We start from the raw sequence: 43,514 nt of genomic DNA, 5'->3' as shown, positions 1-43,514 counted from the left end.
CCCATTCCGAACCCGGAAGCTAAGCCCTCCAGCGCCGATGGTACTGCACTCGCCAGGGTGTGGGAGAGTAGGACACCGCCGGACTTAATTTCCAGGAGCCCCTGGGTGATCGAAAGATCGCCCAGGGGCTTTCTGGCGTCTTCAGGACAAATTCACTCGACGCGCACCGGCCGCGGGCCGCATCCTCAACTGCCATGAGAGCTGTGCCGCACACCGACCTAGCCGGCTATTGGGAACTCGCCGAGCCTGTCTACCGAGCCGACCCCGTCCGCAACACCGTCGCGCTCACCGTGCTCAGCGGGCTGCTGACCGAACCGGACCCGACGGCGAAGCCGCCGCTGCTCGTCACCTTCGAGGACAACGGCACCACCGTCGGCGCGGCGTTCTGCACCCCGCCGTGGCCGATCTCGGTGAGCGGCATGCCCGACGTCGCCGCCCCGGAACTCGTCGCGTTGGTGCGTGAACTCGGGTTCCCGGTCACCGGGGTCACCGGCCCGCTCGAAGCGACGGAGCAGGTCAGCAAGGAATGGCAGGTGGTCACCGGGGCAGAGGTGAGCCTGGGGTTCAAGCTCCGGCTGTACCGGCTCGACGAGCTGACCCCACCCGAGGTCGCCGGCACAGCCCGCGTCGCCACGGACGACGACATCCCGCTGCTCGCCCGGTGGCGCCTGGCGTTCGGCCAGGACACCGGTCACATGCCGGAGGAGGACCACGCCGACATCGTCCGCAGGTCCATGGCCTTGGGCAACGGAACCGTGCTCTGGGAGGTGGACGGCACGGCGGTCTCCTACGCGTCGGCGACCAAGCCGGTCGAGGGCATGTCCCGGATCGGCCCGGTCTACACGCCGGTCGAGCACCGCGGCCACGGTTACGGATCGGCGGTCACCGCCGCGGTGACCCAGTGGGCGCTCGACCGCGGCGCGGAACATGTGGTCCTGTTCACCGACCTCGCCAACCCGACGTCCAACTCGATCTACCAGCGGATCGGCTTCCGCCCGCACTCCGACGCCGCCGACTACCGGTTCAAGTCATGAAGATCACCCGGCACACCGACCTCGCCGCGTTCTGGGCGCAGGTCGAGCCGCTCTTCCGGGCCGATCCGCTGCGCAACACCATCGCGCTCACCGTGCTCCGCGGCCTGGTCGCGGCGCCGGACCCGGACGCCGAACCACCGCTGCTCCTCACCATCGACCCCACCGCCGGCACCGCCGGCAAGGCAGGCGAGGCAGGCGCCGCGTTCTGCACGCCACCCTGGCCGATGGGTGTCAGCTGTGTGCCGGACGCGGCCATGCCCGATTTGGTGCGATACCTGCGGGACATCGCGTTCCCCGTCACCGGCGTCAGCGCACCACTGGAGAAGGCCGACCTGTTCGCCGACACCTGGCTCGCCGCCGCCGGCGGGACCAAGGAACTCGCGATCGCCCTACGGCTCTACCTGCTCGACGAGCTGACCCCGCCCGACGTCCCCGGCGAGGCGCGCCGGGCCACCGAGGACGACGTCGAGCTGCTCGCCCGCTGGCGCGAGGCCTTCGCCGGCGAAGCGGCTCCGCACAACGAGGCTCGGCGCGACCAGACCGTCCCGGTCCGCCGGTCCATGGCCACCGGCAACGGCAACCTGCTCTGGTACGTCGACGACGAGCCCGTCTCGCACGCGGCGGCGAGCAGGCCCATCGGCGGCATGTCCCGGATCGGCCCGGTCTACACCCCGCCCGAGCACCGCAACCACGGCTACGCCTCCGCGATCACCGCCGCGGCCGCCCGGTGGGCCCTCGACGCGGGGGCCGACAAGGTCGCCCTGTTCACCGACCTCGCCAACCCGACGTCGAACGCGATCTACCAGCGGATCGGCTTCCGCCCCCACCACGACGCCGTCGAATACCGGTTCATCTCGCCGCCAACGACCACGTGAAGCAACGTCCGCGCGCCGCCGAGGGGACGGTGACCGTGTAACCGGCCCTCCGCGCGCGGCCGAGAAGAACACCCGGCGGCCTGGTCGACCCGCCGTGCACCTGAGGCGCTTCCGCGAACGCCTTCAGCTCGGCGATCGACCGCCACGCCGCTACCTACCGGCTCGGGACGCCGCACATGCGCGAACCCCAGCGGGTCCCCACGCCGGTCAGGTTCCCTGGCCACCGGAGCGGCCACCACACGGCCCGGTCGATCCCCAGTGGTCCTGCGCCCGGTCAGGTCCCTGCGCCGGAGCGGCCACCATGCGGCGCGGTCGATCCCATCCTCGGGTCGCGGCTCGTTGTTCTGCCCGCTTCGCGGCCTTGGCTGGCCCACGTTGCTCTGCCAACAGACGGGCGACACGCCGAAATCCGGGCATGATCCCGGGCGTGTCCACCCGATCGGGTGGCAAATTCGCCGACATCCGCCGCGCGGCCGCAAAGGCCACAAAGGCCACAAGGTAGATGCACCCCTGGCCGCCAGGCGACCATACCGGCAAGCTTCCCGGCATGAGCACCTCGAGCGTCCTGCGTTTCCCGATCGCCGACCCCGCCGACGCGGCCAGGTTCTTCGCCGCCGAACTCGCCTTCGACGTCGACCCGGACGACGTCGCCGCCGACATGCGCGACGGCGTGGCCGCGGGCTACCAGCTGATCGAATGCCGCAACGCCACCAAGTTCGCCGAGCTGCACATCCCGGGCGCGATCAACTTCCCGTACTGGACCATGGACGAGCACACGACCGCGTCGCTGGACCGCGACCTCCTGCACATCTGCTACTGCGAGAGCTTCCAGTGCAACGCCGCGACCCAAGGTGCGCTGCGCCTGGCCGAACTGGGCTTTCGCGTGAAGCGGCTCGCGGGCGGCATCACCACCTGGCGGGCGGCCGGATTCCCAGTGGCGGGAACGCATACGCTCGACGCGTGACCACCACACGCCTGCTCGTCCTGCAGCCCGGCGAGGGCGACCCGCCCGGCCGGCTCGGGGATTGGCTCGCCGACGCCGGCGCCGACCTGCACCTGGTCCGCCCGGGCATCGACGGGCTGCCGGACGACCTCAAGCAGTACCAAGGGGTCGTGTGCCTCGGCGGCGGCATGAGCGCGTGGGACGACGACAAGCACCCGTGGCTCGCCGACGTCCGCGCGTTGCTGGCCGGCTGCGTGCGAGATCACACCCCGTTGCTGGCCATCTGCCTCGGCGCCCAACTCCTGGCGGCGGCGACCGGCGGCCGGGTCGAGAAGGGTGCCGAGGGACCCGAGGCCGGTGTGCTGCTCGTCGCCAAACGCGACCTCGGGTGGAGCGATCCGCTCTTCGCCGAGGTGCCGATGACGCCGGACGTCGTCCAGTTCCACTCCGACGCCATCACGCTGCTGCCGCCGGGCGCCGAGCTGCTCGCCGCCTCGCCCAAGTACCCGAACCAGGCCTTTCGCCTCGGCGGACACGCGTACGCGGTGCAGTTCCACATCGAGACCACGCCCGAGATGGTGCTCGACTGGGCCCGGTCCCACCCGGACACCGCGGCGCTGGCCCGGCCGGGCACCTTCACCGAGGAGGCCCTCGCCGAAGCGCACGAACGGCTCGAGGAGACCTGGCGCCCGTTCGCCGAGCGCTTCCTCGCGCTGGTCCGCGGCGAGCTCGAACCGGCGGTCACTTCGGCCCGGCGGCTCCCCGTGGTTTGAACCACGCATGTTTCCTACCAATGAATGGCGGGTTGCCCGGTAGCGTCGGCGCCGTGGACCCCACGTTGCTTGTGATCGTCGTGATCGTCACGGCGCTGGCCTTCGATTTCACCAACGGCTTCCACGACACCGCGAACGCGATGGCCACCTCCATCGCCACCGGTGCGTTGCGGCCCAAGGTCGCGGTCGTGCTGTCCGCGGGGCTGAACCTGGTCGGAGCGTTCTTATCGGTCGAGGTCGCCAAGACGATCTCGGGTGGCATCGTCGACGAGACGCGGATCAGCCCGGCGGTGATCTTCGGCGGGCTGATCGGGGCGATCGTGTGGAACCTGGTCACCTGGTACGCCGGGCTGCCGTCGAGTTCGTCGCACGCCCTGTTCGGCGGCCTGATCGGGGCGACGTGGGTCGCGTCCGGCACCAGCGCGGTGCACTTCGGCAAGATCGTCGAGAAGGTGCTCGTGCCCGCGGTCGCCTCACCGGTCATCGCCGGGGTGATCGCCGCCACCGCGACCTGGCTGACCTACCGGCTCACCCGCCGCGCCCAGCCCAAGGCCGCCACCCGCGGTTTCCGGCTCGGCCAGGTCGCGTCCGCTTCCCTGGTCTCGCTCGCGCACGGCACCAACGACGCGCAGAAGACCATGGGCGTGATCACCCTGGCGTTGATCTCGTCCGGTTCGCTCGGCGCGGGCGCCGACCCGCCGGTCTGGGTGATCCTCAGCGCGGGCCTCGCGATCGCGCTCGGCACCTACTTCGGCGGCTGGCGCATCACGCACACGCTGGGCCGCGGCCTGACCAAGCTCGAGGCACCGCAGGGCTTCGCGGCCCAGACCAGCGCGGCGACGGTGATCCTGGCGTCCTCGCACCTGGGTTTCGCGCTCTCCACCACGCACGTCTGCTCCGGCGGCATCCTCGGCGCGGGCCTCGGTGGCCCCGTGCGTGAGGTGCGCTGGAGCGTCGCCGGGCGGATGGCCGTCGCGTGGCTGCTCACGCTGCCGCTCGCCGGCGGGGTCGGTGCGCTGGCCGGCGTCACCGCGGACTCCGGGACGCTGGGTGTGATCGCCGTGGCCCTGGCCGGGCTCGTCATCGGCGGTGGGATCTACCTCGCGTCGCGGCGGCGGCCGGTCGGCCCGCGCGCCGTGGTCGACGAACTCGAAGTGCCGGCCGAGCCGACACCGGTGCGGGCGGTGGCGTGATGCACGTGAACTGGTCCGGGCTCGCCATCGTGTTCGGCGTGTCCATGGGCGCGGTGCTCGCCATGGTCGCGTTGTTCTCGCTCGGCATCGGCGGGATGTCGATGCGGATGACGGCGCGCGAGCGGGAGGCGAGCACGAGGCCGGGCACCGTCACCGCGACGATCGGGTTCGCGGCGTGTGCGGCGGTCGTCGCGTTCGGCGTCTGGGTGATCATCCGCGGCTGACCGCGTCGGCAACAGATTGATACTCTACGATTTCCGATACTACGATTTCGTAGTATCCGTGATCGGACCGTTCGGGGTTGAGCAGGCGCTACGGTTGTCGCGATGGCCGATCGCGCGCGTTCCACCCAGTCCCCAGCCAGGTACGGGCTCACCGACGACCGGGCCGAGCAGGACCTGGTCGCGGCCGGCTGGTGGCAGGACGGCGGGCCGACGCCGGGCAGCGACGTCGTGCTCGCGGCGCTGGCCCGCACCCCCGACGCGGACCTGGCGTTGCTCGCGCTGGACCGCCTGCGCGTCGCCACCGACGACTGGGACGACCTCAGCGCCGAACTGCGCGACAACCCGGTCTTCCGCGCGCGGCTGCTCGCCATCCTCGGCTCGTCCAGCGCGCTCGGCGACTTCCTCGCCGCCAACCCGCGCGAGTGGCACCGGATCGTCGGTGAGCTGACCGAACCCGCCGACTACGCCGGGCTGCTGCTCGAGGCCGTCACGGTCGACGGCGAACGCATGAGCAGCGGCGACGCCACCCCGTCGCTGCGTGCCGCCTACCGGGGTCTGCTGCTGGAGATCGCGGCCGAGGACCTCGCGCAGGCGGTCGACCGGGACCTGCCCGTGGTCGGTTACGAGCACATCTCCAGCCACCTCACCGAGCTCGCCGAGGCCGCGCTGGGCGCGGCGCTCGCGGTCGCGCAGGCCGAACACCCTGGTGAGGCCAGGCTCGCCGTGATCGCGATGGGCAAGTGCGGTGGCCGCGAACTGAACTACGTCAGCGACGTCGACGTCCTGTTCGTCGCCGACGGCGACACGGCCGTCGCCACCCGCGTGGCCAGCACGATGATGCGCGTTGCCACCGACGCGTGCTTCGAGGTCGACGCGGCGCTGCGACCGGAGGGCAAGTCGGGTGCGCTGGTGCGCAGCCTCGACGGCTACGCCGCCTACTACAAGCGCTGGGCGCACACGTGGGAGTTCCAGGCGCTGCTCAAGGCCCGCCCGGTGGTCGGCGACAAGGAACTCGGCGAGCAGTACGCGACGATGGTGCGCCCGCTGGTGTGGACCGCGGCGGATCGCGACCGATTCGTGGCCGACGTGCAGGAAATGCGCCGCCGCGTGGAGAAGCACGTGCCCGCCGAACTGGTCGAGCGCGAGCTCAAGCTGGGCCGGGGCGGGCTGCGCGACGTGGAGTTCGCGGTGCAGTTGCTGCAACTCGTGCACGGCCGAAGCGACGAGCAGCTGCGGCTCGGTCCGACCATGGCCGCGCTCGCCGCGTTGGGCGACGGCGGGTACGTCGGGCGCGCGGACGCCGCCGAGCTCGGCGAGTCCTACCGGTTCCTGCGCGCGCTCGAGCACCGGCTGCAGCTGCAACGGCTGCGGCGCACGCACCTCTTCCCTGCCGACGACCAGACCGCCGAGCTGCGCTGGCTGGCCCGGGCCGCGGGCATCCGGCCGGAGAAGGGCAAGTCGGAGGCGCAGAAGCTGCTCGCGGAGTTCCGCAGGCACGCCAACCGCACCCGCAGGCTGCACCAGAAGCTGTTCTACCGGCCGCTGCTGCAGGCCGTCGCGCGCGTGCCGTCCGAGGCGTTGCGGCTGACCACCAAGGAAGCGGGGGCCCGGCTGGCCGCGCTCGGCTTCGCCGCCCCGGACGGCGCGTTGCAGCACATCGGCGCGCTGACCTCCGGGGTGTCGCGGCGCGCCTCGATTCAGACCGCCCTGCTGCCGGTGCTGCTCGACCTGCTCGCTGGCACACCGGACCCGGACGGCGGGTTGCTGGCGTACCGGCAGATGTCCGAGGCGCTGTCGTCGACGCCCTGGTACCTGCGGGTGCTGCGGGACGAGGGTGCCGTCGTCGAACGGCTGGCCACCCTGCTCGGCACGTCCAAGCTGGTGCCGGACCTGATGGTGCGCGCGCCCGAGGTGCTGCGGCTGCTCGGGCACCCCGCCGAGCTGGCCGGGCGCGACCCGGAGGAGGTCGCGGGATCGTTGCGCAGCACGGTGAAGCGGCACGGTTACCTCGGCAACGCGATCGCCGCGGCCCGCTCGCTGCGCAGGCACGAACTGCTGCGCGTGGCCTGCGCCGACATCCTCGGGCTGATGGACGTCCGAGAGGTCTGCCGGGCACTGTCCAGCGTGTGGGGCGCGGTGCTGCAGTCCTCGCTCGAGGCGGTGGACCGGGCCGAAGCCGTCGCCGCGGACGGCTGGAAGGCACGCATCTCGGTGATCGCGATGGGCCGGCTCGGCGGCGCCGAGCTCGGCTACGGCTCCGACGCCGACGTGATGTTCGTGTGCGAGCCGGTCGAAGGTGTCTCGGATGCCGACGCCATGCGTTATGCCTCGCGGGTGGCGCAAAGCGTGCGCAAGCAGCTCGGTGCGCCGAGCCAGGACCCGCCGTTGCAGGTCGACGTCGACCTGCGCCCGGAGGGCCGGCAAGGGCCGCTCGTGCGGTCTCTCGGGTCCTATGTGGACTACTACGCCCGGTGGGGCGAGGTGTGGGAGGCGCAGGCGTTGTTGCGTGCCTGCCCGATCGCCGGGGACCAGGACCTCGGTGCGCGGTTCATCGAGGCGATCGACCCGGTGCGCTACCCGGTGGGTGGCTTGGACCTGGCGGCGACCAGGGAGGTGCGCCGGATCAAGGCGCGGGTCGAGGGGGAGCGGCTGCCGCGCGGCGCCGACCCGAACACCCACACCAAGCTCGGCCGTGGCGGGCTGGCCGACGTCGAGTGGACGTTGCAGCTGCTGCAGTTGCAGCACGCGCACGAAGTCCCGGCGCTGCGCACACGGTCCACTATGGACGGACTGGCGGCGGCGGCCGAGGCGGGCCTGCTCGACGAGTCGGACCGGGCCGAGCTGATCTCGGCCTGGACGCTGGCCACGCGCGTGCGCAACGCCGTGACCCTGGTGCGGGGCAAGCAGACCGACCAGGTGCCGACGTCGGGGCGGGAGCTGGCCGCGGTCGCGAGCGTGCTCGGCTACCCGGCCGACGGCGACGTCGGGGAGTTCCTCGACGCCTACCGGCGCACCACGCGGCGGGCCCGCGCGGTCGTCGAGCGGGTGTTCTACGGCGGTTGATGTCGTGCTCATCACGCGGTCGCCCGATTGTCGGCGGTCGCTCGTACAGTCGGGCGCATGGCTGAGACTGCGTGGCGGATGCGGTTGAAGGTGCGCAGCTACGAGGTGGACCGGCTCGGGCACGTGAACCACGCCGTGTACCACCAGTACGGTGAGCTGGCGCGGGTCGGCGGCTTCGAGGCGGCCGGGTTGTTGTGGGACAAGATGACCGACTCGAACATGGGCCCGGTCATGCTGCACACGAGCGTCGACTTCCGCCGCGAGCTGCGGGTGGGCGACGAGTTCGACGTGACGTGCGAGCTGCGGTTCGGTGGTGGCAAGACGTTCCGGCTGGACACGCTGATCACCAAGCTCGACGGCACGGTGTCCGCCGAGCTGCGGTGCGTGCTCGGCGTGATGGACCTCCAGGCCCGCAAGCTCTTCACCGACCCGCGCCAGGCCCTGGAGGCCGCGGGGCTCGACCCGGCGGTGCTGCCGAGCGTCAACTTCCCGCAGTGACGCCCCTGCAGCATCATGGTTCGACCATGAGCTGAAAGGGGTCCCATGGACTTCGCGAAGTACGGGCAGCTGCGGTTCGAGCGGCGCGACAACGGCGTCCTGCTGATCACGATGGACCGGCCGGACAAGTACAACGCCGCCGACGAGCAGATGCACGGCGAGCTCGCGCGTGTGTGGACGGACGTGTCGGCTGATCCACAGACCCGGGTCGCGGTGATCACCGGTGCGGGCAAGGCGTTCTCCGCGGGTGGTGACCTCGCCATGGTCGAGCGGATGGCGGGTGACCATGACCGCGTCGCGCACATGCTGTCGGAGATGAGCGACCTCGTCTACAACATCATCAACTGCGAGAAGCCCGTCATCTCCGCGATCAACGGTGTCGCGGTCGGTGCGGGCACCGTGGTGGCGCTGCTCGCCGACATCTCCATCTGCGCGAACGACGCACGCATCGGCGACGGGCACGTCAAGCTCGGCGTCGCGGCCGGCGACCACGCGGCGATCATCTGGCCCCTGCTGGTCGGCATGGCCAAGGCCCGCTACTACCTGCTCACCGGCGAGATGGTCGACGGCGTCGAAGCGGAGCGGCTCGGCCTGGTCAGCAAGGCGTTGCCGCGCGAGGAGGTGCTGCCCGAGGCGCTGCGGGTGGCGGACGTCCTCGGCTCCGGGTCGCAACCCGCGATCCGCTGGACCAAGCGCGCGCTCAACGGCTGGCTGCGCATGGCCGGCCCGATCTTCGACCAGTCGGCGGCCTACGAAATGTTGACCTTCATGGGACCCGATGTCGTCGAGGGCGCCGCGGCGTTGCGGGACAAGCGCGCGCCCCGGTTCCCCTCGGCTCACCCGACCGGCGGCTGAGCCCTCACGCTGAGTGTTCGCTCGCTTTCGTTCCGGCTGAACTGGCGCGAAGGATTTTGCAAGCAGATAGGCCATTCGGCATAGCAATTACCGCCTACTAGTCGTATGGCATGACATCGTTCGGTCCAATTCCTTGTATGGGTATCGTGCGGCGCATTGTCCGCACATAACCTTGCGTCACCCCCTTCTTGTGTGACGTTTTCCAGGAGCTCCGAATGACGCCCGCGTCAGCAGCATGGCTGCTGCATGCCCGAAACCGGCCACACACCCCCGTGCGCCGATGACGCGGGTCAATCCAGTCCGACGCTTCGCCGAGATCGCCGACAGCGTGCCGACGCGGCTCGCGGTCGCCGATGACACCGGCGGCGTCGCGTACCGAGACCTCGCCGGACTGGCCGGCGGCCGCGCGCGGTCGCTTGCCGAGGCCGGGATCGGCGTCGGCGCCAGGGTCGGTCTGCTCACCACGCACGGCACCCCGGCCATCGCGGCGATCCTCGGCACGCTCGCCACCGGCGCGGCGTACGTCCCGCTCGATCCGGGCTTCCCGCCGGCCCGGTTGCGCCACCAGCTGGCCGTGGCCGGGGTGACGACGGTGCTCGCCGATCCCGAACACGCCGCGGCGGCCGAAAACCTCGGCGTGCCAACGGTCCTGCGCACCGACGAGCGCACCGCGCCGCTGCCGGTCCCCGCCGACGCCCCCGACGAGCTCGCGTACGTGCTGTTCACGTCCGGTTCCACGGGCACACCGAAGGCGATCGCGCAGACCCACCGCAACCTCGCGCACTGCGTGGACAACCAGATCGCCGCGCTGGGCATCGGCGCCGCGGACCGGGTGAGCCTGCTGGCGTCGTTCGCCTTCGACGCCGCGATCCCCGACCTCTACCCGGCGCTGCTGACCGGCGCCACGGTGGTGCCGGTGGACGTGCGTGCCGTGGGCGTCGCCGCGACCGCCCAGGCGCTCGACCGGCACGGCGTGACCGTCTACCACTCCACGCCGACGCTGTACCGGTACCTGCTGGACGCCCTCGGCGGCACCCGCCTCGCCGCGGTGCGCACGGTGCTGCTCGGCGGCGAGCAGGCGACCCACCTCGACCTGCACCGCGGCCGCGACTCGTTTGCGCCGGACTGCGTGTTCGTCAACGGCTACGGCATGACCGAGGCGACGTTCGTCGCACACCACCGCCTGCCCGCCGCCGCGGTCGATCCGTCGGTGTCCGGGCCGCTGCCGATCGGCAGCGCGTTGCCCGGCTTCGAGCTGGCGCTGACCGGCGGGGAGATCGAGGTTCGCGGTCACCACCTGGTCGCGGGCTACCTCGGGCAGGACAGCGACGCGTTCGGCGTGCTCCCCGACGGCAGGCGCAGCTACCGCACCGGCGACCTCGGCGAGATCACCGAGGACGGCACGCTCGTCTGCCTCGGCCGCCGGGACCGGCAGGTGAAGGTGCGCGGCTTCCGGGTCGAGCCGGCCGAGGTCGAAGCGGCGCTGGCCGCGTTGCCCGGCGTCCGCGCGGCGCGCGTGATCGTCCGGGACGGCGACCTGATCGGGTACGTCGAGGCCGACGTCGACCCCGGTCCCTTGCGAGCGGCCGTGGCCGAGCGGCTGCCGCAGTACGCGGTGCCCACCGCCGTGGTCCGAGTCGATCGGTTCCCGTTGACGGTGACCGGCAAGCTCGACGAACGCGCCCTGCCCGCACCTGGCACACCCGCTCCGGCCCAGATCCTGGTGAGCGCGACCGAACGGCGAGTGCACGCCGTGTGGTGCGCGGTGCTCGGCCGTGACGGCGTGGGACGCACCGACGCGTTCTTCGACGCCGGCGGGAACTCGTTGCTGCTCAACGACCTCCAGCGGCGGCTGAGCGACGAGTTCGGCGCGGAGATCGCGCTGCTCGACCTCTTCGAGCACGCGACCGTGGCGGCGCAGGCCGCCCACCTCGACCGGGCGTCGTCCACTGTGGACGCCGGGGTAGGGCCCGTGGCCGATCCCGCCGACCTGCCGAGCGACCTGCCGAGCGACCTGATCGCCGTGGTCGGCATGGCGGGCCGGTTCCCCGGCGCGCCGGACGTGGCGTCGTTCTGGTGGAACCTGTGCGCGGGCGTGGACGCGATCCACGACTACACCGCCGACGAACTCGCCGCGCTCGGCATCGGGCCCGGCTTCGTGCGCGCGGGCGGGCGGCTGGACGGCGTCGAGGACTTCGACGCCGAGTTCTTCGGCTTCACCGCCGAGGAAGCGGCGTCGACCGATCCGCAGCACCGGTTGTTCCTCGAAGCCGCGTGGCAGGCGCTGGAGGACGCGGGCCGCGATCCGGCCACCGAACCCGGCCCGGTCGGCGTGTTCGCGTCCAGCTCGGTCAACCGGTACTTCCTGTTCCACCTGTTCGGCAATCCCGCGGTGCGCGACGTGGACCCCGGCGACTGGGAGGCGCGGCTGCTCGGCCGCCAGCTCACCGACCACCTGCCTGGGCAGGTGGCCTACCGGCTGGGCCTGACCGGGCCCGCGCTCGCGGTGCAGAGCGCGTGCTCCAGTTCCCTTGCCGCCGTGGGCCTGGCCGCGCAGAGCCTCGCCGACTACCGCTGCGACCTCGCGCTGGCCGGCGGGGTGAGCGTCACGTGGCCGCGCTACCGGGCCGGTGGCCTGGTCTCGGCGGACGGGCGCTGCCGGGCCTTCGACGAACGCGCCGACGGGTCGGGGTTCAGCTCCGGTGTCGGTGTGGTCGCGTTGCGCAGGCTCGCCGACGCGATCGCCGACCGCGACCACGTCTACGCGGTGCTTCCGGGCTGGGCGATGACCAACGACGGCCCGGACCGCGCCGGGTTCGCCGTGCCGGGCACCGCGGGTCAGGCGGCCGCGATCGCCGAGGCGTTGACCATCGCGCAGGTGCGCCCCGACGAGGTCCGGCTGGTCGAGGCGCACGGCAGCGGAACGCCGATGGGCGACGCCATCGAGGTGGCCGCGCTCAACCGGGTGTACCGGGGCGCGGCGCCCGCCGGGTGGACGGCGCTCGGTTCAGTCAAGACGAACATCGGCCACCTGGACGCCGCCGCGGGCGTGGCCGGGTTGGTGAAGGCCGCGCTCGCCGTGCGGCACGGCGTCATCCCGCCGAACCTGCACTTCACCGCGCCGCACCCGCAGGTGGCGCTGGGCGACGGGCCGTTCTTCGTGCCGTCGAAGCTCGCCGACTGGCCCGACGGCGGGCGCCGGGTCGCGGGGGTCAGCTCGTTCGGCATGGGCGGCACCAACGTGCACGTGCTGGTTGAGCAGCCACCCTTGGTCGAGCCGACCGGCGACCAGGCGGGCCCGTACCTGCTGCCGGTGTCCGCGCGCGACCCGAAAGCCTTGCGGGAAGCCGTTTCGCGGCTCCGGGAGCACCTCGCGGGCGGCGGCGACGCGCTCGCGGACGTGGCCTTCACGCTCGCGGTCGGCCGGCGCGCATTCGACCGCCGCGCCGCCGTGGTCGCGCACACCAAGGCCGATGCGCTCGCGGCGCTCGCCGTCCTGACCGAGGACGCCCCGGTGGCCGGCGTGCCGGGGGAGCTGTTCGAGCTGGCCCGGCGCTGGGTCGGCGGCGCGGCGGTCGAGCTGCCGGCGGGAGCCGGGCGGCGCGTGCCGTTGCCCACCTACCCGTTCCAGCGCGACCGGTACTGGATCGACCCGCCCGTGCGGAACTGAACGGACCTGGGGAGAGAGCACGTGACGAACACCGTACCGGCTGTTGCGGTCGAGGGCGCCCGTCTGTCCATTCCGGACACGACGGTCGCGGACCTGGTGCTGGCGCAGGCGAGCCGGACCCCGGACGCCGTCGCCGTGCGCCAGTGGGACGAGCGGCTGACCTACCGCGAGCTGGTGGCGCGGGCGGCCGGGGTCGCCGAGGTGCTGCGCGCGCACGGCGTCGGCCCGCAGACCCGGGTCGGGGTGTGCGCGCACCGGCGCCCGGAGTCGGTGGCCGTCGTGCTCGGCGTGCTGCTGGCGGGCGGCTGCTACGTGCCGATGGAGCCCGGTGGGCCGCGGGCGCGGCTGCTGGAGATCGCCGTCGACGCCGGGGTCTCGATCGTGATCGGGGATGCCGCGGTCGCCGAATTCGGCGCGGTGGAAGGAATTCGTGCCCTCGACGTGCCCGGCCCGGCCGCGCCACGCCCGTGCCCGGCGACCCCGGCGGACACCGCGCACGTGCTCTACACGTCCGGCTCGACCGGCAAGCCGAAGGGCGTCCTGACCACCCACCGCAACGTGGTCGCGTTCGTCACCGGCTGGGCGGCGCTCTACGGGGCGGGCCCGGACACCCGCGCGCTCGGCATCGCCTCGCTGGGCTTCGACGCGACGACCGTCGACCTCTTCGTGCCGCTGACCCACGGTGGCTCGGTGCAGCTGCTGGGCGCGGCCGACCGGGCCGACCCGGACCGGTTGCGCCGGTTCCTCGTGGCGCACGAGGTGAACTGGGGTTTCATCACGCCGACCATGCTGTCCGTGCTCGACCCGGCGGACGTGCCCGGCTGGGAGCTGATCGCGTGCGGCGGCGAGGCGATGCCGCCGGAGCTGGCCCGGCGGTGGGCGCCGGGCCGGCGGCTGGTCAACGGCTACGGGCCGACCGAGACGACGGTCATCGTGGTCACCGGCGAGGTGACCGAGCCGATCACGGACCCGGTGCCGCTGGGCCGGCCGACCCCGAACCACCGTGCCTACGTGGTCGCGCCGGATTCCCTGGTGCCGGTGCTGCCCGGCGAGGTGGGTGAGCTGCTCATCGGCGGGCCCGGTGTCGCCGACGGCTATCTGGGCCGTCCCGAGTTGACCGCGGCCGCGTTCGTCGACGACCCGCTGCGCCCCGGTGAGCGGCTGTACCGCACGGGGGACCTCGCGCGGGTGCGCGCCGACGGCCGCATCGAGTACCTGGGTCGCGCCGACCGGCAGGTGAAGGTGCGCGGCCAGCGCATCGAGCTGGGCGAGGTGGAGGCCGGGCTGGCCGCGCACCCCGCCGTCGAGGCGGTGGCAGTCGAGGCGGTGACCGGCGCCGGCGGCACCAAGCTGGTCGCGTTCGTCACGCCGGAGACGGCGCCCTCGGACGACGACCTGAGGGCGCACGCCGCGACCCGGCTCACGGCCGCCATGCGGCCGGCGGTGATCCGCCGGGTGCCCGCGTTGCCGGTGAACCCGGTGTCCGGCAAGGTCGATCGCCCGGCGCTGCGCGAACTGGCGGCCCGGGCCGCCGCCGAGCATGCCCAACTGTCCGAAGTGGACACTCCGGTGGGCAGGGCGGTCGCGGCGATCTGGCGCCGGGTGCTCGGCGCGGGTGCGGGCGACGACTTCTTCCGCGCCGGTGGTGACTCGATCGCGGCGATGCGGCTGGTCGCCGCGCTGCGGGCGGAGCTGGGCGCCGACGTGGGCGTGCGGGACGTGTTCGAGGGCGCCACCCTCGCCGGTGTCACGAGCCGGGTCGCCGCTGCGCCCGCGCTCGACGGTCCCGAGCTCTCCCGGGGCAACCCGCCGACCCTCGCGCCGCCGCAGCGGCGCCTGTGGTTCCTCGACCAGCTCGCCCCCGACGCCGCGCCCTACAACATCGCGATGGCCTATCGGCTCGACGGCGAGGTCGACCACGCGGCACTGCGGGCGGCGTTGCGGGCGGTAGCGCACCGCCACGAGGTGCTGCGCTGGCGGATCCGCGCGGTCGACGGCGTGCCGACCGCCGAGCTGACGCCGGTCGCCGACGTGGACCTGCCGGTCGTGGACACGACCGAGGCCGAGCTCGACGACCGGCTGGCCGCCGACGCCGCGACCCCGTTGCACCTCGACCGCGAATCGCCTTGGCGGGCAAGGCTCTACCGCCTCGGCGCGACCGACCACGTGCTCGGTCTGACCCTGCACCACGCGGTGTTCGACGGCTGGTCGCAGTCCGTGCTGTGCACCGACCTCGCCGCCGCCTACCGCGGCGAGACCCTCGTTCCGGTCGAGGCGTCCTACGCCGACTACGCGGTCTGGCGGGCCGAGCGCGACGTCCGGCGCGAGGCGGTCGACCTGGCCTGGTGGACCGGGCACCTGCGGGGCGCGCCGACCACCCTCGACCTGCCCCGTGATCACCCGCGGCCGGCAGTGCAGACCTACCGCGGGGCGAGCCTCGCCGTGCCGATGCCGCCCGGTGCCGCCGACGCGGTCCGCGCGCTCGCCGCGAGCACCGGCACCACGGTCGCCTCGGTGCTGCTCGCCGCGTTCGGCCAGGTGCTGCACCGGTTGACCGGCACCGACGACCAGCTCGTCGCCACGGTCGTCGCGGACCGGCAGCTGGCGCCGTGCGCGGACGTCGCGGGGTTCTTCGTCGACATCGTGCCCGTGCGGTTGCGTTGCGGGGACGCCGAAGCGGCGGACTTCGCCACGCACGTGCGCCGGTGCGCCGACGAGCTGGTGGCCGCCACCGCGCACCCGGCCGCGCCGATCGACCGCCTGGTCGGCGCGCTCGACGTGCCCCGCGACCCGGCGCGCGCACCGCTGGTGCAGGTGATGTTCAACGTGCTGAACTTCGCCGAGCCGCGGCTGGACCTGCCGGGGGTGCGGGCGAGCTGGGTACCGGTGCGCAAGCCGGGGTCGCCGTTCGACGTCACCGTCTACGTGCAGGACGACGGCATCGAGCTGCTCTACAACCCGGACCTGTTCGAGCGGCCGAGGATCGCCGCGCTCGCCGAGGACTACCTCGCGCTCGTGGCGGCGCTCGCCGCCGCACCGGGCACGCCGGTGCACGCGGTCGAGCCGGCGCTGCCGCGCCCCGAGGTGCGGACCCCGGCCGCCGAAGCCACGGCGACGCGGTCCGCGCCCGCGCGCACCACGGTTGTGGCCGACCCGGCCGCGCTCGCCACCACCGAGGCCATGCTGTTGGCCGTGTGGCGCGAGGTCCTCGGCCTCGCCGCGGTCAAGGTCACCGACAACTTCTTCGACGTGGGCGGGCACTCGCTCGCCCTGGCCGAGGTGCACGCGAAGGTGTGCGCCCGGCTCGGCCGGCAGGTTCCGCTGGTGGACCTGTTCACCCACCCCAACATCCGCGCGTTCGCCACCCATTTGCACGCCGCGGAGCACCAGCACGACCAGCCGAACCCGGATCTGGCGCGCGCTGCCCAGCGCGTGGCCGCCCGGCTCGGGCGAACCCAGCAGCGCAGACCCCGCCGGCCCGCGGGTACCGCCGGACAGGAGCGATGACCATGACCGACCCGACCGACCTCTCGGCGCACCCCGTCGAGCCGATCGCCATCGTCGGCATGGCCGCGCGCGTGCCCGGTGCCGGTGACCTCACCCAGTTCTGGCGCAACCTGGTCGACGGCGTCGAGTCGATCAAGCCGGCCACCCGGGACGAACTGCTCGCCCGTGGCGCGGACCCGGCCGCGATCGACGACCCCAGCTGGGTGAACGCGACGTCCGTGGTGGACGGGTTCGACGAGTTCGACGCCGAGCTCTTCGGCATGACCAACCGGGAAGCGGAGATCACCGACCCGCAGCACCGGCTGTTCCTCGAGTCCTGCCACACCGCGCTCACCGACGCCGGCTACGACCCGGCCCGCTACCCGGGCTCGGTCGGCGTCTACGGCGGGGTCGGCCGCACCGGCTACCTCATCGAGAACCTCATGCGCAACCAGCGGCTGATGGCCTCGCAGGCCGGCGGCATCGGCGTCTCCACCGGCAACCAGCCGAGCTACCTGACCACGTCGGTGTCCTACAAGCTGAACCTGCGCGGCCCGAGCCTCGCGCTGCACACCGCGTGCTCCACCTCGCTGGTGGCGCTGCACCTGGCGTGTGAGGCGCTGCGGGGCGGCGAGTGCGACATGGCGCTCGCGGGCGGGGTGAACCTCGAGATGCCGCACGGCACCGGGTACATGGGGGTGGAGGGCTTCACCTCACCGGACGGCCACGTGCGGTCGTTCGACGCCGACGCCAACGGCACCGTGTGGAGCAGCGGCGTCGGCGTGCTGCTGGTCAAGCGCCTGTCCGACGCGCTGGCCGACGGCGACCACATCCGCGCGCTGGTGCTCGGCAACGCCATCAACAACGACGGCGCGACCAAGGTCGGCTTCTCCGCGCCCAGCGTGTCCGGCCAGTCCGACGCCATCGCGCAGGCGGTCGGCATGGCCGGGATCGAGCCGCGCAGCATCGGCTACGTCGAGGCGCACGGCACCGGCACCGCCCTCGGCGACCCGATCGAGGTCACCGCTCTGTCCACTGTGTACGGCGAGGGCACCGCCGACACCAGTTGGTGCGCGCTGGGCTCGGTGAAGTCGAACATCGGGCACCTGTCCCAGGCGGCGGGCGTGATCTCGGTGATCAAGGCGGTGCTCGCGATGGAGCACGGCCTGATCCCGCCGACGATCAACTTCACCGAGGCCAACCCGGCGATCGACTTCGCGACGACGCCGTTCTACCCGGCCCGCACCGTCGCCAAGTGGGAGCCCGGCGACGGCCCGCGCCGCGCCGGGGTCAGCTCGTTCGGCGTCGGCGGCACCAACGCGCACGTGGTGCTGCAGGAGGCGCCGGCCCACCGGCCGGCCCGTGAGCTGCGCCCCGCGCACCTGCTGCAGGTGTCGGCGAACAGCGCGACGGCGCTCGCCACCGCGGTCGAGCAGCTGGCGCAGCGGCTCGCCACCGACATCGACGTCGACCTCACCGACGTGGCCCACACCCTGCGCGTCGGTCGCACCGAGTACCCGCACCGCGCGGTCGTGGTGGCCCGCGACACCGAGGACGCCGTGGACGGGCTGCGTGACCCACGCCGCCTGGTGTCCGCGGGCGTCACGGCGGAGGTCCCCCAGGTGGCGCTGCTGTTCTCCGGGCAGGGCGCGCAGTACTCCGGGATGGGCGCCGAGCTCTACCGGTGCGAGCCGGTGTTCGCCGCCGCCGTCGACGAGTGCGTGGCGATCCTCGAGCCGCTCGTCCCGGGCATCCGGTCGCTGATCCTCGAACCCGGCCACGACCGCGAGCTGCGGGAGACCCGCCACACCCAGCCCGCGCTGTTCGTCGTCGAGTACGCGCTCGCCCGGCTCTGGCGCAGCTGGGGCGTGCGGCCCGCGGCGATGCTCGGCCACTCGATCGGCGAGTACGTCGCGGCCACCCTCGCCGGGGTGTTCACCCTCGCCGACGCGCTGCGCCTGGTGGCCAAGCGCGGCGAGCTGATGCAGTCGGTGCCCGCGGGCGCGATGCTCGCGGTGCAGCTCGACGAGACCGAGGTGGCGGCGCGGCTGCCCGAAGGCGTGTCGATCGCCGCGGTGAACGGGCCGGGCACGTGCGTGGTGGCGGGTCCGCCGGACGCGATCACGAGCTTCGCCGCGGCGCTCAAGGCGGCCGGCGTCACCAACCGCGAACTGGTCACCTCGCACGCGTTCCACTCGGCGATGATGGAGCCGGTCCTCGCCGAGTTCACCGCGGCGGTCGCCGCCGTGGCGCGCCAGGCGCCGGCCGAACCGTTCCTGTCGAACCTCACCGGCGACTGGATCACCGGTGCGCAGGCCACCGACCCCGGCTACTGGGCGGCGCACCTGCGTAACGCGGTGCGCTTCGGCGACTGCGTGCGCACCCTGATCGCCGACGGCCGCCGGTGGGCGCTCGTCGAGTGCGGACCGGGGCACCAGCTCGTCGGCCTCGCCCGCGGCCAGGTGCCCAAGGGTTCGCCCGCGCCGCAGCCGAGCCTGCCCGGCCGCAACGACCGCGACGGCGACGCCGAGACCGTCTATGCCACCGCCGGTCTCTTGTGGACGGTCGGCGTGGCGCTCCCGTCGTTCGGCGTGGCGGGCAACCGTGTGTCGCTGCCGCCCTACCCCTACGAGCGCAAGCGCTACTGGATCGCCCCGGACCCGATCGACGCGGCCGCGGCGGTGCCCGAGCAGGCGCGCGGCCCGCTGCCGCTGCCCGAGTGGTTCGCGGTGCCGACCTGGCGGCAGGCCGGCCCGGAGCTGCGCCGCGAGCGGTTCGACGCGTGCGTCGCGTTCGCCGACGACTCGTCCGCGCTGACCGACGCGTTGCGTGCCGCGGGCGTGCGGGTGATCGAGGTCCGGCCGGGCGCGGAGTTCGCCGAGACCGAGTCCGGCTTCACCGTCCGCCCGGGCGCCCGCGAGGACTACGACCGCCTGGTCGCCGCCCTCGGCGACGCGCGGGCGGACCGCTTCGTGCACGCGTGGACGTTGGCGGGCGGGACGGACCTCGACACCGGGTTCTTCAGCCTGCTGAACCTGGTGCAGGCCTTGGGTTCGGCCACCCGGATCGACATCGTCAGCACCGGCACCGCGGACGTCACCGGCGCGGACCTGGTCCACCCGGTGCACGCGACGCTGGCCGGGATCAGCCGCGTGGTGCCGCTGGAGGTGCCCGGCACCGTGGTGCGCCGCATCGACACCGACCCCGCGGACCCGCTCGGCGGGTTGCTCGCGGAGCTCTTCCGCCCAGCCGACACCGACCCGGAAGTGGCGCTGCGCAACGGAAGGCGCTGGGTGACCGACCACACGCAGCTGTCCGTGCCCGCCGCCGAGGAGCCGGTGCTGCGCCCGGGTGGCCGGTACCTGATCACCGGCGGCACCGGTGGCATCGGCATCACGCTCGCCGAGGACTTCGCCCGCCGGGTGCGGGCCCGGCTGATCCTGGTGACCCGTGCGGGGCTGCCACCGCGGGAGCAGTGGGACGCGCACGTGGCCGCGGGCGGCGCGGACCGCGCTGGCCGCGCTGGCCGCGCGATCCTCGCGATCCGCCGCATGGAGGCGGCGGGCGCCGTGGTGCACGTGACCGCGGCCGACGTCACCGACCCGGCCCAGCTTCGTGCGGTGCGCGAGCTGGCCGAGACCGAGTTCGGCGGGCTGGACGGGATCGTGCACGCCGCGGGGCTGCCCGGTGGCGGCGTCGCCGAGGTCAAGGAGCGAGCCGCCGCCGAGGCCGTGCTCGCCCCGAAGGTCGCGGGCACGCTCGCGCTGGCCGAGGCGTTCGCCGACGTGCCAATGGATTTCGTCGCCCTGTGTTCGTCGGTCACGGCCGTGTCCGGCGACTTCGGTCAGGTCGACTACTGCGCGGCCAACAACTTCCTCGACGCCTACGCGCGGTCCGCGCACGGCTGGCGGGCCCGGGTCGTCTCGCACAACTGGGGCGGCTGGGACGAGGTCGGCATGGCGGCCGAGGTCAGCGCGCCCAGCACGGTCCGCTCGGTGCGTGAGCAGGCCCTCGGCCCGGTCGAGCACCCGATCCTGACCACCCGCACGGCGTCGGGATGCCACGGCGTGGTGTCGGCGGCGAGCCACTGGGTGCTCGACGAGCACCGCATCGACGGTGTGCCGGTGGTGCCGGGCACCGCGCACCTGGAGACGGTGCGGGCCGCGGTCGCCGCCGTGCTGCCCGCACCGGGTGCGGACCACGTGGTGGAGTTGCGCGACGTGGTGTTCCTCGAGCCGTTCGCGGTGCCCGAGGGCGCGACGGCGGAGTACCGGGTCGAGTTCGACGGGCCGGAGTTCACCGTGACCAGCCGGTCCGCGGGCGTGTCGAAGACGCACGTGCGTGGCACCGCGGGCTGGGTACCGGACACCACGCCGTCCACAGTGGACATCGCGGCGATCGCCGCGCGGGGCGCGGTGCTCGACGACGGCAAGGCCTTCGGCATGGGCCGCACCAGCATGGTCACGTTCGGCCCGCGCTGGGCCGCGTTGCGCACCCACCACCTGGGCACCGGCGAGGAGCTGGCCTCGATCGTGGCGCCCGAGCCCGCCGAGGGCGACCTCGGCGCTTGGGGCCTGCACCCGGCACTGCTCGACGTGGCCACGGCGTTCGGCCGCGGTCAGGGCAGCGGCACCTACCTGCCGATGAGCTACGGCCGCGTCGTCGTGCACGCCGGGCTGCCCGCGCGCTTGCACAGCTGGCTGCGCCACCGCGACTCGGCGAGCGACAAGGTGGTGGCCGCCGACCTCGCCCTGTGCGACGACGACGGGCGCGTCCTGGTCGAGATCGAGGACTTCGTGCTGCGCCAGGTCGATTCCGGGGCCGTCAGCGGGGGGCTCGCCCAGCAGCGCGCCGCCGCACCCGAGACGTTCGGCATCCGGCCGGTCGACGGTGCCGAGGCGTTCCTGCGAGCGCTGGCCGCCGACCTCGGTCCGCAGGTGGTGATCAGCACGCGGCCGGTGCGCGACCTGTTCACCCGCCGGGTCACCGCAGCCGACCTCGCCGACCTCGACACCGAGCCGGCCGGGTCGTCCACTGTGGACGCTGTGGCCGGCGGGGAGGGCGAGTTCGTCGCGCCGCGCACCGAACTCGAGGTGGAGATCGCGCGCCAGTGGGCGGAGGTGCTGGGCGTCGAGCGCATCGGCGTGCACGACGACTTCTTCGGTCTCGGCGGCAACTCACTGGTCGCGATCCAGCTGATGGCGCAGGTCCGCAAGGCGACCGGCGTGCGGCTGGCGATGAAGACGCTGTTCGAGTCCTCCACGGTGGCGGCACTCGCCGAGCGGATCGAGCAGATGCGCGCGGAGAAGGAGAAGCCGGCCGAACCAGCCGAACCGGCCGAACCCGCCAAGCCCGAGACGACCATCCCGAAGCTCGACCGTTAGTGGGGAAATCATGACCAACAGCAGGGAATGGACCTTCCCCGCGTCGTTCGGCCAGGAGCGGATCTGGCTGTCCAACCAGCTCGACCCGGCCTCGCCGGTCTACAACCTGCCGTGCGGCATCCGGCAGGACCTGCCGATGACCGAGGACCAGTGGCGCAAGGCGCTCACCGGCCTCGTGCGCAGGCATGAGTCGCTGCGCACCTCGTTCCGAGTGGTCGACGGCGTGCTGACCCAGGTGGTGCACGAACACGTTCCCGTGGCGCCGGTCGTCCACGACCTGCGCGCGCTGCCCGCCGACCAGGCGCGGCAGCGGGCCGACGAGCTCGCCGCCGACCTCGGGCGCACCCCGATCCCGCTGGACGCGCCGCCGCTGTGGCGGGCGTTGCTGTGCCGGCTGGCCGACGACGGGTGGGAGCTGACGTTCGTGGTGCACCACGCGGTGTTCGACGCCGGGTCGATGCTCGTGTTCCGCAGCGACCTGGACGAGTTCTGCGCGGCGGTGGTCGAAGGTCGCGAACCGCGGCTGCCCGAGCTGTCCATCCAGTACCCGGACTTCTCGGCGTGGCAACGAGGTCAGCTCGACACCCCCGCCATCGCCGAGCAGCTGGCCTATTGGCGGGCGCGGCTCGCCGGGGTGGCGCCGGTGCACGCGCTGCCCACCGACCGGCCGCGCCCGGCCGAGCTCTCCTTCGCCGGTGACCAGGTGGACTTCCGGTTGCCCGAAGGTCTGCTGGACCGGGTCGGTGCACTTGGCCGCGAGCAGTCCGCGACACCGTTCATGGTGCTGCTCGCCGGGTACGTCGCGCTGCTCGCCCGGCTGTCCGATGTGGACGACGTGGTGGTCGGGGTGCCGGTCGCCGGGCGGGACCTGCCCGAGCTGGCCCCGCTGATCGGCATGTTCGTCAACCAGCTGGCGATCCGCGTCGACTGCGCGGGCGACCCGGCGTTCACCGAGCTGGTCGGCCGGGTGCGCACCGCGGTGCTGGACGCGATCGAGCACAGCCAGGTGCCGTTCCAGGCGGTCGCGCAGGCGCTGGCGCTGGAGCGCGACCCGGGCGTGCAGGCGCTCTACCAGATCGGGTTCAACTTCATCCCGCACACCGGCATCGAGGACGTCCGGTACACGACCAGCAAGGACGACCTGGCGATCGACCTGACCGCGTGGAACGGCCGGCTGCTCTACCGCACCGACCTGTTCGACCGCGCCACCGGCGAGGCGTTGGTGGACCGCTACTTCCGGGTCCTGCAGGCGGGCATCGCCGAACCGTCGACGGCCTTGTCGCGGTTGCCGCTGCTCTCCGACGCCGAACGCGCGCAGGTGCTGGACGAGTGGAGCGGCGCGGTGATCGCCGCACCGCGTGAGACCGTGCACGGCCTGATCGAGCAGCAGGTGCGCCGCACGCCCGACGCGGTCGCCGTCGACTTCGGCGAGCGGCTCACCTACGCCGAGCTGAACGCGCGGGCCAACCGGGTCGCGCACGGGCTGCGTACCCGCGGCGCCGGGGCCGGCACGCTGGTCGGGGTGGCCATGCCGAACTCCGCCGATCTGGTGGTGACGCTGCTCGGCGTGCTCAAGAGCGGCGCCGCCTACGTGCCGCTGGACCCGGACCTGCCCGCCAAGCGGCGCGCGCTCGTCGTCGAGGACGCCGGGATCAGCCTCGTGCTGGATGGATCGTCCACTTGGGACGATCAACCCACCGGCGACCCCGAGCCACTGGCCGGGCCACAGGACGTCGCCTACGTCATCTACACCTCCGGGTCGACCGGGCGGCCCAAGGGCGTGCAGGTCGAGCACGCCGCCGTCGCCTGCTACCTGTCGTGGGCCCGGGACACCTACCCCGGCCTCGCGGGCAAGGCCCTGCTGCACACCTCGGCGTCGTTCGACCTGACCGTCACCACGCTCTTCGGCCCGCTGGTCGCCGGTGGGTCCATTGTGGACGACAAGGCGGGACGGCCGGAGTTCGTCAAGGCGACCCCGACCCACCTCGCGGTGCTGGCCGACGAGCGCTACCCGTCGGTGGACCTCGTGCTCGGCGGCGAGGCCCTGGCCGGTGAAGTAGTGCAGCCGTGGCGGGCGAAGTTCCCGGGCACGGCGGTCACCAACGAGTACGGCCCGACCGAGGCGACCGTTGGCTGCGTCGCGCACCGCATCGCCCCGGGCGACGAGCTGCCCGCCGGCCCCGTGCGCATCGGCAAGCCGGTCGCGGGCGCCCGGGTGTACGTGCTGGACGCCCACGGCCGGCCCGTTCCGCCCGGTGGCACCGGGCAGTTGCACGTCGCCGGGCCGCAGCTGGCTCGCGGCTACCTCGGCCGTCCCGAGCTGACCGAGGAGCGGTTCCTGCCGTGCCCATTCGGCGCGCCGGGCGAACGCATGTACGCCACGGGCGACGTGGCGCGCTGGCGCCGCGACGGCACGCTGGACTACCTCGGGCGCGCCGACGACCAGGTGAAGCTGCGCGGCTACCGGATCGAGCTCGGCGAGGTCGAGGCGGCCATGCGGGAGCTGCCCGGCGTCCAGGCGGCCGCGGTCGCGGTGCACCGCACGGAGCTCGGCGACAACCTGGTCGGCTACCTCGTCGGCGAGTCGGCGGGCGTGGCGGAGGCGCTGCGGCAGACGCTGCCGGAGTACATGGTGCCCACCGCGTTCGTGATCATGGACGCGCTGCCGGTCGCGGCCAGCGGCAAGCTGGACCGGGCGGCGCTGCCCGCGCCCCAGCCCGCGCACGAAGAGCTCTACGTCGCGCCCCGCACCGCCGCCGAGGAACTGGTGGCCGAGGTGTTCGCCGAGTTGCTCGGCGTCGACAAGATCGGCGTGCACGACGACTTCTTCGCCCTGGGCGGCAACTCGCTGCTCGCGATCCGGGCCATGGCGCGCATTCGCAAACAGGTCGAGGTCGAGATCCCGGTGCGCGGGCTGTTCGCGTTCACCACCGTGGCCGGGCTCGCCGAGGAGATCGAACGACGCCTGGCCGCCGACCTCGACCAGCTCAGCGACGAAGAGGTCGAGCGGATGCTCGCCGAACCGGAGGACAACGCGTGACCACCGAGGCTTATTCACGCGAGCCCGGCGCAGCCACAGCCGCGGGCCATTCCGATCACGACCGGCCGACAGGGGGCGATGTGGGAATAAGCCTCGGCGTCGACGAGTCACGGGCCGCGGCCCGTCGTGCGCTGCTGGAGAAGCGGCTGCGCCGGCGGACCGAACCCGCGGTCACCATCGCCCCGCGCCCGGACGGCGACCCGGTAGCGCTGTCCTACCAGCAGGAGCGCGTGTGGTTCATGGAGCAGTTCGCGCCGGGCACCACCTCGTACCACATCCCGGTGCCGGTCCGGCTCAACGGAACGCTCGACGTCGACGCCTTGCGCGTGGCCCTGGACAGCCTGCCCGCCCGGCACGAGGCGCTGCGGATGCGGTTCCCGGCGGGCGAGGACGGCCGCCCGGCCGTGCGCGTCGAGCCGGTCGCGCCCGTTCCACTGTCCCTTGTGGACGCCGAGGACGAGGACACCGCACGGGCGCAGGTGAGCGCCGCCGCGGCCGAGACCTTCGACCTGGTCGAGGGCCCGCTGCTGCGCGCCACCCTGGTGCGCATCGCCGAGGACGAGCACCTGCTCGTGCTGTGCACCCACCACATCGTCGGCGACGGCTGGTCGGTCGACCTGCTGCTGCGTGATCTCGCCGCGGCCTACCACGCGCGGTGCGCGGGGCAGGCGCACGCCGACCTGCCCGCGCTGTCCATCGGCTACGGCGACTTCGCGCACTGGCAGCGCCGCACGCTCACCGGCGCCGAGCTCGACCGCCAGCTCGACCACTGGCGCGGCGAGCTGACCGGCGTCGCCCCGCTGGAACTGCCCACCGACCGGCCGCGCCCGGCCACGCAGTCCTTCGACGGCGCGCTGCACGTGTTCCACCTCGACCTCGAGCTCACCGACGCCCTGCGCGAGCTGGGCCGCGAGCACGGCACCACGTTGTTCATGACGCTGCTCGCCGGCTACCAGGTGCTGCTCGCCCGCTACAGCGGCCAGGACGACTTCGCCGTCGGTTCGTCGTCGGCCGGGCGGGGACTGCCCGAGCTGGAGGGCGTCGTCGGCATGTTCATCAACATGCTGCCGATGCGCGCGCAGCTGGCGGGCGACCCGACGGTGGCCGAGCTGCTCGAGCGCACCCGGCGGCACGTGCTCGACGCCTTCGAGCACGCCGACGTCCCGTTCGAACGGCTGGTCAATGAGCTCGGCGTGCCGCGCGACGTCAGCCGCTCGCCGGTGTTCCAGGCGATGTTCGTGCTGCAGAACTACGAGATGGGCCGGATGGCCGCGTCCGGCGCGTCGGGCCTGCGTTTCCGCTGGGAGCCGATGGACCTGCCCGCCACCCGGTTCGACTTCGAGTTCCACGCCATCGAGGTGGCGACGGGTCTGCTGGCCAAGCTCGTCTACAACACGGCGCTCTTCACCGAGGAAACCGTCAGCCGGATGGCCGAGCAGCTGACCACGCTGCTGCGCGCCATGGTGACCGGACCGGACCGTCGACTGTCCGAATTGGACATCCTGCCGGCCGCCGAGCGCGCGCTGGTGCTCGACGCGTGGAACGACACGGCGACGGAGTTCCCCCGGACCACCTTGCCCGAGCTGGTCGCCGCGCAGGTCGCCCGCACCCCGGACGCGCCCGCGCTCACCTTCCGCGGCCAGACGCTGACCTACGCCGAGCTGGACCGTCGGGCCAACCGCCTCGCGCACCGCCTTCGGGAGCTGGGCGTCGGCGCGAACACGCTGGTCGGCGTGTGTGCGGAGCGGTCGGTCGAGCTGGTCGTCGGGTTGCTCGGCGTGCTCAAGGCCGGTGGCGCGTACGTGCCGCTCGACCCCGAGTACCCGGCGGACCGGCTGGCGTTCATGGTCGCCGACGCGGCCGCGCCCGTCGTGCTGACCCAGTCCGGCCTGCGTGACACCGTGCCGTGCGGCGACGCCACCGTGGTCGTGCTCGACGACCCCGAGACCTGCGCCGGGCAGCCGGACACCGCGCCGGCGCCGGTCGCGGGTCCCGACGACATCGCCTACGTCATCTACACCTCCGGGTCCACCGGCAAGCCGAAGGGCGTGCCGAACGGGCACCTCGGCATCGTCAACCGGCTCGACTGGATGCAGCGCGCGTACCGGTTGGACGGCACGGACTCCGTGCTGCAGAAGACGCCCGCGAGCTTCGACGTCTCGGTGTGGGAGTTCTTCTGGCCGTTGATCACAGGTGCCCGGCTGGTGCTCGCCGAGCCCGGCGGGCACAAGGACGCCGCGTACCTGCGCGGGCTGCTGGCCGACGAAGGCATCACCACCGCGCACTTCGTGCCGTCGATGCTGACGGTGTTCCTGGCCGACCAGGAGATCGAGACCTGCACGGCGCTGCGCCGGGTGGTCTGCAGCGGTGAGGAGTTGCCGCTCGCTGCCGCACGCGAGTTCACCGAGCGGCTGCCCGGTTGCGAGCTGCACAACCTGTACGGGCCGACCGAAGCGGCGATCGACGTCACCGCCTGGCACTGCACGCCGTCCGCGCTGGCCGAGGTGACCTCGGTGCCGATCGGCGCGCCGATCCAGAACCTGCGCGTCTACGTCCTGGACGAGCGCGACAACCCCTCTCCCATCGGCGTTCCCGGTCAGCTGCACATCGCGGGCGTCGGTCTCGCGCTCGGCTACCACAACCGGCCGGAGCTGACGGCGGAGAAGTTCGTCGCCGACCCGTTCGGCCCCGGGCGCACGTACCGCACCGGCGACCTCGCCCGGTGGCGCGCGGACGGGACGGTGGAGTTCCTCGGCCGCATCGACCACCAGGTGAAGCTGCGCGGGCTGCGCATCGAACTGGGCGAGATCGAGACCGCGCTGCGGGCCCAGCCGGGGGTGCGGGATGCCGCGGTGATCGTCCGTGAGGACACCCCGGGCGACAAGCGGCTGGTCGGCTACATCGTCGGCGACGCCGACCACGACGAGGTGCGGACCGCGCTCAAGCAGGGCCTGCCCGACTACATGGTGCCGCCGTCGCTGGTCGCGTTGGACGCGCTTCCGTTGACGCCCAACGGGAAGCTCGACCGCAAGGCGCTGCCCGCGCCGACGTTCACGCGGACCGCGGGCGCGATGGTCGCGCCGTCCACGCCGACCGAGGTGCTGCTCGCCGGCATCTGGGCCGACGTGCTCAAGGCCGGCGAACTGGGCATCGACGACGACTTCTTCGACCTCGGCGGGCACTCCATGCTGGCCACCCAGGTGGTCGCGCGGATCGGCAAGGAGAGCGCCGGAACCCGCCAGGTCGGCGTCATGGACCTGTTCCAGCACCGGACGATCCGCGAGCTGGCCGCGTTCATGCAGGACGACACCGCGGACACGTCGCGGCACCTGCTCTACGAGCTGACCAAGCCCGTGCCCGCGGCGAAGCGCACGCTGACCTACGTCTGCTTCCCCTACGGCGGCGGCAGCGCGATCGTCTACCAGCCGCTCGCCGACGCCCTGCCCGAGGGCTACTCGCTCTACTCGGTCGCGATCCCCGGTCACGACGTCGGGCTCACCGAGGAAGCAGTGCCCTTCGACGAACTGGTCGAGCGGCTGGCGAACGAGGTCCTGGAACGTGTCGACGGGCCGCTCGCGATCTACGGCCACTGCGGGGTCGGCAACGCGCTCGCCGTCGGGGTCGCGCGCAGGCTCGAGGAGCTGGGCCGCGAGCTCGAGGTCGTCTACATCGGCGCGATCTTCCCGTTCGCGCGGCTCAAGGGCGTGGTCGGCACCGTGCGCACGCGGCTGGAGAAGCTGCGCGCCAACCGGTTCTACGCCAACTGGCTCAAGGGCATGGGCGTCGACACCGACGACCTCGACCCGGCGCAGGCCGACCGGATCATCAGCAACATGCGTGCCGACAGCCGGGCCGCCGAGGAGTACTTCAGCGGCCTGCTCGACCAGCGGGTGGCCAAGCTGCGGGCACCGATCGTGTCGGTCGTCGGCTCGGAGGACCCCGTCACCGACTACTACGCCGAGCGCTACCGGGAATGGGAGTTCCTCACCGACACGGCCGCGCTCGTGGTGCTCGACCAGGCGGGTCACTTCTTCCTGCGCTACCGCGCCGACGAGCTGGCCGAGATCGTCACCACCGTGCACCCCGCCGTCGAGTCCGGCGAGACCGACGCCGTGGATGTGGCCACCCGCGGCCTGGACGCGCCGTGGGCCCTGCACGAGGTGCACCGGTCCACAGTGGACGACAAGCCCACGGTCGCGCCGAGCATGGCGCGCTTCGCCACGATCACCGCGGGCCAGCTGATCTCGGCCACCGGGTCGGCGTTGACGTCGTTCGCCGTGCCGATCTGGCTCTACACCCGCACCGGCTCGGTCGCCGACCTCGGCCTGCTGTGGGCGCTCGCCCTGCTCGGCGGGGTGCTCGTGCTGCCGGTGGCGGGCGCGCTGGTGGACCGCGGCGACCGTCGCAAGATCATGATCGGGTCCAGCTCGGTGGCCGGCGGCATCCAGCTGCTGCTCGCGTTGTTGTTGCTCAGCGGCAACATCCAGCTCTGGTACCTGTATCTGCTGATCCCGCTGGGGTCGGTGGCCGCGTCGTTCCAGCGCATCGCCTACCAGTCCTCGGTCGCGCAGCTGGTGCCCAAGCAGTACCTCGGCCACGCGATGGGGCTCGCCCAGCTGTCCAACGGCGTCGCCCAACTGCTCATGCCGGTGATCGCGGCCGGGCTGCTCGCCGCGATCCAGCTCTCCGGCATCCTCATCGTGGACGTGGCGAGCTACCTGTTCGCCGTGGTCGGCCTGCTGTTCGTGCGCTTCCCCGACCTGATGGGCTGGCGGCCACGCGAACCGCTGCTCACCGCCATCGTCAACGGCCTGCGCTACTCGTGGAACCACCGCGGTTTCCGCACCATGCTCGCGTACTTCGCGCTGGCCAACGTGTTCCTCGCGCCCGCGCTGGTGCTGGTGACGCCGCTGGTGCTGGCGTTCGGGTCGGTCACCGACGTGGCGCGGGTGGCGCTCGCCGAGGCGATCGGCGCGGTCGCCGGCGGCGTGCTGATGGCCCTGTGGGGCGGACCGCGCAACCGGCGGATGGTCGGTGTGCTCGCCGGCAACGTCGGGATCGCGCTGGGCTGCCTGGTGATGGGCCTGCGGCCGTCGGTCACGCTCGTGGCCGTCGGCGTGTTCCTGATGGCCGCGGCGATGGCGGTCTCCCAGGGTATCTACGCCACGCTCGTGCAGGTCAAGGTGCCGCAGCGCTACCACGGCCGGGTGTTCGCGATCAACCAGACGATCACCTGGTCCACGCTGCCGATCGGGTTCGCGGTGCTCGCGCCGGTCGCCGTGAAGCTGTTCGACCCGCTGCTGGCCCACGACGGCGCGCTCGCGGGCTCGGTCGGCACGGTGCTCGGCACCGGGGTGGGTCGCGGTGTCGGGCTGGCCTACGTCGTGTTCGCCCTGCTCCTGCTGTCGATCAACGTCGGCGGGTTCGCGCTGCGGCTGCTGCGCCGGTTCGACACCGAGGTGCCCGACTCGCTGCCCGACGACCTGGTCGGCGCGCAGCAACGCAAGCAGAAGGAGGAGGCGTCGGCATGAGCACGGGCACGGCGTTCCTGGTCCGCGAGGAGCGCGGCCACTGGGTCGGCGAGGTGGCCGCCGCGGTGCACGCCGCGGGCTTGCGTGCGGTGCTCGTCGCCCCGCCGCTCGACGAGCACGAACGCGGCGAGCTGGCCTCGGTCGTGGACGACGTCGTGGCCGTCGAGGACGTGTACGACCCCGACGCGGTGGCTGCGGTGATCCGCGCGATCGACCCGGCGCCCGCCGGGGTGCTCACCGGTTCCGACGGCGCGATCGCCAGCACCGCCCGGGTGGCCGAACTGCTCGGCGTCGCGCGCTGCCCGGCTTCGGTGTTCGAGTTGGCGCGCAACAAGTTCGCGGTCCGCGAGGTGCTCGCCGAGGCCGGGCTGCCCGGCCCGCGGTGCACGCTGATCACCGCCGAGGACGAGGCGGCGGCGGTGGCCGAGCGGGTCGGGCTGCCCGCGGTGGTGAAGCCGGTCAACGGCGCGGCCAGCAACCTGATCCGCCTGGTGTCCACAGTGGACGAATTGGCGGCCGCGTACCGGCTGCTGGCCGAGCGGCTGCCCGTCTCCGCCGACCCGCGCTACCGCCGGCCGCTGCCCGGTCGCGACGGCAGCCTGCTCGACCCGTCGACGGCGTTCCTCGTCGAGGGCATGCTGCGGGGCCCGGAGTACGCGCTGGACGTGGTCGTCCGCGACGGCGTCGTGGAACCGGTGGAGATCCTGGACAAGCCGCTGATCGACGAGCGCAAGTTCGAGCTGGCGTTGTCGTGCCCGCCGCAGGGCCTGTCCGGCGAACGGGCCGCCCTGGTCGCCGACACCGGGGCCGCCGCGGTGCGCGCGCTCGGCCTGGACAACACGGTCGCGCACGTCGAGGTGATCGACGACGAGACCCTCGGCCCGACGATCGTCGAGGTCAACGCCGGCCGCCCGGCCGGGTCGATCATGCCGCTGCTGGCCAAGCTGCGCACTGGCATCGACGTGTTCGCCGAACTCGTCGCGCTGGGGCTCGGCGCGCCGCCACCGGAGCGGGAAGCGCCGCAGCTGCCGATCCCGCTGGGGATGCTGATCCTCTACGCGTCGGGTTCGGGCCGGCTCGAGGCCATCCACGGGGTGGAGGAGCTGAGCGAGCTGCCCGAGGTGCTGAACGTGATCACCACCGTCTCGCCCGGTCAGGTGCTCACCGACGAGCAGGAGATCTACGTGGTGAACCTGGTGGTCGCCGGGTTCGCCGACCACGAGGAGCTGGCCGCGCTGCACGCCGAGGCGGCGAGCATGATCAAGCTGGAGCTGTCGTGACCTGGGAGCGCACCGCTTTTCTCGTGCGGGAGACCCGCGCGCACTGGATCCACGACGTCGCCGCCGCCGTGCACGCGTCCGGGTCGCGGGCGGTGCTCGTCACCACCGCGCTCGACGCGGACGAGCAGGTCGCTCTCGCGTCCATTGTGGACGATTTCCTGGTGGTGCCCGACGTGCGGGACGCCGAAGGCATCGCCGCGGCCGTCCGCGCGCACACCGGCGGCGTCAGGCCGGCCGGGCTGGTCACCGGGGCCGAGGGGGTCATCGCCACGACCGCTCGCGCCGCCGAGCTGCTGGGTGTCGCCCGTTGTCCGGCGGACGTCTTCACCTTGGCGCACAACAAGTTCGCCGTGCGCGAGGTGCTGGCCGCGGCCGGGCTGCCCACGCCGCGGTACGCCCTGATCTCCGACCCGGCGCAGGCGGCGGCCGTGGCCGAGCAGGTGGGCCTGCCCGCGATCGTGAAGCCGGTCAACGGCGCCGCGAGCAACCTGATCCGCACGGTCACCACCGTCGACGAGCTGGCGGACGCGTGCGTGCTGCTGGCCAAGCGGCTGCCCGAGTCGGCCGACGCCCGCTACCACCGGCCGATCACCGGGCGGCCCGGCGCCGAGCCGCTCGACCCGTGCCGCACCTTCCTGGTGGAGGGGCTGCTGCGCGGCCGCGAGTTCGCCCTCGACGTGGCCATCCGCGACGGCGAGGTGCGCCCGGCCGAGCTGGTGGACAAGCCGCTGATCGACGAGCGCAAGTTCGAGCTGGGCATGTGCTGCCCGCCGCTCGGCCTGCCCGACGAGCGGGCCGCGCTGATCAAGGACGCGGTCCGGGACGCGGTGCTCGCGCTCGGCCTGGACAACACCACCGCGCACGTCGAGGTCATCGACGACGAGACGCTGGGCCCGGCGATCGTCGAGGTGAACGCGGGCCGTCCCGGCGGCGGCGCGATGTCGGTGCTGATCAAGCTGCGCACCGGCATCGACATGTTCGCCGAAGCGGTCGCCGCGACGCTCGGCACGCCGCCGCCCGAGCTCGGCCGGGGGCTGCCGATCCCGGTGGGCTACCTCGTGTTCTACGCCAAGGGCAGCGGCCGGCTGGTGCGGGTGACCGGCACCGAGGACATCGCTGAGCTGCCCGAGGTGGTGCAGGTGGTCACCATCGTCGAGCCCGGGCAGGTGCTGACCGACGAGCAGGAGATCTACGCGGTGAACGTGTTCGTGGCCGGGTTCACCGACCACGAGGAACTGGCCGCGATCCACGACGAGGCAGCGGGGCTGCTCGAGTTCGAACTGGAGGACATGTCATGACCGCCGATCTCGCGGCGCCGCTCGAGCAGGTCGAGGGCAACGAACACACCAAGATCGCGGTGTACGCCGCCGACGGCCTGGACTGGGTGCGCGCGAACCTGGCGCCGCTGCGGGCCCGGCTGCGCGACCACGGCGCGGTGCTGCTGCGCGGCCTGCCGGTGGACCTGGACCTGTTCAACCAGGTCGTCCAGGAGATCGGTGGCGACCTGCTGACCTACACCGAGCGGTCCACCCCGCGCTCGGCGGTGTCCGGCAACATCTACACGTCGACGGAGTACCCGCCCGACGAATCGATCCCGATGCACAACGAGAACTCCTACTCGGCCAACTGGCCCGGTCGGCTGTTCTTCCTGTGCGACACCGCGGCCGAGACCGGCGGCGCCACCCCGATCGCCGACAGCCGGGCCATGTTCCGCCTGCTGCCGGAGTCGCTGAAGGAGCGCTTCGCGGGTGGCGTGACCTACGCGCGGGCATTCCGCGAGGGGCTTGGCCTGACGTGGCAGGAGGCGTTCCAGACCGAGGACCGCGCGGCCGTCGAGGACTACTGCGCGCGCAACGGCCAGACCTTCGAGTGGACCGACGAGGGGCTGCGCACCCGGCACCTTCGTCCGTCCTTTGTGGAGGAGCCGCACACGGGGGAGCAGGTGTGGTTCAACCAGGCCAACCTGTTCCACGTGTCGAGCCTGGGCGAGGAGGTCAGCGAGGCGCTGCTGGAGCTGTACCCGGAGGCCGACCTGCCACGCAACGCCTACCTGGGCGACGGCTCGCCGATCCCCGCGGCCGACCTGGACGCGATCCGGGCCACCTATGACGAGGTGAGCTACGCCTTCCCGTGGCAGCCCGGCGACATCATGGTGATCAACAACATGCTGATGGCGCACGGCCGCGAGCCGTTCACCGGCAAGCGCCGCATCCTGGTGGCCATGACGGGCTGAGGCGGATCACCCGCGCTCGAGTTTGGCCAACATGAAGTAGGCGAACAACTTCATCGAAAGCCCGTCGCGTCGCCCGCGGCGCGGACCTACGTTCGGGCCGTCGGCACGACGAAGGAGGTCCGGCATGAGCAGCCCGATCGTGCTCGGGGAGATCGGTGGCCACGACACGGCGAAGCTGCGTGAGTTCTACGGCAAGGCGCTCGGCCGGACGATGCGCGACGCCGACCCGGAAGGCACGATGGTCGGCTTGCTCCGCCGAATCCAGGCGTGAGCCCGCGCCGGTCAGCTCTCGGCGGTCAGGATCCACTGCGTGTCGTCGCCGGGACCCGGCTGGTAGCTGCACTGGGTTCCAGTGTGGACGGTCGTCCGCAGGTGGTGTCCGAGTGGTTCGTCGAGGGTGCTGATCCGGGCGATGGCGGCGCTGATGGCTTTGGTGGCGGCGATCCGGGCGCGTTCGCCGCTGGAGCCACTCGTCCGGGGTCGTCCGCCGAGGCCGACCGCGGCGGTGAGTTCGTGGAGGAGGGCGTCCCGTTCGGCGCTGAGGGTCTCGATGCGCCCAGCGTCGGACCAGTCCTCGGCCTGGGCGAGGTCGTCCTCGAGGTCGCGGAGCCGTTGTCGATATGCCTGGAGTGCTTGGCGGTCAAGGGTTTCGCCGACGGCAGGTTGTTCGACGCTCGGTTGTCCTTCGGTGACCAAGTCCAGGCAGGACACCGGCCGGCCGGGCCGGCGCAGGAGTTCGCGCAAGTACGTGTAGCCGCGCAGGGCGCGAACCGGGACCGCCGCGGGTTCGGGTCCGATCAGCCACAGTCCGTCGGCGGCTGGGTGCAGGTGCACTCGTGCACCGCGAGTGACGGGTGCCGGGGTGGGCGGTGTCCAGGCCAGCAGCCGCTGCTGCCACCAGGTCGCGCCCAGGCGTTCGTAGGCGGTGAGGGCCTGGGCGCGCAGGCGGGCGGCGGTGTCGAGGTCGCCGAGGACCGCGGCGGCGCGGGCGAGGGTGTCGTCGGTGAGGCCGTGGAACATGACGGCTCCGGCGTTGATGACAGCTCTTCCGGCGTAGGGGGTCAGCAGCCCGGCGGCGTTGGCGACGATGTCGCGGTCGTCGACGGCGAGCGCCGCTTCGAGCAGGCATTGCAGGGTGAGCAGCCAGTTGACGTCGCGGGGCAGTTCGTCCAGGACGCGTCCGTGGAACAGGTGGACCACGGTGCGGGCCCGATCGAGCCGACCGGCGCCGACCCAGAGGAAGGCGGCTTCGGCCGCGACCGCGGTGGCGCCTTCGGCGAGGGCGAAGGTTTCGCATTCCGCGGCGATGCTCGCGCAGCGGCCGGCGTCGCCGCGGTGCAGGGCGGCGTAGCCCTTCATGGCCTCGACGACCATCCACGCGTCGGGAAGCGCTGCCCGTTCGGACGCCGTGGTGGCCATCGCGATGAGGTGTTCGGCGGTGTCGGTCCGCCCGCGCAGCAGGTCGAGCATCAGCCGCCGGGACGCGGCGAAGAACCGTGCCCGCGGGGATTCCTCGCCCAGGCGTTCCAAGGCGCGCATGTGCCGGTGGATCGTCGGCAGGGCCAGCGTCTCGCAGGCGACCTGCAGACCCCACAGGTGCGCGCGCAGCCGCGTGTCGGGGTCGGTGACGTGGGCCGCGACCTCGTCGAGCCGGGCGGCCAGCTCGTCTCGGGCGGCCAGGTCGTCGGGTCCCCACCGGGCGGCGAGCGCGGCGTCGAGGCAGTCGGCGAGCAGTTCCGGCTCGGCCGTGCGCTCAGCGCAACGCGTGCCGAAGGTGTAGACCGACGCCGCACCGAGCGCGGCCCGCGTCCAGCCGGCGAGGTCGCCTGCTTCGCGGCAGGACGTGATCGCGGTGTCGTAGAGCCGCGCCGCCTCGTCTCCTCGACCGGCCGCGCGGGCCGCGTCGGCCCGGTCGAGGAGTTCGGCCACGGGGTTGCTCACCACGCCTCATCGTAGGTTCGCGGCAACGGGTTCGACCAGGTCACGGGCGCAGAAGGGCGACGGCGGCGGCGTGTTCGCGTTGCCTGGCTTCGTCCCAGTCGCCGGTGCAGTAGACCGACATCTCGACGATGCTGTCGCCGGCGAGGTCGGCCCGGATCATCTCCCGGCAGTACCAGGACTGGCCTTCGTGGGTCCAGCGTTCCTCGAACTCGATGGTGAACCCGTGTTCGGTCGGCTCCACCCGTTCGACCCGCACCCGGCCCGGGAACGGGTGCTGCTCGGCGCGGACGGCGACGATCTGGCCGGCGGTCGCGGTCTGCAGGCGCCAGTGCGGCAACGACAGGTCGGCGAAGACGTCCGGCGCGAACAGCCCCTCTGGGGCAGCCCCGGTTTCCAGGAAGTGGATCAGGTTCGCGACCGCCACGCGCGTTCCGTCGCGCAGCGGGGTGGCCGGGGCGTTCACGACTGCACTCCGGCGGCGAGCAGGTTCTTCTCCACGACGGCCATCGTTGCCGCGAGTTCCTCGGTCGGGCTGAACTCGACGATCGACGTGCCGGCGGTGACCAGGGGCAGGTGTCCGGGCGGGGCGAAGTAGGCGTCTCCGGCCACGTAGGTCTCTTCGCGGTCGGGCCAGCGGAAGGTCAGCCGGCCGCCGGTGACGACGCCCCAGTGCGGGCACTGGCAGCGATCGCCCGGCAGCCCCGCGAAGAACGGCGCGGGGTCGACGTCCTGCTTGTACGTCTCGAAGCCGACGGTGTAGCCGCCGAGCGGTGCATAACGTCCCTCGATCTGATCGGCGTCGACGGCGACCGGCGTCGACATCCGGTTGGCACTGGGCATCGGTGTCCTCCTGAGTTGAGGGGAGCTGACACCTCTACGGCGTGACAACCGAAGGAACACCTGTGCACCGCGATGGCACGAAGCGCGGGCGACGTGAAACGGCCGGTCCCGCCCGAGTGGCGGAACCGGCCGTTTTACCAGGTCAAACCCGACCGATCAGCAGTCGTAGTACAACGCGAACTCGTACGGGTTCGGCCGCAGGCGCAGCGGGTCGATCTCGTTCTCGCGCTTGAAGTCGATCCAGGTCTCGATGACGTCGGGGGTGAAGACGCCGCCTTCGAGCAGGAAGTCGTGGTCTTGCTCGAGGCGGTCGAGCACGGCGTTCAGCGAGGCCGGGACCTGCGCGACCTCCTTGGCCTCCTCGGGCGGGAGCTCGTAGAGGTCCTTGTCGATCGGCGCGGGCGGCTCGATCTTGTTCTTGATGCCGTCGAGGCCGGCCATCACCATCGCCGCGAAGGCGAGGTAGGGGTTGCCCGACGAGTCCGGGCAGCGGAACTCGACGCGCTTGGCCTTCGGGTTGTTGCCCGTGATCGGGATGCGCACGCACGCGGAGCGGTTGCGCTGCGAGTACACCAGGCTGACCGGCGCCTCGTACCCCGGCACCAGCCGGTGGTAGGAGTTCACGGTCGGGTTGGTGAAGGCCAGCAGGCTCGGCGCGTGGGTGAGGATGCCGCCGATGTAGTGCCGCGCGGAGTCCGACAGGCCCGCATAACCCGACTCGTCGTGGAAGAGCGGCTCGCCGTCCTTCCAGAGCGACTGGTGGCAGTGCATGCCCGAGCCGTTGTCACCGAAGAGCGGCTTCGGCATGAACGTCGCCGACTTGCCCGCCTCCCAGGCGGTGTTCTTGATGATGTACTTGAACAACTGCAGGTCGTCCGCCGCGTGCAGCAGCGTGTTGAAGCGGTAGTTGATCTCGGCCTGACCGGCGGTGCCCACCTCGTGGTGCGCGCGCTCGACGGTGAAGCCGGACGCCTCGAGGTTCAGCACCATCTTGTCGCGCAGGTCGGCGAAGTGGTCGACCGGCGGCACCGGGAAGTAGCCGCCCTTGAACTTCGTCTTGTAACCGCGGTTGCCGCCGGCCTCGTCGGTGCCGGTGTTCCACCAGCCCTCGACGGAGTCGATCTCGTGGAACGAGCCGTTCTCGGCGTAGTCGAAGCGCACCGAGTCGAAGGTGTAGAACTCGGCCTCGGGGCCGAAGTACGCGGTGTCGGCGATGCCGGTCTCGGAGATGTACTGCTCGGCCTTGCGCGCGATGTTGCGCGGGTCGCGGCTGTAGGCCTCCTGCGTGAACGGGTCGTGCACGAAGAAGTTGAGGATCAGCGTCTTCTCGATGCGGAAGGGGTCGAGGCGCGCGGTGTACGGGTCGGGCAGCAGGAGCATGTCCGACTCGTGGATCGACTGGAAACCACGCACCGACGATCCGTCGAAGGCGAGCCCGTCGGTGAACGCGCTCTCGTCGAACGACGCAGCGGGCACCGTGAAGTGCTGCATGATGCCCGGGAGGTCGCAGAACCGCACGTCGACGAACTTCACCTCCTCGTCGGAGATGAAGCTCAGGACCTCGTCGGGGGAGTTGAACACGCTGGTTGGCTCCTTAGATCGGTTCCGCCGCGTCCGCCAAAAGCTATGGGGGTGGTGTTGCCCGACCGTCACCCCGATGTTTCGCTGACGTTAACGACGTCGAGACGGCTTACCAGCATGCCAGTGAACTGTGCCGGGAGCATGTCGAGCGACCTGGCATACCCTGGTCAGGTGAGCAGGTGGACGGGAAGCTGGTTGTCCGGGCCGAGGGCGGCGCTCGAGCCGGGCGAGGATGCCGACGCCCAGCAGTGGCGCGGGCAACGCCTCGGGTTGCCGGAGTCCGGCCCCGGCTCGGTCGCGGCGACCGGTCGGCGGGCGTTCGCGTTGCTCCTCGACTGCGTGATCGGCGGGCTGATCGCCGGTCTGATCGTGCACGCGAACCTGAACGACTCGTCGGCGATGCTGGCGCAGAACACGTGGGGCATCGGCATCGTACTGGCTGTCCGCACGGTGACCATCGGCTTCTTCGGGTTCAGCCCCGGCATGGCCGTGCTCGGCATCCGCGTCGCGCGCCTCGACGGCGCCGCGCTCGTCGGCCCGGTGCGCGCGCTCGCGCACAGCGTGCTGACGGCACTGATCATCCCCGCGGTGATCTGGGACCTGGACAACCGCGGCCTGCACGACCGCCTGCTCGGCACGGTAGTGGTGACCACCCGCTAAGCGTTGCCTGTTGTCGCCCGCCTGGACCGGAACCGCGTTCCGCCTCGCGCGCGCGAAGACAAGCCCCACCCTCCCGGGGGCACCCCTTGAAGCCAGTCTATCGAGGTCAGCGGGGGTGTGGGGTGCTCAGCGCGGATCTGTGGACAACCACCCGCCTGTGGACAACTCGGGCGGTCAGCGCCTGCGCAGGGTGCGCTGGACGTTGCGCATCTTCGCGCCGGCCGGCAGCGGGCCCTTCGGCATCGCGTTGCCCTTGCTGGCCAGGGCGGCCAGGCGCTTCTCGAGGCCGTCGACCTCGGCGTTGGTGATGTTGCGGGGCAGCTTCATCAGGTGGCTCTGCAGCTTGCGCAACGGGACCTGGCCTTCTTCGCTGCCCACGACGATGTCGTAGATCGGCGTGTCACCGACGAGCCGGGAGACCCGCTTCTTCTCCTGCGCGAGCAGGCCCTTCACCCGGTGCGGCGCGCCTTCGGCGACCAGCATGACGCCGGGCCGGCCGAGCACCCGGTGCACCGCGTCGAGCTGCGTCGTCGCGGCCACGGTCGGGGTCACGCGCCAGCGGCCCTTGAGGTTGTCCAGCGCCCACGCCGCCGCACCCGGCTGGCCGTCGGCCTTGCTGTAGACGTTCTTCTGCACGCGCCGACCGAAGATGATCACCGCGACGAGCAGGCCGAGCAGCACGCCGATCGGCAGCACCAGGTACTGGTGGCCGAGCAGGTAGCCGATGCCGAACACGATCGCCGTGACGACGACGACGGAGCCGACCATCCACGGGATGAGCCCCTTGTCCTCCTTGCGCTGCATGGAGAACGCCTGGAAGATCTGCGAACGCCGCTGCTTCGAGGCGGCTTTCTTCGCCTTCTTCGCTTCCTTGGCGGCCGTGTTGTCCCGCTTGTCAGCCATGTCCACCAGGATATCGCGTGCCCCCGGTGTGCCCCGGCGGCAGTGTCGGCGCCCTCTGTCAGGATGCTGGACATGGTTCGGCAGGGGAGCGACTCGGAAGGTTCGGAATCGGGGCACCCGCTCTTGGCCGGACTGGACCCCGAGCAGCAGCTCGCGGTGCGCGCGCCGCGTGGTCCGGTGTGCGTTCTCGCTGGTGCGGGCACCGGGAAGACGCGCACGATCGTGCACCGCATCGGCTACCTGGTGCAGATGGGGCACGTCGCGCCGGGCCAGGTGCTCGCGGTCACCTTCACCAACCGGGCCGCAGGGGAGATGCGCACGCGGCTGCGCGCCCTCGGCGTGCACGGCGCCCAGGCACGGACCTTCCACGCCGCGGCCCTGCGCCAGCTGCGCTACTTCTGGCCGCGGGTGGTCGGCGACGAGCAGTGGGACGTGCTCGACGGCAAGCTCAAGCTGGTCGGCCAGGCCGCGCACCGGCTCGGCGCGCCGACCGAGGCCGAGACGCTGCGCGACCTCGCCAGTGAGATCGAGTGGGCGAAGGCGTCGCTGATCACGCCGGAGAGCTATCCGGAGGTCGCCGCCAAGGTCCACCGGGACACCCCGCTGCCGGTCGAGCAGGTCGCGGCCGTCTACCAGGGCTACGAGGTGCTGAAGAACCGCGCCCGCATGCTCGACTTCGACGACCTGCTGCTGCACACCGCCGCCGCGCTGGAGGAGCACCCGGCCGTGGCCGAGGAGTTCCGCGACCGCTACCGGTGCTTCGTGGTCGACGAGTTCCAGGACGTCACGCCGTTGCAGCACCGCGTGCTCGACGCGTGGCTCGGCGCGCGCGACGACCTGACCGTGGTCGGCGACGCCAACCAGACCATCTATTCGTTCGCGGGGGCCTCGCCGCGCCCGCTGCTGGAGTTCACCCGCCGCTTCCCGGAGGCGACCGTGGTCCGGCTGGAGCGCGACTACCGGTCCACGCCGCAGGTGGTGAGCCTGGCCAACCAAGTGATCGGCGCGGCTCGTGGCCGCCCGGCCGGCTCGCGGCTCAAGCTGGTCGGGCAGCGCCCGGACGGCCCGATGCCCCGCTTCGCCGAGTACGACGACGAGGCCCTCGAGGCCACCGCGGTCGCGCGGCGGATCAAGGAACTCGTCGAGGGTGGGCTCCCGCTCAGCCAGATCGCGGTGCTCTACCGGGTCAACGCCCAGTCGGAGGCCTACGAAGCGGCGCTGGCCGAACACGACGTGCCCTACCTCGTGCGGGGCGGCGAGCGGTTCTTCGCCCGGCAAGAGGTGCGCCAAGCGATGGCCGCCCTGCGCACCGCGAGCGCGGCCGAGCTCGCCGGCGACCTGCCCGGCGCGGTCCGCAAGATCCTCGGGCCGCTCGGGCTCACCGCCGACCCGCCGCAGGGCGGGGCCGCGCGCGAGCGGTGGGAGTCGCTGCTCGCGCTGGTCGAGCTCGCCGAGGAACTGGCGGCCGAGGTCGAAGGTGCCGGGCTGTCCCGGTTCGTCGCCGAACTCGACGCGCGGGCCGAGGCGCAGCACCCGCCGACCGTCGAAGGCGTGACGCTCGCGTCGCTGCACGCGGCGAAGGGCCTGGAGTGGGATGCCGTGTTCCTCGTCGGTCTGGTCGAGGGCACGCTGCCGATCCAGTACGCCGACGGCGACGACGCGAAGATCGAGGAAGAGCGCCGGCTGCTCTACGTGGGTGCGACGCGAGCACGCGAACACCTGTGGCTGAGCTGGGCACTCGCGCGGTCGTCGTCCTCCGGTGGCCGGCGTCGGCGGCGCAGCCGGTTCCTCTACGGGCTCATTCCCGACGAGCACCCGGCCGCCCGCGTGGCTCGCTCGCGTGGGCGTGAGGGCGGACGCGGTGGGTTCGGGCAGACTCCGCCCGAGCGCTGCCGGGTCTGCGACGGACCGCTGATCGGGACGATGGCGATCAAGGTCGGCCGATGCGGTCGCTGTCCGTCCGATGTGGACGAGGAGCTGCTGGAGCGGCTACGCACGTGGCGTGCGCAGCGGTCCAAGGCGCTCAAAGTCCCGGCGTTCGTGATCTTCACCGACGCCACGCTGCTCGCGATCGCCGAACAGCGTCCGGTCGATACGGCTGCGCTCGTGTCGATATCCGGCATCGGTGGTTCGAAGCTGGACCGCTTCGGGTCGGAAGTGTTGTCGCTGGTCCAGGGCCGGACGAGCAGCGTAGAGTGATCGTCCCGACGCGGACAAAATTCTTCGGCAAGTTTCCGGAAAACCGGTTGCCCCGCCCCCACCTGGGGCAATAACCTGCAGTGGTTGGGCGCGAAGCGCCCCAAAGATTGCACTCAGACAGCGATGAGGAGGTGGCCCCGGTGAGCGCAACCATCAAGCACTCGACCCCTGGCTACCCGCTGTCCGGGGCCCTTGGCATGTGTGGCGCGTTCGAAGCGCAGCAGACCGCCGCTCGTAAGCGGGTGCTGCAGCTTGCGCCCATCGGTGTCGGTGTCCAGGGGATTGGTGTGCGCAATGCCGATCTGACCGTGACCCTGCCGACCACTGTGTCCGCACACTCTTCGGAGCCAAGTCCTGGCTAGAACACAGGACCCTTCAGCTCACGAAGGCCGCGGACCCGTACATCGGATCCGCGGCCTTCGTGTTTTTCCAGCACAAATACACACAGAGATAAGGGAGAAGTTCGGATGTCTACCGCCACTGTTCCGCTCTCCAGCGGAACACTGAGCGAACTCTCGGTCGGTGAGACCGGGGTCGGCGACCTGCTCGACGCCGCACCCGGTGCCGGTCTCGCCCTGCCCTGCCGGGTGGGGGACCCCGACCTGTGGTTCGCCGAGACGCCTGCCGACCTCGAGCGGGCCAAGAACCTCTGCGCCGACTGCCCCGTGCGCAGCGAGTGCCTCGCCGGTGCGCTGGCGCGGCACGAGCCGTGGGGCGTTTGGGGTGGCGAGATCTTCGAGCGCGGCGTGGTCATCGCACGCAAGCGCCCGAGGGGTCGCCCCCGCAAGGAGGACGCGGCCCGTGCCGCGGCCGAGCGCGCGTCGGCCCAGCCGGCCACTGCCCAGGGGGCGGCGGCATGAGCGGCGCGATCAACACCGTCACAAGTCGTCCACGACCAGAAGGAATCAACGCCATGTTGCTTTACGAAGATCTCGCGAGAGCACGAATGCGCGAGGCGGAGCAGGCTGCCAGCAGGCAGCGTGTAGTCCGCCGGCTGAGCGCAGCCCACCGTTGGCGCCAGGTGTCCCGATGGGCATCCTCGCGGGCCAGCCGCGCGGCGCGCGCTCTCTGACGATCGCCTGACCGAGAAGGCGATCGACAACCGAATACGCAACCAACGACCGGGCCGGGCGTCACCTGTGGGTGGCGCCCGGCTTCGTGCCGCCCCCGCCACCCCGCCGTTTGTGTGCGGCGCACGTCGCACTTGACTGTGCCCATGACACCCCTTGTGTCAACCTCAAGATCAAAGTCAGGCTGCGGCTTGCTGTTCGGTGTTGTGTCGGGCGCCGCCGTGCCGGGCTGGATCGT

27 protein-coding genes and 1 rRNA gene are annotated in these 43,514 nt (G+C 72.2%); 23 read left to right on the top strand and 5 right to left on the bottom strand.

Annotated features, from left to right (window positions below):
* From rrf to EV186_RS39300, 19 genes are all read left to right on the top strand, one after another.
* Window positions 1-84: ribosomal RNA gene (gene rrf, locus EV186_RS38260) — 5S ribosomal RNA — on the top strand; the annotation flags it as partial.
* Between the two features lie 110 nt (window positions 85-194).
* Window positions 195-1,034, top strand: coding sequence for a GNAT family N-acetyltransferase (locus EV186_RS38255; protein WP_133854460.1), 840 nt, complete (start codon window positions 195-197; stop codon window positions 1,032-1,034).
* Window positions 1,031-1,909, top strand: coding sequence for a GNAT family N-acetyltransferase (locus EV186_RS38250; protein WP_133854459.1), 879 nt, complete (start codon window positions 1,031-1,033; stop codon window positions 1,907-1,909). The genes EV186_RS38255 and EV186_RS38250 overlap by 4 nt, the downstream gene beginning before the upstream one ends.
* Before the next feature lie 547 nt (window positions 1,910-2,456).
* A complete protein-coding gene (locus EV186_RS38245) occupies window positions 2,457-2,873 on the top strand; it encodes a rhodanese-like domain-containing protein (protein WP_133854458.1) in 417 nt (138 codons plus the stop codon).
* On the top strand, window positions 2,870-3,625 hold the full coding sequence (locus tag EV186_RS38240) for a type 1 glutamine amidotransferase (protein WP_133854457.1): 756 nt from the start codon (window positions 2,870-2,872) through the stop codon (window positions 3,623-3,625). Before EV186_RS38245 ends, EV186_RS38240 begins: the two co-directional genes overlap by 4 nt.
* A 53-nt stretch (window positions 3,626-3,678) precedes the next feature.
* Window positions 3,679-4,818 (top strand): inorganic phosphate transporter, encoded by a 1,140-nt coding sequence (locus EV186_RS38235; protein WP_133854456.1) that lies wholly within the window; start codon window positions 3,679-3,681, stop codon window positions 4,816-4,818.
* The gene (locus tag EV186_RS38230) at window positions 4,818-5,042 is read left to right on the top strand and encodes a hypothetical protein (protein ID WP_133854455.1); all 225 of its coding nucleotides are present in this window, start codon (window positions 4,818-4,820) and stop codon (window positions 5,040-5,042) included. The genes EV186_RS38235 and EV186_RS38230 overlap by 1 nt, the downstream gene beginning before the upstream one ends.
* 102 nt (window positions 5,043-5,144) lie before the next feature.
* Window positions 5,145-8,105 carry a bifunctional [glutamine synthetase] adenylyltransferase/[glutamine synthetase]-adenylyl-L-tyrosine phosphorylase gene (locus tag EV186_RS38225; RefSeq protein WP_133854454.1) on the top strand — a complete coding sequence of 987 codons (2,961 nt, stop codon included), beginning with the start codon at window positions 5,145-5,147 and terminating at the stop codon, window positions 8,103-8,105.
* 57 nt (window positions 8,106-8,162) lie between these two features.
* On the top strand, window positions 8,163-8,603 hold the full coding sequence (locus EV186_RS38220) for an acyl-CoA thioesterase (RefSeq protein WP_133854453.1): 441 nt from the start codon (window positions 8,163-8,165) through the stop codon (window positions 8,601-8,603).
* 45 nt (window positions 8,604-8,648) lie between these two features.
* Complete coding sequence (locus EV186_RS38215) at window positions 8,649-9,458, top strand: enoyl-CoA hydratase/isomerase family protein (RefSeq protein WP_133854452.1); 810 nt, start codon at window positions 8,649-8,651, stop codon at window positions 9,456-9,458.
* Window positions 9,459-9,738: 280 nt separating this feature from the next.
* Window positions 9,739-13,128, top strand: coding sequence for a beta-ketoacyl synthase N-terminal-like domain-containing protein (locus tag EV186_RS38210; RefSeq protein ID WP_133854451.1), 3,390 nt, complete (start codon window positions 9,739-9,741; stop codon window positions 13,126-13,128).
* Between the two features lie 21 nt (window positions 13,129-13,149).
* Window positions 13,150-16,635 (top strand): non-ribosomal peptide synthetase, encoded by a 3,486-nt coding sequence (locus EV186_RS38205; RefSeq protein WP_133854450.1) that lies wholly within the window; start codon window positions 13,150-13,152, stop codon window positions 16,633-16,635.
* Between the two features lie 2 nt (window positions 16,636-16,637).
* Window positions 16,638-21,998: a type I polyketide synthase gene (locus tag EV186_RS38200; protein WP_133854449.1), complete on the top strand. Its 5,361-nt coding sequence runs from the start codon at window positions 16,638-16,640 to the stop codon at window positions 21,996-21,998.
* A gap of 10 nt (window positions 21,999-22,008) precedes the next feature.
* Window positions 22,009-25,038 carry a non-ribosomal peptide synthetase gene (locus EV186_RS38195; protein ID WP_133854448.1) on the top strand — a complete coding sequence of 1,010 codons (3,030 nt, stop codon included), beginning with the start codon at window positions 22,009-22,011 and terminating at the stop codon, window positions 25,036-25,038.
* Between the two features lie 80 nt (window positions 25,039-25,118).
* Window positions 25,119-30,569 carry a non-ribosomal peptide synthetase/MFS transporter gene (locus EV186_RS38190; protein ID WP_243754546.1) on the top strand — a complete coding sequence of 1,817 codons (5,451 nt, stop codon included), beginning with the start codon at window positions 25,119-25,121 and terminating at the stop codon, window positions 30,567-30,569.
* A complete protein-coding gene (locus EV186_RS38185) occupies window positions 30,566-31,849 on the top strand; it encodes an ATP-grasp domain-containing protein (RefSeq protein WP_133854447.1) in 1,284 nt (427 codons plus the stop codon). The genes EV186_RS38190 and EV186_RS38185 overlap by 4 nt, the downstream gene beginning before the upstream one ends.
* The gene (locus tag EV186_RS38180) at window positions 31,846-33,147 is read left to right on the top strand and encodes an ATP-grasp domain-containing protein (RefSeq protein WP_133854446.1); all 1,302 of its coding nucleotides are present in this window, start codon (window positions 31,846-31,848) and stop codon (window positions 33,145-33,147) included. Before EV186_RS38185 ends, EV186_RS38180 begins: the two co-directional genes overlap by 4 nt.
* Window positions 33,144-34,082, top strand: coding sequence for a TauD/TfdA family dioxygenase (locus EV186_RS38175; protein ID WP_133854445.1), 939 nt, complete (start codon window positions 33,144-33,146; stop codon window positions 34,080-34,082). The genes EV186_RS38180 and EV186_RS38175 overlap by 4 nt, the downstream gene beginning before the upstream one ends.
* Before the next feature lie 124 nt (window positions 34,083-34,206).
* Entirely contained in the window at window positions 34,207-34,353 is a 147-nt protein-coding gene (locus EV186_RS39300; protein WP_166659532.1) for a hypothetical protein, read from the top strand.
* Window positions 34,354-34,364: 11 nt separating this feature from the next.
* On the opposite strand, the gene EV186_RS38170 is transcribed toward EV186_RS39300, so the two are convergent.
* The 4 genes from EV186_RS38170 to glnA all read right to left on the bottom strand — a co-directional run bounded on the left by EV186_RS38170 (window position 34,365) and on the right by glnA (window position 38,444).
* Entirely contained in the window at window positions 34,365-36,023 is a 1,659-nt protein-coding gene (locus EV186_RS38170) for a hypothetical protein (protein WP_133854444.1), read from the bottom strand.
* A 40-nt stretch (window positions 36,024-36,063) separates the two neighbouring features.
* Window positions 36,064-36,486 carry a hypothetical protein gene (locus EV186_RS38165; protein ID WP_133854443.1) on the bottom strand — a complete coding sequence of 141 codons (423 nt, stop codon included), beginning with the start codon at window positions 36,484-36,486 and terminating at the stop codon, window positions 36,064-36,066.
* Window positions 36,483-36,863, bottom strand: a complete 381-nt coding sequence (locus EV186_RS38160) for a cupin domain-containing protein (protein ID WP_133854442.1) — start codon at window positions 36,861-36,863, stop codon at window positions 36,483-36,485. Before EV186_RS38160 ends, EV186_RS38165 begins: the two co-directional genes overlap by 4 nt.
* Before the next feature lie 156 nt (window positions 36,864-37,019).
* Complete coding sequence (glnA, locus tag EV186_RS38155; protein ID WP_133854441.1) at window positions 37,020-38,444, bottom strand: type I glutamate--ammonia ligase; 1,425 nt, start codon at window positions 38,442-38,444, stop codon at window positions 37,020-37,022.
* Between the two features lie 171 nt (window positions 38,445-38,615).
* Here glnA and EV186_RS38150 point away from each other — a divergent pair, with 171 nt between their 5' ends.
* Window positions 38,616-39,104: an RDD family protein gene (locus EV186_RS38150; protein WP_133854440.1), complete on the top strand. Its 489-nt coding sequence runs from the start codon at window positions 38,616-38,618 to the stop codon at window positions 39,102-39,104.
* 174 nt (window positions 39,105-39,278) lie between these two features.
* Here the strand turns inward: EV186_RS38150 and EV186_RS38145 are convergent, their stop codons facing one another.
* Window positions 39,279-40,007, bottom strand: coding sequence for a DUF4191 domain-containing protein (locus EV186_RS38145; RefSeq protein WP_133854439.1), 729 nt, complete (start codon window positions 40,005-40,007; stop codon window positions 39,279-39,281).
* A gap of 72 nt (window positions 40,008-40,079) precedes the next feature.
* Here EV186_RS38145 and EV186_RS38140 point away from each other — a divergent pair, with 72 nt between their 5' ends.
* From EV186_RS38140 to EV186_RS38130, 3 genes are all read left to right on the top strand, one after another.
* Window positions 40,080-42,206, top strand: coding sequence for an ATP-dependent DNA helicase UvrD2 (locus EV186_RS38140; protein ID WP_133854438.1), 2,127 nt, complete (start codon window positions 40,080-40,082; stop codon window positions 42,204-42,206).
* A gap of 140 nt (window positions 42,207-42,346) precedes the next feature.
* On the top strand, window positions 42,347-42,568 hold the full coding sequence (locus tag EV186_RS38135; RefSeq protein ID WP_133854437.1) for a hypothetical protein: 222 nt from the start codon (window positions 42,347-42,349) through the stop codon (window positions 42,566-42,568).
* Window positions 42,569-42,673: 105 nt separating this feature from the next.
* Window positions 42,674-43,066 (top strand): WhiB family transcriptional regulator, encoded by a 393-nt coding sequence (locus EV186_RS38130; protein WP_133854436.1) that lies wholly within the window; start codon window positions 42,674-42,676, stop codon window positions 43,064-43,066.
* Window positions 43,067-43,514: the final 448 nt, after the last annotated feature.

Source organism: Labedaea rhizosphaerae (genome assembly GCF_004362825.1).
Taxonomy (GTDB): domain Bacteria; phylum Actinomycetota; class Actinomycetes; order Mycobacteriales; family Pseudonocardiaceae; genus Labedaea; species Labedaea rhizosphaerae.
The sequence above is the reverse complement of the archived record's forward strand: the minus strand, read 5'-3'. Positions and strand labels throughout refer to the sequence as shown.

Coding starts and splice junctions, on each gene's coding strand:
- EV186_RS38245 (WP_133854458.1), top strand. CDS start 2,457: ATGAGCACCTCGAGCGTCCTGCGTTTCCCGATCGCCGACCCCGCCGAC.
- EV186_RS38215 (WP_133854452.1), top strand. CDS start 8,649: ATGGACTTCGCGAAGTACGGGCAGCTGCGGTTCGAGCGGCGCGACAAC.
- EV186_RS38140 (WP_133854438.1), top strand. CDS start 40,080: ATGGTTCGGCAGGGGAGCGACTCGGAAGGTTCGGAATCGGGGCACCCG.
- EV186_RS38160 (WP_133854442.1), bottom strand. CDS start 36,863: ATGCCCAGTGCCAACCGGATGTCGACGCCGGTCGCCGTCGACGCCGAT.
- EV186_RS38175 (WP_133854445.1), top strand. CDS start 33,144: ATGACCGCCGATCTCGCGGCGCCGCTCGAGCAGGTCGAGGGCAACGAA.
- EV186_RS38210 (WP_133854451.1), top strand. CDS start 9,739: ATGACGCGGGTCAATCCAGTCCGACGCTTCGCCGAGATCGCCGACAGC.
- EV186_RS38185 (WP_133854447.1), top strand. CDS start 30,566: ATGAGCACGGGCACGGCGTTCCTGGTCCGCGAGGAGCGCGGCCACTGG.
- EV186_RS38255 (WP_133854460.1), top strand. CDS start 195: ATGAGAGCTGTGCCGCACACCGACCTAGCCGGCTATTGGGAACTCGCC.
- EV186_RS38250 (WP_133854459.1), top strand. CDS start 1,031: ATGAAGATCACCCGGCACACCGACCTCGCCGCGTTCTGGGCGCAGGTC.
- EV186_RS38130 (WP_133854436.1), top strand. CDS start 42,674: ATGTCTACCGCCACTGTTCCGCTCTCCAGCGGAACACTGAGCGAACTC.
- EV186_RS38230 (WP_133854455.1), top strand. CDS start 4,818: ATGCACGTGAACTGGTCCGGGCTCGCCATCGTGTTCGGCGTGTCCATG.
- EV186_RS38200 (WP_133854449.1), top strand. CDS start 16,638: ATGACCGACCCGACCGACCTCTCGGCGCACCCCGTCGAGCCGATCGCC.
- EV186_RS38195 (WP_133854448.1), top strand. CDS start 22,009: ATGACCAACAGCAGGGAATGGACCTTCCCCGCGTCGTTCGGCCAGGAG.
- EV186_RS38225 (WP_133854454.1), top strand. CDS start 5,145: ATGGCCGATCGCGCGCGTTCCACCCAGTCCCCAGCCAGGTACGGGCTC.
- EV186_RS38145 (WP_133854439.1), bottom strand. CDS start 40,007: ATGGCTGACAAGCGGGACAACACGGCCGCCAAGGAAGCGAAGAAGGCG.
- EV186_RS38220 (WP_133854453.1), top strand. CDS start 8,163: ATGGCTGAGACTGCGTGGCGGATGCGGTTGAAGGTGCGCAGCTACGAG.
- EV186_RS39300 (WP_166659532.1), top strand. CDS start 34,207: ATGAGCAGCCCGATCGTGCTCGGGGAGATCGGTGGCCACGACACGGCG.